At 74.2% G+C, this 47332-nt stretch carries 47 protein-coding genes (1 of these 47 only partly in view); 17 read left to right on the top strand and 30 right to left on the bottom strand.

Annotated elements, in window-relative coordinates:
• Window positions 1-356 precede the first annotated feature (356 nt).
• The 5 genes from ACIBPC_RS11170 to ACIBPC_RS11150 all read left to right on the top strand — a co-directional run bounded on the left by ACIBPC_RS11170 (window position 357) and on the right by ACIBPC_RS11150 (window position 6397).
• Window positions 357-1172, top strand: coding sequence for an ABC transporter permease (locus ACIBPC_RS11170; protein ID WP_398842980.1), 816 nt, complete (start codon window positions 357-359; stop codon window positions 1170-1172).
• A 31-nt stretch (window positions 1173-1203) separates the two neighbouring features.
• Complete coding sequence (locus ACIBPC_RS11165; RefSeq protein WP_362961166.1) at window positions 1204-1968, top strand: ABC-2 family transporter protein; 765 nt, start codon at window positions 1204-1206, stop codon at window positions 1966-1968.
• Between the two features lie 15 nt (window positions 1969-1983).
• A complete protein-coding gene (locus ACIBPC_RS11160; protein WP_398842977.1) occupies window positions 1984-2964 on the top strand; it encodes an ATP-binding cassette domain-containing protein in 981 nt (326 codons plus the stop codon).
• 137 nt (window positions 2965-3101) lie between these two features.
• Window positions 3102-3836: an ABC transporter ATP-binding protein gene (locus ACIBPC_RS11155; protein WP_398843051.1), complete on the top strand. Its 735-nt coding sequence runs from the start codon at window positions 3102-3104 to the stop codon at window positions 3834-3836.
• Window positions 3833-6397, top strand: a complete 2565-nt coding sequence (locus tag ACIBPC_RS11150) for an ABC transporter permease (protein WP_398842975.1) — start codon at window positions 3833-3835, stop codon at window positions 6395-6397. The genes ACIBPC_RS11155 and ACIBPC_RS11150 overlap by 4 nt, the downstream gene beginning before the upstream one ends.
• Before the next feature lie 63 nt (window positions 6398-6460).
• Here the strand turns inward: ACIBPC_RS11150 and proC are convergent, their stop codons facing one another.
• The 5 genes from proC to ACIBPC_RS11125 form a co-directional block, all read right to left on the bottom strand.
• Complete coding sequence (proC, locus tag ACIBPC_RS11145) at window positions 6461-7306, bottom strand: pyrroline-5-carboxylate reductase (RefSeq protein WP_398842972.1); 846 nt, start codon at window positions 7304-7306, stop codon at window positions 6461-6463.
• A gap of 4 nt (window positions 7307-7310) precedes the next feature.
• The gene (locus ACIBPC_RS11140; RefSeq protein WP_398842969.1) at window positions 7311-8144 is read right to left on the bottom strand and encodes a class I SAM-dependent methyltransferase; all 834 of its coding nucleotides are present in this window, start codon (window positions 8142-8144) and stop codon (window positions 7311-7313) included.
• A gap of 41 nt (window positions 8145-8185) precedes the next feature.
• A complete protein-coding gene (locus tag ACIBPC_RS11135; RefSeq protein WP_398842966.1) occupies window positions 8186-8482 on the bottom strand; it encodes a hypothetical protein in 297 nt (98 codons plus the stop codon).
• The gene (locus tag ACIBPC_RS11130; protein ID WP_362960675.1) at window positions 8479-8928 is read right to left on the bottom strand and encodes a winged helix-turn-helix domain-containing protein; all 450 of its coding nucleotides are present in this window, start codon (window positions 8926-8928) and stop codon (window positions 8479-8481) included. Before ACIBPC_RS11130 ends, ACIBPC_RS11135 begins: the two co-directional genes overlap by 4 nt.
• A 163-nt stretch (window positions 8929-9091) precedes the next feature.
• Window positions 9092-9595, bottom strand: coding sequence for a hypothetical protein (locus ACIBPC_RS11125; protein ID WP_362960678.1), 504 nt, complete (start codon window positions 9593-9595; stop codon window positions 9092-9094).
• Window positions 9596-9679: 84 nt separating this feature from the next.
• Between ACIBPC_RS11125 and ACIBPC_RS11120 the strand changes: the two genes are divergently transcribed.
• Window positions 9680-11818, top strand: coding sequence for a protein kinase (locus ACIBPC_RS11120; RefSeq protein WP_398842962.1), 2139 nt, complete (start codon window positions 9680-9682; stop codon window positions 11816-11818).
• 32 nt (window positions 11819-11850) lie between these two features.
• Window positions 11851-12618 (top strand): hypothetical protein, encoded by a 768-nt coding sequence (locus ACIBPC_RS11115; protein WP_398842960.1) that lies wholly within the window; start codon window positions 11851-11853, stop codon window positions 12616-12618.
• A gap of 57 nt (window positions 12619-12675) precedes the next feature.
• Here the strand turns inward: ACIBPC_RS11115 and ilvD are convergent, their stop codons facing one another.
• Window positions 12676-14517: a dihydroxy-acid dehydratase gene (ilvD, locus tag ACIBPC_RS11110; protein WP_398842957.1), complete on the bottom strand. Its 1842-nt coding sequence runs from the start codon at window positions 14515-14517 to the stop codon at window positions 12676-12678.
• A 127-nt stretch (window positions 14518-14644) separates the two neighbouring features.
• On the bottom strand, window positions 14645-15508 hold the full coding sequence (locus ACIBPC_RS11105) for a hypothetical protein (RefSeq protein ID WP_362960690.1): 864 nt from the start codon (window positions 15506-15508) through the stop codon (window positions 14645-14647).
• Between the two features lie 35 nt (window positions 15509-15543).
• Between ACIBPC_RS11105 and ACIBPC_RS11100 the strand changes: the two genes are divergently transcribed.
• The gene (locus tag ACIBPC_RS11100) at window positions 15544-16476 is read left to right on the top strand and encodes a Ppx/GppA family phosphatase (protein WP_398842953.1); all 933 of its coding nucleotides are present in this window, start codon (window positions 15544-15546) and stop codon (window positions 16474-16476) included.
• A gap of 40 nt (window positions 16477-16516) precedes the next feature.
• Here the strand turns inward: ACIBPC_RS11100 and ACIBPC_RS11095 are convergent, their stop codons facing one another.
• Both ACIBPC_RS11095 and ACIBPC_RS11090 read right to left on the bottom strand, forming a co-directional pair.
• Window positions 16517-17254 (bottom strand): ABC transporter permease, encoded by a 738-nt coding sequence (locus ACIBPC_RS11095; RefSeq protein WP_362960696.1) that lies wholly within the window; start codon window positions 17252-17254, stop codon window positions 16517-16519.
• Entirely contained in the window at window positions 17251-18069 is an 819-nt protein-coding gene (locus tag ACIBPC_RS11090) for an ABC transporter ATP-binding protein (protein WP_362960699.1), read from the bottom strand. Before ACIBPC_RS11090 ends, ACIBPC_RS11095 begins: the two co-directional genes overlap by 4 nt.
• 91 nt (window positions 18070-18160) lie before the next feature.
• Between ACIBPC_RS11090 and ACIBPC_RS11085 the strand changes: the two genes are divergently transcribed.
• Together ACIBPC_RS11085 and ACIBPC_RS11080 are read left to right on the top strand one after the other, a co-directional pair.
• Window positions 18161-18994 (top strand): sugar phosphate isomerase/epimerase family protein, encoded by an 834-nt coding sequence (locus ACIBPC_RS11085; RefSeq protein ID WP_398842949.1) that lies wholly within the window; start codon window positions 18161-18163, stop codon window positions 18992-18994.
• Window positions 18991-19650, top strand: a complete 660-nt coding sequence (locus ACIBPC_RS11080) for a TetR family transcriptional regulator (protein ID WP_362960704.1) — start codon at window positions 18991-18993, stop codon at window positions 19648-19650. The genes ACIBPC_RS11085 and ACIBPC_RS11080 overlap by 4 nt, the downstream gene beginning before the upstream one ends.
• A 1244-nt stretch (window positions 19651-20894) precedes the next feature.
• On the opposite strand, the gene ACIBPC_RS11075 is transcribed toward ACIBPC_RS11080, so the two are convergent.
• Window positions 20895-22556: a hypothetical protein gene (locus ACIBPC_RS11075; RefSeq protein WP_398842945.1), complete on the bottom strand. Its 1662-nt coding sequence runs from the start codon at window positions 22554-22556 to the stop codon at window positions 20895-20897.
• Between the two features lie 125 nt (window positions 22557-22681).
• On the opposite strand from ACIBPC_RS11075, the gene radA reads away from it, so the two are divergent.
• The 3 genes from radA to ACIBPC_RS11060 all read left to right on the top strand — a co-directional run bounded on the left by radA (window position 22682) and on the right by ACIBPC_RS11060 (window position 25956).
• The gene (radA, locus tag ACIBPC_RS11070) at window positions 22682-24091 is read left to right on the top strand and encodes a DNA repair protein RadA (protein ID WP_362960710.1); all 1410 of its coding nucleotides are present in this window, start codon (window positions 22682-22684) and stop codon (window positions 24089-24091) included.
• 42 nt (window positions 24092-24133) lie between these two features.
• Window positions 24134-25258 (top strand): DNA integrity scanning diadenylate cyclase DisA, encoded by a 1125-nt coding sequence (gene disA, locus ACIBPC_RS11065; protein WP_362960713.1) that lies wholly within the window; start codon window positions 24134-24136, stop codon window positions 25256-25258.
• Window positions 25259-25371: 113 nt separating this feature from the next.
• On the top strand, window positions 25372-25956 hold the full coding sequence (locus tag ACIBPC_RS11060) for a histidine phosphatase family protein (protein ID WP_398842941.1): 585 nt from the start codon (window positions 25372-25374) through the stop codon (window positions 25954-25956).
• Window positions 25957-26576: 620 nt separating this feature from the next.
• On the opposite strand, the gene ACIBPC_RS11055 is transcribed toward ACIBPC_RS11060, so the two are convergent.
• Together ACIBPC_RS11055 and ACIBPC_RS11050 are read right to left on the bottom strand one after the other, a co-directional pair.
• Window positions 26577-27008, bottom strand: coding sequence for a GNAT family N-acetyltransferase (locus tag ACIBPC_RS11055; protein ID WP_398842939.1), 432 nt, complete (start codon window positions 27006-27008; stop codon window positions 26577-26579).
• Window positions 27009-27038: 30 nt separating this feature from the next.
• The gene (locus tag ACIBPC_RS11050) at window positions 27039-27815 is read right to left on the bottom strand and encodes a hypothetical protein (RefSeq protein WP_398842936.1); all 777 of its coding nucleotides are present in this window, start codon (window positions 27813-27815) and stop codon (window positions 27039-27041) included.
• Between the two features lie 190 nt (window positions 27816-28005).
• Here ACIBPC_RS11050 and ACIBPC_RS11045 point away from each other — a divergent pair, with 190 nt between their 5' ends.
• Window positions 28006-28926 carry an A/G-specific adenine glycosylase gene (locus ACIBPC_RS11045; RefSeq protein WP_398842934.1) on the top strand — a complete coding sequence of 307 codons (921 nt, stop codon included), beginning with the start codon at window positions 28006-28008 and terminating at the stop codon, window positions 28924-28926.
• 18 nt (window positions 28927-28944) lie between these two features.
• On the opposite strand, the gene ACIBPC_RS11040 is transcribed toward ACIBPC_RS11045, so the two are convergent.
• Window positions 28945-29586 carry an NADPH-dependent F420 reductase gene (locus ACIBPC_RS11040; RefSeq protein ID WP_398842931.1) on the bottom strand — a complete coding sequence of 214 codons (642 nt, stop codon included), beginning with the start codon at window positions 29584-29586 and terminating at the stop codon, window positions 28945-28947.
• Window positions 29587-29664: 78 nt separating this feature from the next.
• Between ACIBPC_RS11040 and ACIBPC_RS11035 the strand changes: the two genes are divergently transcribed.
• Window positions 29665-30084, top strand: coding sequence for a winged helix-turn-helix transcriptional regulator (locus tag ACIBPC_RS11035; protein ID WP_398842929.1), 420 nt, complete (start codon window positions 29665-29667; stop codon window positions 30082-30084).
• Between the two features lie 16 nt (window positions 30085-30100).
• On the opposite strand, the gene ACIBPC_RS11030 is transcribed toward ACIBPC_RS11035, so the two are convergent.
• Window positions 30101-30526, bottom strand: a complete 426-nt coding sequence (locus tag ACIBPC_RS11030; RefSeq protein WP_362960733.1) for an ATP-binding protein — start codon at window positions 30524-30526, stop codon at window positions 30101-30103.
• 211 nt (window positions 30527-30737) lie between these two features.
• Here ACIBPC_RS11030 and ACIBPC_RS11025 point away from each other — a divergent pair, with 211 nt between their 5' ends.
• Window positions 30738-31625, top strand: a complete 888-nt coding sequence (locus ACIBPC_RS11025) for an alpha/beta hydrolase (RefSeq protein WP_398842927.1) — start codon at window positions 30738-30740, stop codon at window positions 31623-31625.
• Window positions 31626-32244: 619 nt separating this feature from the next.
• On the opposite strand, the gene ACIBPC_RS11020 is transcribed toward ACIBPC_RS11025, so the two are convergent.
• From ACIBPC_RS11020 to ACIBPC_RS11010, 3 genes are read right to left on the bottom strand one after another with little or no spacing between them, the layout of a single operon-like run.
• On the bottom strand, window positions 32245-32736 hold the full coding sequence (locus ACIBPC_RS11020; protein ID WP_362960738.1) for a tetratricopeptide repeat protein: 492 nt from the start codon (window positions 32734-32736) through the stop codon (window positions 32245-32247).
• Window positions 32737-32767: 31 nt separating this feature from the next.
• Window positions 32768-33358: a DNA-3-methyladenine glycosylase I gene (locus tag ACIBPC_RS11015; protein ID WP_398842924.1), complete on the bottom strand. Its 591-nt coding sequence runs from the start codon at window positions 33356-33358 to the stop codon at window positions 32768-32770.
• A gap of 55 nt (window positions 33359-33413) precedes the next feature.
• Window positions 33414-33662 carry a hypothetical protein gene (locus ACIBPC_RS11010; protein ID WP_362960741.1) on the bottom strand — a complete coding sequence of 83 codons (249 nt, stop codon included), beginning with the start codon at window positions 33660-33662 and terminating at the stop codon, window positions 33414-33416.
• A 145-nt stretch (window positions 33663-33807) separates the two neighbouring features.
• Here ACIBPC_RS11010 and ACIBPC_RS11005 point away from each other — a divergent pair, with 145 nt between their 5' ends.
• Window positions 33808-34485 carry a flavin reductase family protein gene (locus tag ACIBPC_RS11005; RefSeq protein WP_398842923.1) on the top strand — a complete coding sequence of 226 codons (678 nt, stop codon included), beginning with the start codon at window positions 33808-33810 and terminating at the stop codon, window positions 34483-34485.
• Window positions 34486-34581: 96 nt separating this feature from the next.
• Here ACIBPC_RS11005 and ACIBPC_RS11000 read toward each other — a convergent pair whose 3' ends face one another.
• From ACIBPC_RS11000 to ACIBPC_RS10940, 13 genes are all read right to left on the bottom strand, one after another.
• Window positions 34582-37104 (bottom strand): ATP-dependent Clp protease ATP-binding subunit, encoded by a 2523-nt coding sequence (locus ACIBPC_RS11000; RefSeq protein WP_398842920.1) that lies wholly within the window; start codon window positions 37102-37104, stop codon window positions 34582-34584.
• Between the two features lie 610 nt (window positions 37105-37714).
• On the bottom strand, window positions 37715-38077 hold the full coding sequence (locus ACIBPC_RS10995; protein ID WP_362960750.1) for an Lsr2 family protein: 363 nt from the start codon (window positions 38075-38077) through the stop codon (window positions 37715-37717).
• Between the two features lie 200 nt (window positions 38078-38277).
• Window positions 38278-38796, bottom strand: coding sequence for an amino-acid N-acetyltransferase (locus tag ACIBPC_RS10990; protein ID WP_362960753.1), 519 nt, complete (start codon window positions 38794-38796; stop codon window positions 38278-38280).
• A gap of 9 nt (window positions 38797-38805) precedes the next feature.
• A complete protein-coding gene (locus ACIBPC_RS10985; protein ID WP_362960756.1) occupies window positions 38806-39225 on the bottom strand; it encodes a BlaI/MecI/CopY family transcriptional regulator in 420 nt (139 codons plus the stop codon).
• A 231-nt stretch (window positions 39226-39456) separates the two neighbouring features.
• Complete coding sequence (locus ACIBPC_RS10980; RefSeq protein WP_362960759.1) at window positions 39457-39630, bottom strand: hypothetical protein; 174 nt, start codon at window positions 39628-39630, stop codon at window positions 39457-39459.
• Between the two features lie 103 nt (window positions 39631-39733).
• Entirely contained in the window at window positions 39734-39991 is a 258-nt protein-coding gene (locus ACIBPC_RS10975; RefSeq protein WP_362960762.1) for a hypothetical protein, read from the bottom strand.
• A gap of 84 nt (window positions 39992-40075) precedes the next feature.
• Window positions 40076-40873, bottom strand: a complete 798-nt coding sequence (locus tag ACIBPC_RS10970; protein WP_362960765.1) for a type III pantothenate kinase — start codon at window positions 40871-40873, stop codon at window positions 40076-40078.
• A gap of 2 nt (window positions 40874-40875) precedes the next feature.
• Window positions 40876-41892, bottom strand: a complete 1017-nt coding sequence (nadC, locus tag ACIBPC_RS10965; protein ID WP_398843048.1) for a carboxylating nicotinate-nucleotide diphosphorylase — start codon at window positions 41890-41892, stop codon at window positions 40876-40878.
• Between the two features lie 29 nt (window positions 41893-41921).
• Window positions 41922-43688 carry an L-aspartate oxidase gene (locus ACIBPC_RS10960; protein WP_398842917.1) on the bottom strand — a complete coding sequence of 589 codons (1767 nt, stop codon included), beginning with the start codon at window positions 43686-43688 and terminating at the stop codon, window positions 41922-41924.
• Entirely contained in the window at window positions 43685-44557 is an 873-nt protein-coding gene (gene panC, locus ACIBPC_RS10955) for a pantoate--beta-alanine ligase (protein WP_398842915.1), read from the bottom strand. Before panC ends, ACIBPC_RS10960 begins: the two co-directional genes overlap by 4 nt.
• Entirely contained in the window at window positions 44554-45489 is a 936-nt protein-coding gene (locus ACIBPC_RS10950; protein ID WP_362960771.1) for a DUF2520 domain-containing protein, read from the bottom strand. Before ACIBPC_RS10950 ends, panC begins: the two co-directional genes overlap by 4 nt.
• A 116-nt stretch (window positions 45490-45605) precedes the next feature.
• Window positions 45606-46283 carry a response regulator transcription factor gene (locus ACIBPC_RS10945; protein ID WP_362960774.1) on the bottom strand — a complete coding sequence of 226 codons (678 nt, stop codon included), beginning with the start codon at window positions 46281-46283 and terminating at the stop codon, window positions 45606-45608.
• Window positions 46284-46333: 50 nt separating this feature from the next.
• Window positions 46334-47332, bottom strand: the 3' portion of a protein-coding gene (locus ACIBPC_RS10940; RefSeq protein WP_398842911.1) for a sensor histidine kinase. It continues 282 nt past the right edge of the window; only the last 999 of its 1281 coding nucleotides appear in the window; the start codon falls outside the window, past its right edge; it ends in the stop codon at window positions 46334-46336.

Below are 47332 nucleotides of genomic sequence, written 5' to 3'. Positions count from 1 at the left end.
CTTTTGGCACGCTGTTGAGTTCTCAAGGAACGGACGCTTCCTTCAAGACCCTCTCAGGCCTCTCCGGGCGCTTCCCTTCGGTGTTCCCAACTCTACCACGCTCGATTTCTCGAACTTCCGCTTCGTCGGGAGCAGTTGCTTACACCGTAGAGCATTCTCCCGGCCGATCCAAATCGGCCTCCCGGGCAAGCTCGAAGGACCTTACGGACCGGCCCAGGCAGTGTCAAGTCGAGACCTGGGACGGCCCGGCAAGCCCTGGCAGGGGCAACTCGGCGGTCCTAGGCTGGGTTGCTTTGGTGCCTTGCGCCGCAACGGAGTTGGCGCGCGGCCGGCCGCGCGGTCACGGGGAGGGCGGGGTGCGCGTGCGGGGATCGGGGATCTATCCGGCGGTGGCGGTGAGCAGCTTCCGCCGCTATGCCACCTATCGCGCTGCGACGTTCGCCGGTGTGGTGGCCAACACAGTGTTCGGTTTCATCCTGAGCTACACGTTCATCGCCCTGTGGGACCTGCGCCCGCAGCTCGGCGGATACGACCGGTCGCAGGCGCTGACGTTCGTCTGGGTCGGGCAGGCGCTGCTGGCCTGTGTGTCGCTGATGGGCAGCGGTGTCGGCGACGAGTTGCAGGAACGGGTGCGGCGGGGCGATGTCGTGATCGACCTCTACCGTCCGGCGGACTTCCAGCTGTGGTGGTTCGCCTCCGACCTCGGGCGCGCGTCCTTCCACCTGCTCGGCCGTGGCGTCGTGCCGATGCTGCTGGGCGCGCTGGCTTTCGACCTGGCGCTGCCGTCCGACCCGCTGCGGTGGGCGTTCTTCCTGTTCGCCGTGTTCGTCGCCGTCCTGGTGAGCTTCAGCATCCGTTTCCTCGTCGGCCTCTCCGCCTTCTGGCTGATGGACGCGGCGGGGGTCTCGGCGGTCTACACGCTCACGTCGATGTTCTTCTCGGGAATGCTGATGCCGCTCACGGTCTTCCCCGGGGATTTCGCCGATATCGCGCAGTGGTTGCCCTGGGCCGCGACGCTCCAGGTGCCGGCCGACGTCCTGCTCGGACGGTACGCGGGGGCCGGACTGGCGGGGGTGCTCGCGCTGTCGGCGGCCTGGGGTGTGGCGCTGTTCCTCGTGGCGCGCGCCGTGCAGGCGGCGGCGACGCGGCGGGTGGTGGTCCAGGGTGGGTGAGGCGCTGCGGTCGTACGCGCTGATCGCCGCGATGTGGATGCGATCGTCGATGACCTACCGGTTCTCGTTCGTGCTGACTTTCGTCGGCAATGTGGTGCTCACGGGGCTCGACTTCATCGCGATCCTGATCATGTTCGCCCATGTCGACGCGCTCGGCGGGTTCTCCGTCGCCGAGGTCGGGCTGCTGTACGGGACGACGAGCTTCGCGTTGTCGGTCGCCAACCTGCTGACGGGTGAGCTGTTCCGCGTCGGGACGCGGATCAGGGACGGGTCGCTGGACGTGCTGTTCGTACGGCCCGTGCCCGTGTTCGTGCAGCTCGCGGCCGACCGGTTCGCGCTGCGGCGGCTGGGGCGGGCCGTGCAGGGGCTCGTCGTCCTGGCGTGGGCGCTGCCGCGCGTGGACGTGGAGTGGACGGCGGGGCGGGTCGGGCTGCTGGTGATGATGCTGCTCGCCGGTGGGGCCATCTTCGTGGCGATCTTCGTCTTTGGCGCGGTCTTCCAGTTCTACGCGCAGGACGCGGCGGAGGTGCAGAACTCGTTCACGTACGGCGGCAGCACGCTGCTCCAGTACCCGCCGACCATCTTCGCGCGGGAGCTGGTGCAGGGGGTGACGTTCGTCGTGCCGCTGGCCTTCGTGAACTGGATTCCGGCGATGCGGCTGCTGGGCAGGGACGATCCGCTGGGGCTGCCGGGATGCGTGGACTTCCTCTCGCCCGTGGTGGCGGGGGTGCTGCTGCTGGGGGCGGGGCTGGCCTGGCGGCGGGCGCTGGGGACGTACCGGAGCACGGGAAGTTGAGGGGAGTAGAGGGGGATGGCGATGGGTGAGGCGCTGATAGAGGTGGCGGACCTGGAGAAGGTGTTCCAGGTGCGGCGGCGTGCCGGGCGGTGGCGGCGTACGCGGGAGGAGGTGCGGGCGGTGGACGGCATCTCGTTCACCGTCGAGCGCGGGGCGATGGTGGGGTACATCGGGCCCAACGGGGCGGGGAAGTCCACGACGATCAAGATGCTGACGGGCATCCTCACGCCGAGCGGGGGGCGGCTGCGGGTCGCCGGGGTCGATCCGGCGCGGGAGCGCACGCGGCTGGCGCGACGGATCGGGGTGGTCTTCGGGCAGCGCACGACTTTGTGGTGGGACCTGCCGCTGCGGGACTCGTACGCGCTGGTGCGGCGGCTGTACCGGGTGGACGAGGCGCGTTTCCGGGCGAACCTGGAGCGGTGCGTCGAACTGCTCGACCTGGCGGAGCTGCTGCCGGTGCCGGTGCGGCAGCTGTCGCTGGGGCAGCGGATGCGGGGCGACATCGCGGCGGCGCTGCTGCACGACCCCGAGGTGCTGTACCTGGACGAGCCGACGATCGGGCTCGATGTGATCAGCAAGGCGAAGGTGCGCACGTTCTTGCGCGATCTGAATGCGGAACGGGGCACAACCGTGTTGCTGACGACGCACGATCTGTCCGACATCGAGCAGTTGTGTTCGCGGGTGATGGTGATCGACCACGGCCGGCTGATGTACGACGGCGCGCTCGCCGGGCTGCGGGAGACGGGGGACGGGGAGCGGACGCTCGTGGTGGAGCTGGAGCGCGAGCTGCCGCCGATCGAGGTGCCCGGAGCGCGGACGGTGCGGGTGGACGGGCCGCGGCAGTGGCTGGCGTTCCCCGCGGCGGCGAGCGCGGCGCCGCTGGTGGCAGCGGTCGCGGCGGGGTATCCCGTGGCGGATCTGTCGCTGCGGGAGCCGGACATCGAGGACGTCATCGCGCGGATGTACGACCAGGGTGCAGTGGGGAAGGTGGGGTAAACCGCAGGGCGGACACGGCCACCTGCACCATCGTGCCGGACCCCGCGTGGACGGCACCGTTTCCTCCGTACAGGAAAGACCGGGCAGGACCGTCCGCGGAGGAGACGAACGTGACAACGGCTGTGGCGACCGGGGTGGTGAGCACGCGGGCCAGGGGCGTCGTGAAGGCGTACGGCGCGGGTGAGACCCGGGTGGTGGCTCTCGACCATGTGGACATCGACATGGAGCGGGGGCGGTTCACGGCGATCATGGGCCCGTCGGGGTCGGGGAAGTCGACGCTGATGCACTGCCTGGCCGGGCTCGACACCGTCACCAGCGGCCGCATATGGCTCGGCCAGACGGAGATCACCGGGCTGAAGGACAAGCGGCTCACGAAGCTGCGGCGGGACCGGATCGGGTTCATCTTCCAGGCGTTCAACCTGCTCCCCACGCTGAACGCGCTGGAGAACATCACGCTGCCCATGGACATCGCCGGCCGCAAGCCCGACAAGGAGTGGCTGGACCGGGTCATCGAGACGGTCGGCCTGGCCGGGCGGCTCAAACACCGCCCCGCGCAGCTCTCCGGCGGCCAGCAGCAGCGCGTCGCCGTCGCCCGCGCCCTCGCCGCACGCCCCGACATCATCTTCGGCGACGAGCCCACCGGCAACCTCGACTCCCGCGCCGGATCCGAAGTCCTCCAGTTCCTGCGCCGCTCCGTCGACGAACTCGGCCAGACCATCGTCATGGTCACCCACGACCCCGCCGCCGCCGCGTACGCCGACCGCATCGTCTTCCTCGCCGACGGCCGCATCGTCGACGAGATGCACCACCCCACCGCCGACCGCGTCCTCGACCGCATGCGCCACTTCGACGCCAAAGGCCGCACCTCATGACCGTCCTCAAGACCTCCATGCGCAACTTCCTCGCGCACAAAGGCCGCATGGCCCTCTCCGGAATCGCCATCGTCCTGTCCGTCGCCTTCGTCTGCGGCACGCTCGTCTTCAGCGACACGCTCGACCGGACCTTCGACCGGTTCTTCGCGTCCACGACCCCCGACGTCACCGTGGGCCCGGCCGACGGCGGGCACGGGCAGGACACCGGCCGCGCGCGTACGGTCCCCGGCTCGCTCGCCGAGCGGGTGCGCGGGATCGACGGGGTGGCCGACGCGGAGGGCGTCGTGTCCGTCACGGACGTCACCGTCGTGGACGGCGACGGCGAGGACGTCGCCGGGGACAGCGGCGCGCCCACGCGGGCCGGTGACTGGGGCCCGGCCGTCCGGCGGTCGATGGAGCTGGTGGCGGGCCGCGAGCCGGACGGGGCGCACGAGGCGCTGCTCGACGCGGACACGGCGGAACGGCGCGGCATCGCGGTCGGCGACCCGTTGCGGATCGTCGCCGCGCCCGGGTCGTCCGACGTGACGGTGAGCGGGATCGCCCGGTTCACCACGGCCAACCCGGGGATGCCGGTCGTGCTGCTCGACCAGGGCGCGGCCCGTGAGCTGCTGCTCGGCGCGGGGGACGCGGTGAGCGAGGTGCGCGTCACGGCGGCGGACGGCGTGGCCGACGCGGAGCTTGCGCGGCAGGTCGCGGAGGCGCTGGGGGCGGGCGCGTTCGAGGTGCGGACGGCGGCGGAGGTGGAGGACGACCTGGCGGCCGAGGTGGGCTTCCTGGAGTACGTGCGGTACGGGATGCTCGGGTTCGCCGGTCTGGCCGTGCTGGTGGGGATCTTCCTGATCGTCAATACGTTCTCGATGCTCGTCGCGCAGCGCACCCGCGAGATCGGACTGCTGCGGGCCCTGGGGTCGAGCCGCCGCCAGGTCAACAGGTCCGTGCTCACCGAGGCCCTGCTGCTCGGCGTCGTCGGCTCGGCGGTGGGTGTGGGGGCGGGGATCGGGCTCGCCGCGCTCCTGCTGCGGCTGATGTCGGCGGCGGGTGTGGAGGTGGACCTGTCGCAGCTGACGGTCTCGGCGGTGACGCCGGTGGCGGGCATGGCGACCGGGGTGCTGACGACCGTGGTGGCCGCGTGGCTCCCGGCGCGGCGCGCGTCCCGTGTCAGCCCCATGGCGGCGCTGCGGGAGGCGGCGTCGGCGGGGCGGGAACGGACGGGCCGGGTGCGGGGCGTGCTGGGGCTGCTGCTGTGCGGGCTCGGCGGGGTGGCGCTGGCCGCTGCGGTGGGTGCGGAGGACACGGCGGACGGGGGGATGTACCTGGCGGGCGGTGTGCTGCTGACGCTGGTGGGTGCCGTGGTCGTCGGTCCGCTGCTCGCGGGGGTGGTGGTGCGGGGCGTGGGCGCGGTGGTGCTGCGGCTGTTCGGTCCGGTGGGGCGGATGGCCGGGCGTAACGCGGTGCGCAATCCGCGGCGTACGGGCGCGACGGCCGCCGCGCTGATGATCGGCCTGGCGCTGGTCGGTGCGCTGTCGGTGATCGGCTCGTCCGTCGTCGCGTCGGCGTCGGAGCAGCTGGACCGGTCGGTGGGCGCGGACTTCATCCTGGACACGGCGACGGAGCAGCACTTCACGCCGGAGGTCGAGGCCGCGGTGGAGGGCGTTCCCGAGGTGGCGCGGGTGACGCATGTGTCGACGGTGTCGGTGGGGATCACCACGTCGGACGGGGCGGAGACGGCGGACGAGGTCGTGGCGGCCGATCCGTCGTACGCGGAGGACATGCGCGCGGAGACGGTGGCGGGGGAACTGGCCGACGCGTACGGGCGGGACGTGATGTCGGTGGGTGAGGCGTTCGCCGAGGAGCACGGCGTGCGGGTGGGGGACGAGCTGTCGGTGCGGTTCGTCGGCGGGGACACGGTGGCGCTGCGGGTGGCGGCGATCACGTCGCAGGACACGCTGCTCGACGCGTCGGCGAAGTACGTCTCGCTGGACACGGCGCGTGCGCACCTGCCGGCGGATCTGGTGCCGCTCAGTTCCGTGCTGTTCGTGTCGGCGGTGGACGGGCAGGAGGAGGCGGCGCACGCGGCACTGCGCGAGGCGCTGGCGCCGTTCCCCCAGTTCAGCGTGCGCAACCAGGCGGACTACAAGGAGCTGCTCCAGGATTCGATCGGGCAGATGCTGAACCTGGTGTACGCCCTGCTGGGGCTCGCGATCGTCGTGGCGGTCCTCGGCGTCGTGAACACGCTGACGCTGTCGGTCGTGGAGCGGACGCGGGAGATCGGGCTGATGCGGGCCGTGGGGCTGTCGCGGCGGCAGCTGCGGCGGATGGTGCGGCTCGAGTCGGTGGTGATCGCGCTGTTCGGCGCGCTGCTCGGCCTGGGGATCGGGCTCACCTGGGGCGTGGTGGCGCAGCGGGTGCTGGCGCCGCAGGGCTTCGGGGTGCTGGAGGTCCCGTGGGTGACGATCGGCGCGGTCTTCGCGGGCTCGGCGGTGGTGGGTCTCGCGGCGGCGCTGCTGCCCGCGTTCCGGGCGGGGCGGATGAACGTGCTGCGGGCGGTCGCGGCCGACTGAAGCGCGGCCCCCGCCACGGGCCCGTTCACCCGCACGGGGGACGGGCCCGTGGCGCGCGCGGGGTCAGCGCTGCCCGCCGCCGAGGGCGCGGCTGCGGTCGTGGGCGGCTTCGAGCGCGGCGATGAGCGCGGCCCGTACGCCGTGGTTCTCCAGCTCGCGGATGGCGCTGATCGTCGTGCCGCCGGGCGAGGTGACGGCCTCGCGCAGCCGTACGGGGTGCTCGCCGCTGTCGCGGAGCATCACGGAGGCGCCCACGGCGGACTGGACGATCAGGGCGTGCGCCTTGTCGCGGGGCAGGCCGAGGAGGATGCCGGCGTCGATCATCGCCTCGACGAGGAAGTAGAAGTACGCGGGTCCCGAGCCCGACAGGGCGGTGGCGGCGTCCTGCTGGTGCTCGGGCAGGCGCATCGTCCGGCCGACGCTGCCGAAGATGTCCTCGGTCCAGTCGAGGTGCTCGGCGGTGGCGTGGGCGCCGCCGGAGATGACGGACATGGCCTCGTCCACCAGCGCCGGGGTGTTGGGCATGACGCGGACGACCGGGGTGCCGGAGGGCAGCCGGTCCTCGATGAACGCGGTGGTGACGCCCGCCGCGGCCGAGATGACGAGGCGGTCGGGCGGCAGGCCGGGAGCCAGCTCGTCCAGGAGGGCCGCCATGTCCTGCGGCTTCACGGCGAGGATCAGGATGCCCGCGCTCTTGGCGGCAGCGGCGGTGTCGGTGGTCTCGACGCCGTAGCGCTCGCGCAGGGCGGCGGCGCGTTCGGGGCGGCGGGTGGTGGCCAGGAGGTCCGCGGGGGTGCGGCCCGACCTGAGCAGGCCGCCGAGCAGGGCCTCGCCGATCTTGCCCGTGCCGAGGATGGCGATCTGCGGCCGTGCGGAGGGGGATGCGGAAGAGGGCGTGGAACTGCTCATGGCGTCATCCTCGCACCGACGCGGCCCCGGTTCCGGCGGCGTCCGCCCTGTGGGCGGCGACGGTGAGGCGTACGACGTAGCGCTCGGTGACCTGGCCGTCGGGGAACGCCTCGGTGGCGGCGCGGCGTTCGGCGGCCAGCAGCGCGGCGGCTTCGGGGCCGGCGACGGTGAAGTAGGAGTGGGAGGCCAGGTTCGCGAGGTGGGTGTCGATAGTGACGGTGCGCTGCCAGGGGATCTCGCGCGTGGAAACGGTGACGGGGAGTCCGAGGTCACGGATGACGTCCTGGGCGCGGCGGCTCATGTCGTGGCCGTGGTAGTGCGGGAGGCCCCGGCGTACGCGGTCCTCCTGGGCGGCGGCCCACGGGTCGGCGGGGTCGGAGATGTTCCACCACAGGGCGAGGGCGCCGGTGGGGCGCAGCACGCGGAGGGCTTCGGGGACGGAACGGGCGGGGTCGGTCCAGTGCCAGGCCTGGGCGTAGGTGACGAGGTCGAACGAGGCGGGGGCGAACGGCAGCCGGTTGCCGTCAGCGCGGACCAGCGGGACGCCGGGGAGCGCGGCGCGGAACTGGGCGGCCATGCCGGGCCCCGGCTCGGCGGCCGTGACGCGGGCCCCGCGCTCGTGCAGCGGGCGGGTGCCGAGCCCGGTGCCCGCGCCGATGTCGAGGACGCCGGCTCCGGCCAGGGGGCGGCCGGTGAGCAGTTCGACGGCGTCGTAGAGCGCGGGCGGGTAGGTGGGGCGTGCGGCGGCGTAGTCGGCCGCGATGGCGTCGAAGGAGGTGGCGTACGGGCGCAGGTTGTCCGGGAGGCCGGAGGCGGGGCGGTGCTCGGGGCGTGCCATGGCGGCCATTCTCCGGCGGGCGCGGGCGGGCGGGCGAGCGGTCAGTCGAGTTCGCGCATCATGCGTTCCATGGAGGAGACGGACTTGCGGGTCTCGGCCAGCTCGTCGGTGTAGCGGCGGAGGATCTCGGTGTTGTCCTCCAGCAGTTCCGCGTACTTGGCGGCGAGGCGGCGGTACTCGTCGTCGCGGCGGGCGACGAGGCGGGCGCGCCAGGCGGCGGAGACCTGCCAGACGATGACGATGAGCAGGACGAAGATGCCTATGGAACCGGCGGCGGCGGCCCACGTGCCCGCCGGGTCGTCGGCCAGGGTCACCATCGAGTCGTGCGCGGGGGTCATGCTCTTCTCGCTTTCCTGGCGGTCGTCCCGGAGGTCCCGGGTGACGCGCCGCCGTCCGGCCGGGGGGCCGGGTCCTCTGGGGGAGCGGTCGGGGTGGGGAGGGTGAGGGTGCGCGCCGCCTCCGCGAGGGTGGCGGGCGTCAGTTCGTAGACGAACGGCGTGACCTCGAAGTACTTCATCGCCTTGCCGTCGGCGCCGGTCTCCGTCGTTCCGGTGACGAGTCCTGCGGCCTCCAGGCGCTGGAGGTGCATGTGGAGCAGCGGGCGGCCGATGCCGATCTCGCGGGCGAGGCGGCTGACGTAGTTCCGCCGCTCGGCGAGGGCGGCAAGGATGCGCATGCGGTGCGGGTTGCTCAGGGCGGCCAGGACGGCGAGCAGCTGGTTCCCGGTGGGCGCGGCGTCGGGCTCGTCTGCGGGGCGGACCTGCCCGTCGCCTCCGCTGCCCATGCCGTCCCGTCCCCTCTGCCCGCGCGTCCTGGCCGGCCTCACGTCCCGTCGCGTCCCGCGGCGGCACAGCAGAAGGCTCGCAGGCGCGGCGGTGACCCGTCAATGTTTTCTGACAGGTGTCGGGGTTGGTTCCGGGACGCCTCGGGGTTTCCCCTGAGGCGCGTCAGCGGCGCTTGCGGCGCTTGGGGTTGCCGGACCTGCGCCCCGTGCGGCGGCGGTGGCGTTCGAGCGCGGCCTCGTGGTCCTGCCGCAGCAGCTTCTCGCCCGGCGCCTCGACGGTGCTGCGCAGCGCGTACGCCAGCAGCAGGCCGACGAAGCCGACGATCTTGATGCTGCGGAACGCCGACTCGTCCGTGGCGTTCGCGGGCCGGGGACGCACGTAGCCGGTCCACGCGCGGGTGAACGTGATGGCGGTGCACAGCACCAGCGCGAGGATCACCAGGGAGCGCAGCCAGGACGCGGTGTCCGTGCCGGTCAGGGCGAGGACGCACAGCCACAGCAGGAGCAGGCCGAGCAGCGTCAGCACGGTCGCGGCGAGCGTCAGCAGGACGCGGCGCAGGGCGTAGCCGCCGGAGTGGTCGACCCACGTCGTGCCGTAGAACCGGATCGGGTCGGGCGCCGGCTCCCGGTCGGCGTCGGGAGCGGGGGGCCGGGCAGACTTGGACATGCGGTCGATTATGTCGGCACCGTGCGGGGCGCCCGCACCCCAGTACGCTGTCCCCCGCAACGCGGCATACCGGGGGGAGTTGCCATGACGGACGACCGGCGCAGCCGGGGTACAGCGCCGGAGCGCCTGGGCGAGTACGTGTTGGAACGGCGCCTGGGCAGCGGCGGCATGGGGGTGGTGCATCTCGCGCGCACGGTCGGCGGGCGGGCGCTGGCCGTGAAGGTGGTCAGGCCCGAGTACGCGCGCGACCCGGGTTTCCGGGCGCGTTTCCGCCGGGAGGTGGAGGCGGCGCGGCGGGTCAGCGGCGCGTTCACGGCGCCGGTGGTGGACGCGGACCCGGACGGCGACCCGCCGTGGCTGGCCACCCTGTACGTGCCGGGCGGCTCGCTGACGGACCGGATAGACAGGGACGGTCCGCTCTCGCCCGCCGAGGCGGCGCGGCTGGGGGCGCAGCTCGCGGAGGCGCTGCGGGACATCCACCGCTGCGGCCTGGTCCACCGGGACCTCAAGCCGGGGAACGTGCTGCTGGCCGAGGACGGCGTGCGGCTGATCGACTTCGGCATCTCGCGGGCGCTGAGCGACAGCCACCGGCTGACGGAGGACGGGGCGGTGCTCGGCTCGCCGCCGTTCATGGCGCCGGAGCAGCTCACCGGGGGCGCCGAGGTGACGGCGGCGGCGGACGTGTTCGCGCTGGGCGCGGTGGTGGCGTACGCCGTGATGGGCCGCAGCCCGTTCGAGTCGGGCGGGGACCTGCTGGCGGCGGCGTACCGCGTGGTGCACGAGGAGCCGGACGTGGACGACGTGCCGGACGCGCTGCTCGACCTGGTGACGCGCTGCCTGGCCAAGGACCCGGCGCGGCGGCCGGACGTGCCGGAGCTGCTGCGCATGGCGGTGGCGGCGGACAGCCGGGAGCGCGCGGCGCCGGGCGGGCCCGCGTACTGGCCGGAACCGGCGGGCGAGCAGCGCGTCTCGGTGCCGCTGCCGGACACGGCGCCGGGGGTGCCCGCGCGGCGCCGCAGGCACTGGACGGCGGCGGTGGCGGCGGGCGCGGTGCTCGCGGTGGCGGGCGTCGGGGTGTGGCTGGCGGAGCCGTGGGATGACGGGGGGAACGGCGGGGGCGGGACGGTCGCGGGTGAGGGCGAGGGCGAGGGGCAGTCGGCGGCGGAGGAGGAGTTCCGGCCCTGGGAGAAGGACCTGCGGGATTTCGGCGTGCTCGACGCCGCCACGGGCGGCTTCTCCTGCGACGACGCCGCGTCCCGCCTGCTGTGCACCACCGGCGGCGAGCTGTCCGTCGTGCTCGACAGGAACGGCGAGGAGCGCTTCCGGCACCACGGGCCGCGCGACGCGCTGCTCGGCCCCGCCGGCATCCCGGGCGAGGACGGCGCGGTCTACACCCGTTCGGACAAGGGCCTGGTCGCGCTCGACGCGGAGGGCGCCGAGCTGTGGGAGATCGACGCGCCGCAGCTGATGGGCACCCTCCACGACCTCGGCGGCGTCCTCGCCCTCCAGAACGGCGACAGCACCCTGCGCTTCTACCGGACGGCGGACCGCGAGCAGGCCGGTCTGTGGGAGGCGCCGGGCCGCTACGTCACCGGCACGGCGGCGCACGGCGACCGGCTGCTCGTGGAGACGCGGGACGACGCGTCGGGCGGCGACCCGCAGCTGATGCTGCTCGACGCGACGGGGCAGGAGGTCTGGCCGCTGCCGGTGGCGCCGCCGCCCGAGGCGGCCGGGATGCTGGACCTGATCGGCATGGACGGCGCGACGGCGTACTTCCAGGAGCACGACCCGGAGGTGCCGGTCATCACGGCCGTCCTGGCGCTCGACGTGGGCGTCGGCGGCGGCTGGACGCGCACGGAGCTGCCGTACCCGTCCGAGCCGCGCGGCGTGCTGGGGGACGGCGTGGTGTACGTGTCGGCGATGAACGGGCAGGTCACGGCGGTGGACCCGGTGGCGGGCGAGGTGCTGTGGGACGTGGACACCGGGGTGCGGACGCCGTCGGCGCCCGCCGTGGAGGACGGGTCGCTGTACCTGTCGGACGCGGAGGGGCGGCTCTACCGGGTGGACGCGGCGGACGGGTCGGTCGCCTGGCGCGGGGAACCGCACCCCGGGTCGCCCGGCCTGGGCAGCGACGGCTGGGCACCGGCGCCCGTGGTCACGGACGAGGGCGTGGCGTACGTGGTGACGCTGGGCAACACGTTGTACGCGACGCCTGTCGGCTGACGGCGGGCACCGCCCCGCTACGATCGTCGGCCATGATCGCGGAAGAGCCCACCGGGGCACGGCAGTTCCTCGACACCCTCGCCAGGCTGTGGGGCGAGGAGGACGACGAGTGGTGCTTCGAGGCGGTGGCGGACGGGTCGGCGCTGGTGGCGCGCACCGTCGTCGAGTACCGGTCGGCCCCGGACGCCCGGCTGGTGGCGCTCGTCGACGCGCGGGCGCTCGACACGACGGTCACCGTGGACGACGTCGCGCGGGTCGCGGACCTCGCCGCCCGGGTGGGCACCGCGCCGCTGGACGAGGGCCGTCCCGCGGCGTTCGTCTGCACGCGCCGCGTGCCGTCGGCGGAGGCGGTCCAGGCGGCCTGCCTGCGGGGCGTGCGGATTCTGAGCGTGCGCGAGCTGGAAGGGGGCCGCTGGGGTTACGACCGCCCCGTGCTGTCGTCCCAGGAGTTCACGCAGCCGCGGGACGCCGCCGCGATCGGCGAGGACCAGTGGGCGTCCCTGCACGCCGATGCCGACCGCGCGGTGTTCCGTGACGCGCGGGGGGTCGCGTTCTCGTCGTTCGAAGGCCTGCGCGCCGTGCTGGAGTGGGAGGAGGAGACCGAGGTCTCCTCCTGGGGCAGCGCGTGGGGCCGGCGGCGGTTCGGGATGCCCGCCGGGACGTCGATGGTGCTCCCCGGCCATCCGCCCGTGCCCGTCGGCGGCGTGACCCTGACCTTCCACCGGGAGACCCGCGCGCTTCCCGCCACGCGGGAGGAGGGCGCCTTCCGCGAACTGCTGTCCGTCTGGCTGTGGGGCTGACGCCCGCGTACCCCTGGGGTGCGCGGGCGCCTCAGCCGCCTCGTACCGTGGGGGGGGTCAGCCCTCCAGCAGCGTCACGTCACGGACGGCGCCCTTGTCGGCGCTGGTCACCATCGCCGCGTACGCCCGCAGCGCCAGGGAGACCTTGCGGTCGCGGGACTCCGGCGCGTACCGGCCGCCCAGTGCCTCGCGGCGCGCGGCCAGCTCGTCCTCGGGGACCAGCAGTTCCATGCGCCGGCTGGGGATGTCGATCCGGATCGGGTCGCCGTCGCGGACCAGGGCGATGGTGCCCCCGGCCGCCGCCTCGGGCGAGGCGTGGCCGATGGACAGGCCGGACGTGCCGCCGGAGAAGCGGCCGTCCGTGACCAGCGCGCACTTCTTGCCCAGGCCGCGGCCCTTGAGGAACGACGTGGGGTGCAGCATCTCCTGCATGCCGGGGCCGCCGCGCGGGCCCTCGTACCGGATGACGATGACGTCGCCCTCCTTCACCCGCTTGGTGAGGATGGCGTCCACCGCGTCCTCCTGCGAGTCCACGACGAGGGCCGGGCCCTCGAAGACCCAGATCGACTCGTCCACGCCCGCGGTCTTCACGACCGCGCCGTCCTCGGCGAGGTTGCCGTACAGGACGGCGAGGCCGCCCTCGACGGAGTAGGCGTGGGCCATGTCGCGGATGCAGCCGTTCGCCGCGTCGGTGTCCAGGGTGTCCCAGCGCTCGGACTGGGAGAACGCGCTGGCCGAGCGGACGCAGCCGGGCGCGGCGTGGAACAGCTCGACCGCCTCGGGCGAGGGGGAGCCGCCGCGGATGTCCCAGGTCTTCAGCCAGTCGGCGAGGGAGTCGCTGTGGACGGTGTGCACGTCCTCGTTCAGCAGCCCGCCCCGGTACATCTCGCCCAGGATCGCGGGGATACCGCCGGCGCGGTGGACGTCCTCCATGTAGTACGAGCCGTTGGGCGCCACCTTGGAGAGGCAGGGCACGCGGCGCGACAGGGCGTCGATCTCCTGGAGGCCGAAGTCCAGTCCGGCCTCCTGGGCGGCGGCCAGCAGGTGGAGGATCGTGTTGGTGGAGCCGCCCATGGCGATGTCGAGGGCCATGGCGTTCTCGAACGCGGCGCGGGAGCCGACGGCGCGGGGCAGGACGGTCGCGTCGTCCTCGTCGTAGAAGCGCTTGGCCAGCTCGACCACGGTGCGCCCGGCGTTCTCGTACAGGGCGCGGCGGGCGGTGTGGGTGGCGAGGACCGAGCCGTTGCCGGGCAGGGAGAGGCCGATGGCCTCGGTGAGGCAGTTCATCGAGTTGGCGGTGAACATGCCGGAACAGGACCCGCAGGTGGGGCAGGCGTTGTTCTCGATGCGCAGCAGGTCCTCGTCGGACACCCCCTCGTCGGCGGCGTCGGCGATGGCGTTGATGAGGTCGAGCTTGCGGACGGTGCCGTCCACCAGCGTGGCCGTGCCGGACTCCATGGGGCCGCCGGACACGAAGACCGTCGGGATGTTGAGGCGCATCGCCGCCATCAGCATGCCGGGGGTGATCTTGTCGCAGTTGGAGATGCAGATCAGCGCGTCCGCGCAGTGCGCCTCCACCATGTACTCGACGGAGTCGGCGATCAGGTCGCGGGAGGGCAGCGAGTAGAGCATGCCGCCGTGGCCCATCGCGATGCCGTCGTCCACGGCGATGGTGTTGAACTCGCGGGGCACGCCGCCCGCCGCCTTGATCGCCTCGGACACGATCCGGCCGACCGGCTGGAGGTGGGTGTGGCCGGGCACGAACTCGGTGAAGCTGTTGGCGACCGCGATGATCGGCTTGCCGAAGTCCTCACGCGCTACGCCGGCGGCCTGGAGCAGGGCGCGGGCGCCTGCCGCGTTGCGGCCGTGGGTGACGGTGCGGGACCTCAGTGTCGCCATGGTGATCTGCTCTCCTCACGAGGCTGTGCGGCTACCCGGTCGAGGCTACGCCTTGCGCCCGCGTTCCGGGACCGCGATATCGCGATACGAGACGTGCGGCCCGTCACGCCGGGAGTTCCCCGAGGGGTCAGGAGACGGCGTCCGGTACCGGGTCGGCCGGGTGCGGGGCGAGCAGCGGCAGGAGGCGGGCGCCGGGCGGGGTCGCGGCCTGGGCGGCGAGCCGGGCCTCGCACATCTGGGCGAGGACGTCGTAGCCCTCCTTGCCCATCATCTCGACCAGCTCGGGACGGTACGTGACGTACAGCGGCTCGCTCGCCGTGTGCGCGGCGGGGGCGCCGGTGCACCACCAGTGCAGGTCGTGGCCGCCGCCGCCCCAGCCCCTGCGGTCGTACTCGCCGATGGACACGTGGAGGACCTGCTCGCCGTCCGGGAGGTCCACCCAGTCGTACGTGCGGCGCACGGGGAGCTGCCAGCACACGTCGGGCTTGGTCTCCAGGGGCTGGCGGCCCTCGGCGAGCGCCAGGGTGTGCAGCGCGCAGCCCTCGCCGCCGGGGAATCCGGGGCGGTTGAGGAAGATGCAGGCGCCCTCGAAGCGGCGGGTGCGCAGCTCGCCGTCCTCGTCGGGCTCGGTCCAGCCGTCCGGGCCCTGGGCCTCGTCGTGGAACTGCCAGGTCTCCGGGGTGAGGCGCTCGGCGTGCCCGGCGACGCGGCGTTCGTCGTCCTCGTCGGAGAAGTGCGCGCCGAGGGAGCAGCAGCCGTCGCTGGCGCGGCCCGCCTGGATGCCCTGGCAGCCGCGGCCGAAGACGCAGTTCCAGCGCGACGTGAGCCAGGTGAGGTCGCAGCGGAACACCTGCTCGGCGTCGGCGGGGTCGGGGAACTCGACCCACGCCCTGGCGTGGTCGAGCGCGACCTCCTCGCCCGCCGCGCGCCGCCGCGCGCCGTCGAGCTGCTTGTGCGCCTTGCCCGGCTTCGCCCTCTTCGTCTTCGCCACACGGCCAGAGTAGTGGGACGGTAGCGTTGACCCTCATGAGACTCGGTGTTCTCGACGTCGGTTCGAACACAGTTCACCTGCTGGTGGTGGACGCGCACCCAGGGGCGCGTCCCCTGCCCGCGTACTCCCACAAGACCGAGCTGCGGCTCGCCGAACTGCTCGACGGGCACGGCGCGATCGGCCCCGAGGGGGTGGACCGGCTGGTGGCGACCGTGCGCGAGGCCCTCGTGGTCGCGGAGGACCAGGGCGTGGCGGACCTGCTGCCGTTCGCCACCTCGGCGGTGCGGGAGGCGGCCAACGCGGACGAGGTGCTGCGGCGGGTGGCCCTGGAGACGGGCGTCGACCTGCGGGTGGTGTCCGGTCCCGACGAGGCGCGGCTGACGTTCCTGGCGGCGCGGCGGTGGCTGGGCTGGTCGTCGGGGCGGCTGCTGATGTTCGACATCGGCGGCGGGTCCCTGGAGATCGCCTGCGGGGTGGACGAGGAGCCGGACGCGGCGGTGTCGCTTCCGCTGGGCGCGGGGCGGCTGACGGCGGCGCGGCTGCCGGGCGATCCGCCGGACCCGGCGGACGTACGGGCGCTGCGGCGGGACGTGCGGTCGCAGGTCGCGGACGTGGTGCGGGACTTCACGCGGCTGGGGCGCCCCGACCGGGTGGTGGGGACGTCGAAGACGTTCAAGCAGCTCGCGCGGATGGCGGGCGCGGCGCGGTCGGCCGACGGGCTGTACGTGCGGCGGGAGCTGAGCCGTGCCGACCTGCGGACGTGGCAGCAGAAGCTGGCGGGGATGCCGGTGCGGGAACGGCTGCTGCTGCCGGGGGTGTCGGAGGGGCGTGCGCGTCAGCTGCTGGCGGGGGCGCTGGTCGCGGAGGCGGCGATGGACCTGTTCGGGGTGGAGGTGCTTGAGGTCTGCCCGTGGGCGCTGCGGGAGGGCGTCATCCTGCGGCAGCTGGACGGGATGCGGTCGGCCTGACGCGGCGGGTGCGCGTCAGGCCGGGAGGGGCGTGCGTGGGTCAGGCGGTGCGGCGGCGCAGGGTCGCGGCGCCCAGGCCGAGCAGTCCGACGGCGTAGGCGGCGACGATGACGATGTCGCGCCAGTAGTCCCCGGTCAGGTCGGTGTGGCGCAGCACCTGCTCCATGCCGTCCACCGAGTAGGACATCGGCAGGACGTTGGAGGCGTACTCCAGGACCGGCTGCATGGTGTCGCGGGGTGCGAAGAGGCCGCACAGCAGGATCTGCGGGAAGATCATGGCGGGCATGAACTGCACAGCCTGGAACTCCGATGCGGCGAAGGCGGAGACGAACAGGCCCAGTGCCGTGCCGAGCAGCGCGTTGAGCAGGGCGACGAGCAGCAGGAACCACGGTGAGCCCGCGACGGTCAGGTCCAGGAACCACAGGGCGACGCCGGTGGCGACCCCGGCCTGCACGACGGCGAACGCGCCGAACGCCAACGCGTAGCCGGCGATCAGGTCGCCCTTGCCCAGCGGCATGGTCAGCAGCCGCTCCAGCGTGCCGGAGGTGCGTTCGCGCAGGGTGGCGATGGACGTCACGAGGAACATCGTGACCATCGGGAAGATGCCGAGCAGGGAACTGCCGATGCGGTCGAAGGCGGCGCGGTCGGCGTCGAAGACGTAGTAGAGGATCACCAGCAGCAGCACCGGCACCAGGATCAGCAGCGCGATGGTGCGGGGGTCGTGGCGCAGCTGGCGCAGGACGCGGTGGGCAGTGGCGAGCGTACGGGCGGCGTTCATCGGGCGTTGTTCCCCTCTGCGGTGTCGTCGGCGCCGTCGGCGTCCTCCGCGTCGGCGACGAGGCGCAGGAACGCGTCCTCCACCGTCGCGGCGCCGGTGCGCTCGCGCAGTTCCGCCGGGCTGCCCTCGGCGAGCAGGCGGCCCTCGCGCAGCAGCAGGAGCCGGTCGCAGCGGTCGGCCTCGTCCATCACGTGCGACGAGATGAGCAGCGTCGCCCCGCGCTCGGCCGCGAGGCGGTGGAAGAGGTCCCACAGGCTGCGGCGCAGCACGGGGTCGAGGCCGACGGTCGGCTCGTCCAGGACCAGCAGGTCCGGGGTGCCGAGGAGCGCGACGGCCAGGGAGACGCGGGAGCGCTGGCCGCCGGAGAGCACGCCGGTGAGGGCGTCGGTGTGGCGGGTGAGGTCGACGTCGGCGAGCGTCCGCTCCACGCGGTCGCGCCGCTCGGGGCGCGGGATGCCCAGCACGGCGGCGTAGTAGTCGAGGTTCTGGCGGACGGTGAGGTCGCGGTAGACGGACGGCGCCTGGGTGACGTAGCCGATGCGGTGGCGCAGGGCCGGGGCGCCGGCCGGGCTGCCGAGGACGGTCAGCTCGCCCGTGACCTTGGCCTGGGCGCCGACGACGGCGCGCATCAGTGTCGTCTTCCCGCAGCCGGAGGGGCCGAGGAGCCCGGTGACGGTCCCGGCGGTGACGGCGAAGTCGATCCCCTTGAGCACCCGCGCGGTGCCGCGGCGCACGGCGAGGCCGCGGGCACGGACGGCGGGCCCGTCCGGCGCTCCGTCGGTGGGCGCCCCGCCCGTCGGCAGTTTATTAATCATGCGTTTAATTAATCATCCTGAGCGGCCACCGTCAAGCCGCCGGACGCCCGCTCCCGGCCGGACCGCCGCACGGCCCCGTACGCTTGGCGGCGTGGTCCCACAGGTACGCGTCCCGGCCGCGAAGGTCGCGCTCTCCACCGCCTCGGTGTATCCGGAGAACACCGAGGCGGCGTTCGAGATAGCCGGGCGGCTCGGCTACGACGGGGTCGAGGTCATGGTCTGGACCGACCCGGTGAGCCAGGACGTCGAGGCACTGCGGCGCCTGTCCGACCTGCACGGCGTCCCGATCCTGGCCGTGCACGCCCCCTGCCTGCTCGTCACCCAGCGCGTGTGGACCACCGACCCGTGGCGGAAGCTCACGACGGCCCGCGCGGCGGCCGAACGGCTCGGCGCCTCCACCGTGGTCGTGCACCCGCCGTTCCGCTGGCAGCGCTCGTACGTCCGGGACTTCGTCACCGGCATGCACCGCATCGCGGAGGAGACGGACATCACGTTCGCCGTCGAGAACATGTATCCGTGGCGCTACCGCGACCGCGAACTCCAGGCGTACGCCCCCGGCTGGGACCCCACGGACGACGACTTCCCCACCTACACCCTCGACCTGTCCCACACCGCCACCTCGCGCTCCGACGCGCTGGCCATGGCGGCGCGGATGGGCGACCGCCTCGGGCACGTCCACATCGCCGACGGCACCGGCTCGGGCAAGGACGAGCACCTGGTGCCGGGGCGCGGCACGCAGCCGTGCGCGGAACTGCTCGAAGGCCTGGCCACCGCCGGATACGGCGGCCATGTCGTCGCCGAGATCAACACCCGGCGCGCCGCCTCGTCCGCGCAGCGCGAGGCGGACCTCGCGGAGGCGCTGGCGTTCATCCGGCTGCACCTCGCCGCCCCGGCGGGCAGCGTCCCGCGCGAGACGCGGCCGTGACCGCACCGGCTGGCGGGACGCCGGGCGGGGAGCGGCGGCGCGGCCCCGGCAGGCCGCCGCGCAGCCGCGACGGGGACGAGGCGCCGGGGACGCGGGAACGCATCCTGGCGTCGGCGCGCGCCGAGTTCGGCGAGCGGGGGTACGACCGGGCGTCGATCCGCGCCATCGCGCGCGGCGCGGAGGTCAACCCGGCGCTCGTGCACCACTACTTCGGCACCAAGGAAGGCGTCTTCGCCGCCGCCGTGGCCGCCGCCACGCGGCCCGCGGCACAGGCGCTGCCGGACGGGGACGGCTTCCCGGCGGCGGAGTTCGGGGTGCGCTTCACGCGGCTGTTCTTCGGGATCTGGGAGGACGAGGCGACGCGGACGCCGCTGCTCGCGGTGGTCCGTTCGGCGCTGGACAACGAGGCCGCCGCCCGCATCTTCCAGCGCTTCGTGCGCGACGAGCTGCTGTCCCGGGTGGCGGGCGGGCTGGGCGCGCCGGACGCCGAGATGCGCGCCGAGCTGGCGGCCGGGCAGCTGATCGGCGTGGTGCTGATGCGGTACGCGCTGCGGATCGAGCCGCTGGCGAGCGCGGACGCCGAGGAGCTGGTCGCGCGGCTGGCGCCCGTGGTGCAGCACCACCTCACCGGCACCCCCGGCACGATGCCCGCCTGACGCGTACCGGCCACGGCCGCATCCGGCGGCCTGCCGGACCGGGGCCCGCAGCTGCACTCCGTCCACCACCGGGAACGGCCTGCGCCCTGCCGCCCGCCGCCCGCTGACGGACCGGCGGTGGCGGGGCGGGGCAGCCGGACGGGCGGGAACAATGCCGCCACCGGACACCGCGTTCCGCCTGGTCACTGCCGCAGGACGGCCATCACCGACCGTCCGGCCGTCGGAACAGGCTCGGGCGGTTCGTCACCACACGGGCAGAGTTCACGCCCGGCGGTCGCGCACACGCGCCGAGCGCCCGGTCGGCCCGGCGGCCCAGCCGGGGGCGCGGCGATTGCACCTGGTCGGCCCGGGGCGGGATCGCCCGCCGGCCGTCCGGGCGGGTCAGGCAGGGTCCGGTGCCGCCGGGCCGGGGCCCTCGTGACCGGACCGCATGCGCCCCGCCGACGGACCGGCGGTGACGTGGCGAGGTCGCCGAACAGGCGGGGGCGGTGCCGCCACCGACGACGGACCGGCGGTGGCGTGGCGGGGCGGGGCAGCCGGACGGGCGGGAACAATGCCGCCACCGGACACCGCGTTCCGCCTGGTCACTGCCGCGGGACGGCCATCACCGACCGTCCGGCCGCCGGAGCAGGCTCGGGCGGTTCGTCACCACGCGGGCAGGGTTCACGCCCGGCGGTCGCGCACACGTGGCAAGAGCCTGGCGGGTCAGGCAGGGCCCGGGGGAAGGCCCCGCCCGCGTGGGCCATCGGGGCGCGGCGATCGCCCTGGTCGGCCCGGGGCAGAATCGCCCACCCGGCCGTCCGGGCGAGTCAGGCAGGGCCCGGTGCCGCCGGGGCCCCGTGACCCGACGGCATGCGCCCCGCCGACGGACCTGCGGTGCCGACGCCTGTGCCGCTACCCCGCCGAGCATTCGGCGGCAAGAAGCCGGGCCACCGGGCGCCGTGCAACGCCTGGTCGTCGCTGCGGACGGACATCGCCGACCGTCCGGCGGGCTCCGCCGGTCCGCTGGCATGCAGGGCAAAAGTCGGGCCCTTTCCGGCGGAGGAAGTCCGGCCCGCCCTGCTGCGTCACGCGCGGCAAGAGCCTGGTCGGCCCGGGGCAGGACTCACCCCCGGCCGTCCAGGCCGACGAAGTGGCGTCCGTCGTCGCGCACCGGGACCGGCGGGGCGGAAAGCGCCATTTCGTCCAACCGACAGGTGAGATGGCGCCCGGCGGTGACACGGTGGGTGCGGCGGGCACGCGGGTCAGGCGGGGTCCGGTTCCGGGTCGGGGGACGCGGTGCCGGTCGGGGTGGGCTCCGCCGGTTCCTCCGGCTCGGTGGGCTGCGGCTGGCTCGGGGAAGGACCGGGCTCCGGGGCGCCGCCGCCCTCGACCGTGATGACCGCGGCGGCCGGTTCCACCGTGATGCGCGCGCGCCACGGCCCGGCCGGTTCCCGCGCGGGATCGACCGTCACCTCGACGACCTCGCTCTCCCCCGGCCGCAGCGTCCCCGATGTGCGGCTCGGCAGCAGCCAGTCCGCGTCGGCGGTGAGGGTCCACGCGACCGGCTCGCCGCCCGACGCGGTGAGCGTGATCCGCGTACCCGCGCCCGTGGGGGCGGCCTCCGCGGTGATCCGCCCGGGACCCGCGTCACCCTCCCCCGCCGTCCCCTCACTGTCCGCCGCGTCCTGGCCGGTGTCCGGCTCGGCCGAGGGGTCGTCGCCTTCCTGCGCCGCCGCCCCGTCGTCACCGCCCGTACGGTCACGCCCGTCGCCCGCCGCGCCGTCCTCCACCGTGCCCCCGCCGCCGACGCCGCCGTACCGCAACTCCCCGCCGCCACCGGACCCGGTGAGCACGCCGTCCTGCGCCGTCGCCGCCGCGTCCTCGCCCCGCGCCCGTTCCCCAGTCGGCGCGCCCTCCTCGTACGCCGCCCACAGCGCCAGCACCGGCGCGGCCACCACGGCGGCGACGACCGCGGTCGTCAGGGCCCGTCCGCGCAGCTTCTCGCGGCGCGCGGCGCGCTCCTTCTCGTCCACGGGGAAACCGGCGCGGTCGTAGCGCGGCGTGTGCTGGGCGCGCGCCCTGAGGATCGCCAGGCGGGCCGCCTCGACCGCCGCGCGCGGGGCGGGGAGGACCGCCAGCCGCGTCTGCGCGGCGGGCCTGCCGCCCGGCCAGGAGACGGCGGCCATGGCGCGCTGGGCGACGAGGCGGCAGGCGGGGCAGTCGTCCACGTGCCGGATCAGTTCGCGGCGCATGCCGGAGCCGAGGAGGAGCCGCCGGTCGTCACCGGCGAGGGCGGCGGTGGCCGGGCAGCCCGCCGACTCCAGGGCGGCGAGGGCGGCGCGGGTGCGTTCGACCTCGCGGGCGCCGGTGGTGACGAGGGTGTGCGCGGCGCTTTCGGACAGGCGCAGGACGCGGGCGACGTCCCGTACGGGCAGCTGGTGGCGGACGGTCAGTTCCAGTGCCTCGTGCTGCGGCTGGGTCGTCCCCGCGGCCTCCGGCCAGGAGAGCGCGGCGAGTTCGCGGCGGCGGCGCCTGGCCTCGGTGTCGTCGCCCACCACGTGGGGGGCTTCCGGGCGGGTGTCGGCCGTGGTGCCGCGGCGGGCGGAGAGGCGGCGCAGGCAGGACCAGCGTGCGAGCGCGTAGAGCCAGGGCCGCAGGAGGGCGGGCGCGGTGGGGCGGCGGCCGCGTTCGTCCTGCCGCTCGGCCAGGGCGAGGGCTTCGCCGAGGGCGGCGGTCGCGGCGTCGTGCTCGCCCAGGATCGACAGGCAGTACGTGAACAGTCCGTCGAGGTGCGCGTCGTCGTACGCCGTGCCGGGCGGGGCGGGGACCGGCTCCGGTGCGCCGGGGCCGGTGGTGTCGGCTGGGGCGGTGGGGTCGGGGCGGGGTGCCGTGTGCGGCGCCCGGTCGCGGCTGCTGGTCCTCACCCGGCGACCGTAGGCGCCCGGCGGGGGCGGGACGGGCCCTGAGCGGGGAGGTTCCCTCAAACGGGTGATCGCCTGGGCCGGTACGGACGGCGGGGCTGTCAGTGGGCGGCGGTAGCGTTCCGGTCATGGCTCGTAAAGCTGATCGTCCCGCCTACCGGTGCACGGAGTGCGGCTGGTCCACCGCGAAGTGGCTCGGCCGCTGCCCCGAGTGCCACGCGTGGGGCACGGTCGAGGAGGTCGGCGCGGCCCCGGCCGTGCGGACGGCCGCCGTGACCCGCGTGGCCACGCCCGCCGTGCCGATCGGCCAGGTGGACGGGGGCCAGGCGGCGGCGCGCAGCACGGGGGTGCCCGAGCTGGACCGGGTGCTCGGCGGCGGTCTCGTGCCGGGGGCGGTGGTGCTGCTGGCGGGCGAGCCGGGGGTGGGGAAGTCCACGCTGCTGCTGGACGTGGCGGCCAAGGCGGCGTCGGCGGACCACCGAACGCTGTATGTGACGGGCGAGGAGTCGGCGGGCCAGGTGCGGATGCGGGCGGACCGCATCGGGGCGCTGCACGACCACCTCTACCTCGCGGCCGAGACGGACCTCGGCTCGGTCCTCGGGCAGTTGGACGCGGTGAAGCCGGGGCTGCTCATCCTCGACTCGGTGCAGACGATCGCCTCGGCGGAGGTGGACGGGGCGCCGGGCGGCATGGCGCAGGTGCGCGAGGTGGCGGGGGCGGTGATCCGGGCGTCGAAGGAGCGCGGCATGTCCACGCTGCTCGTCGGGCACGTCACAAAGGACGGCGCGATCGCGGGCCCGCGGCTGCTGGAGCACCTGGTGGACGTGGTGCTGAACTTCGAGGGCGACCGGCACGCGCGGCTGCGGCTGGTGCGCGGCGTGAAGAACCGGTACGGCGCGACCGACGAGGTCGGCTGCTTCGAGCTGCACGACGGGGGCATCACGTCGCTCGCCGACCCGTCGGGGCTCTTCCTGACCCGGCGCGACGAGCCGGTCCCCGGCACCTGCCTGACCGTGACGCTGGAGGGCCGCCGCCCACTGGTCGCCGAGGTGCAGTCGCTGACGGTGGCCAGCCAGATCCCGTCCCCGCGCCGTACGACGTCGGGTCTGGAGACGTCCCGGGTGTCGATGATGCTGGCGGTGCTGGAGCAGCGGGGGCAGATCTCGGCACTGGGGAAGAACGACATCTACACGGCGACGGTCGGCGGCGTCCGGCTGTCGGAGCCGGCCGCCGACCTGGCGGTGGCGCTGGCGCTGGCCAGCGCGGCGAGCGACACCCCGCTGCCGAAGAACCTGGTGGCGATCGGCGAGGTGGGGCTCGCGGGCGAGGTGCGGCGGGTGACGGGCGTGCAGCGGCGGCTGGCGGAGGCGTCGCGGCTCGGTTTCACGCACGCGCTGGTCCCCGCGGACTCGGGGGAACGGCCGCCGGGGATGCGGGTCCTGGAGGTCGCGGACATAGGGGAGGCCCTGCGCGTACTGCCCGGGGGCAGGGAGCGGCGGAGGGCGGAGTCCGGCGGGCGCGAGGAGGCGCGCCGGTAGACTCGTGCGCACTAAGCGCAGATTCGTCCCCCGGAGGAACGCATGGCAGCCAGCGACCGGCCGGCGAGCACCGGCAGGCCGGGTGGTGCCCCCGGGGGTGACACCCCGTTGCGCGCGGCGCTGAGCGCGGTGGCGCCCGGCACCCCGCTGCGGGACGGTCTCGAACGCATCCTGCGGGGCAACACGGGCGGGCTGATCGTGCTGGGCATCGACCGCACGGTCGAGTCGCTGTGCACGGGCGGCTTCGTGCTGGACGTCGAGTTCACGGCGACGCGGCTGCGCGAGCTGTGCAAGCTGGACGGCGCGGTCGTCGTGGACCGGGACATCTCCCGCATCGTGCGGGCGGGCGTGCAGCTGGTGCCGGACCCGAGCATCCCCACGGAGGAGACGGGCACGCGGCACCGCACGGCGCAGCGGGTGTCCATCCAGACGGGCTTCCCCGTCGTCTCGGTCAGCCAGTCGATGCGGCTGGTGGCGCTCTACCTGGACGGCCAGCGCCGCGTGCTGGAGGACTCGGGCGCGATCCTGTCCCGGGCCAACCAGGCGCTCGCCACGCTGGAGCGGTACAAGCTGCGGCTCGACGAGGTGACGGGCACGCTGTCCGCGCTGGAGATCGAGGACCTGGTGACGGTCCGCGACGTCGCGGCGGTCGCGCAGCGCCTGGAGATGGTCCGGCGGATCGCGGCCGAGATCGCCGAGTACGTCGTGGAGCTGGGCACGGACGGCAGGCTGCTGTCGCTCCAGCTGGACGAGCTGATCGCGGGCGTCGAGCCGGAACGGCAGCTGCTCGTCCGCGACTACCTCCCCGACGGCGGCGGCAAGCGGTCCAGGAAGGTCGGCACGGCGCTGGCCGAGCTGGACTCGCTCGACCACGTCGAGCTGCTGGAGCTGGCGGCGGTCGGCCGCGTGCTGGGCGCGGGCTCGGCGCCGGAGGCGCTGGACGCGGCGGTGTCGCCGCGCGGCTTCCGGCTGCTGGCGAAGGTCCCGCGGCTCCCCGGCCTGGTGATCGACCGGCTGGTGGACCACTTCGGGACGCTGCAGAAGCTGCTGGCCGCGAGCGTGGACGACCTCCAGGCGGTGGACGGCGTCGGCGAGACGCGCGCCCGCTCCGTTCGCGAGGGCCTGTCCCGCCTGGCGGAGTCGTCCATCCTGGAACGCTACGTCTGACGCGCGCCGGCCCGCCGCCCCGGCCCACTCGCCGTCCGGCCCGGGGAACGCGCCCGTGTCCGCAGTGAGAGGGGCATCCGTTGAGGTGGACGCCGCCGCCAGGCGGTCCGGTCGTGCACGACCGGGCGGGGACGCCGGTCCGGCTCGTCTACGAGACGCACGCCACCACCACCGACAACGAGGCGGGGATCGCCACCGGCCGACTGCCCGGCGTTCTGTCACCGACCGGACGCCGCCAGGCCGGGGAACTCGGCGACCGCCGCCGCGACGACGGCATCGGGGCGGTGTTCACCTCCGACCTGCACCGCGCCGTGGACACCGCGCGGATCGCCTTCGCGGGCACCGCGGTGCCGATGTTCCAGGACCGCCGCCTGCGTGAATGCGACTACGGACACCTCAACGGCCGCCCCCAGGCAACGCTCGCCCCACTGCGGGCCCGGCACATCGACAAGCCGTTCCCCGGCGGGCAGAGCCACCGAGAAGTCCTGGCCGCCACCGAGGACTTCCTCGGCGACCTGGTCACCCGGTGGGGCGGCAGCCGCGTTCTCCTGATCGCGCATTCGGCCAACCGGTGGGCCCTGGACTGCCTGCTCACCGGCGCGGACCTCGCGGACCTCGTCGCGGCACCGGCCCGCTGGCAGCCCGGATGGGAGTACACCGTCCCACCGCCCGGCGGACGTTCCCGGCCGGAGCCCTAGGGTCTGTCCGGCGGATCTTGTCGCGGCTCACGGCTCCCCCAGATGCCGGTGCATCGCAAGGCGCCGGATCGCAGCTCATACCCGGCCGTATTCGCGCGATGCGGCAACGCAGCGAGGTTCCCCCCGGGCCAAGGAGGCCTGGGAGGTACCCCCACGCCGGGCGTCGTCAGACAGGCAAGACCCGCCGGACAGACCCTAGTGCGGTGGCCGGGAAGGTTTGCCGGGTCACGGCTCCCCCAGCCTGGCGGCTGGGAGTGCTCCCCTGTGCGGTGTATCGCAAGGCGCCGGACAGCCCCTGGGACTCGTGTCTTGCAGATCGTCCCGGGCCGCGCGAGTACAGCCGAAGCCGACCAGCACCGCAGCACGAGCCCTGGGTGTCGGCCCATGGCCGCAGCCGATGCCGTCACCGCATGCGGACGTCACGCCTTGCCGGGCAGTCCCCTCGGAACGCCGTGCAGCGCCGCCGTGTGCCGCAGGGTCATCCCCGGCGCCGGGGACCGCACCGGCTGCAGGGGGAAAGCCCCGCCGCGTCGTCGCGGCGTGCGAGAACGACGAGGGCCGTGGTCGGAGCCGCCGCCGTCACCGCGTACGGACGCCCGCCCCTGCCGCCCGAGGCGGCGTCACGCCTTGCCGGGGCGTTCCCTCGGGCCGCCCTGCAGTGCCGCCGGGTGCCGCAGCGTCATGCCGGGCACCGGGGACATGCCGAGCCGGTCGTAGTACGGCTGGAGAGGCGCGTCGCACAGCAGGTCCACCGAGTAGAACCGCTCGCTGCCCTCCAGCACACGCCGCATCAGCTCCGTGCCGATGCCGCGCCCCTGCCAGGCGGGCAGCACTTCGAGCCACGGGATCGAGGCCGTCAGCACGCCGTCGCTGATCATGGTGACGAAGCCGACCACGCGGCCCGCCGCCCGGTCGACGGCGACCACCGCCCGGTAGCTGCCGCGCAGCACCGCCAGGTGCTGGGCCGGGGAGGCGGCGCGTGGCCACCCCTGGAAGAAGCCGGCGAGCATGTCCTCGGCGACCTCGGTCATGTCGTCGGTGTAGCGGAGCACGTCCCTACCGTTTCCCTCCCGCACGCCCGCTCAGTCCTCGTCGAGGCGGAACGACGTCTGCGCCACCGGGAAGCCGGCCAGTTCCGCCTCGGCGAGGTACGTGCCGGGCGCGGCGGCCGGGCCGGGGCCCGCGTCGCAGTCGGTGACGGACTCCCGCCGGTCCCAGGCGAGGGTGTGGGAGGTGGTGCCGCCGGCCGTGACGCCCACGGGGATCGCGCCCTCGTTGTCCGGGCACTCGGCGGACGACCAGATCCGCTCGTCGTCCACGTCGGCGAGGGTGACGGTCAGCGCCTGGACGCCGAAGTCGACGCTGCAGGGGGCGTCGCCCTCGTTGTGGACGCTGAGGCGCAGCACGGGGTGCCGGCCCTGCGGGTACTCGTTGGCGTCGCTGCGCAGCGAGAGCGTGACGTCCGCGGGGAGGCAGGCCGGGAGCCCGGCGGCGGTGATGTCGCCCTGCCCGTCGCCGTCGCTGTCGCCCGCGCCGTCGCCCGGGGCGCCCTCGGCCGTGCCGCCCCCGCCGTCCTCGCCGTTCGCGGCGTCACCGTCCGACGAGCCCGCGCCGCCGTCCGCGTTCCCGGCGTCCGTCCCGCCGTCGGCGCCATCCGTGCCGTCCGCGCCGTCCGTACCGCCCGACGCCTCGTCACGGCCGCCGGGCCGCTCGTCGATCAGCGACTCGGACGGCGTGGGCCCCGGCGTGATGGACTCGGCGGGCCCGTCGCCGTCGCCGGAGGCCTCAGGACCCCCGCCGCCGCCCCACGGCCGCAGGGCCCAGAGCACCAGCAGGGCGACGACGGCGACGAGCAACATGACAACTGCCCTGCGCCGCCAGTAGATGGAGGACGGCAGAGGCCCGACCGGAGTGCGCAGAGATCCCACGCGGAAACCTTACGAGACATCGGTCACGCCCGATCGCCCCACCCTCGCCTCCGGGCTGCACCGAGACGCGCGGCGCGGGCCGCTTTGTGCCGTGCCCCCGGCATGCCAGGATCGCCTTGCCATGACTGCGACGACAGCGACGACAGCGACGACGGCCGGCTCCGGCCACACGGCCCTGCACTCCCCGGTCATCGACTGGTTCGACAACCACGCCCGCGACCTGCCCTGGCGCCGCCCCGAGGCGGGCGCCTGGGGGGTCATGGTCAGCGAGTTCATGCTCCAGCAGACGCCCGTCAGCCGCGTGCTGCCGGTCTATGAGGAATGGCTGAAACGCTGGCCCCGCCCCGCCGACCTGGCGGCCGAGGCCCCCGGCGAGGCGGTACGCGCCTGGGGTCGGCTCGGCTACCCGCGCCGTGCCCTGCGGCTGCACAGCGCCGCGAGCGCCATAGCGGAACGGCACGGCGGCGAGGTGCCCACCGACCACCACCAGCTCCTCGCGCTGCCCGGCGTCGGCGAGTACACCGCCGCCGCTGTCGCCTCGTTCGCCTACGGCCAGCGGCACGCCGTGCTCGACACGAACGTGCGGCGGGTCTTCGCGCGGGCCGTCACCGGCACGCAGTACCCGCCGAACGCCACGACGGCCGCCGAACGCAAGCTCGCCCGCATGCTGCTGCCCGAGGAGGCCGCGACGGCCGCCCGCTGGGCCGCCGCGACGATGGAGCTGGGCGCCCTGCTGTGCACCGCCCGCAGCCCCGAGTGCGGCCGCTGCCCGATCGCGGACCTGTGCGCGTGGCGTACGGCCGGTTCCCCCGCGCACGAGGGCCCGCCACGGCGCACCCAGACGTACGCGGGCACCGACCGGCAGGTGCGCGGCAAGCTGCTCGCGGTGCTGCGGGAGGCGGTCGGGCCCGTGCCCAGGCCGCTGCTCGACCGGGTGTGGCACGAGCCGGAGCAGCGCAACCGCGCCCTGGCCGGGCTGCTGTCGGACGGTCTCGTCGAGCGCCTGCCGGACGGGCGCTACCGGCTGCCGGGCGCCGACTGAGGCACCGCGCCCCGTTCCTCAGCGGCGGCCGAGCGTGGGCCGGGCGGTGTCCCGGCCCACGCGGGGCAGGACGGTCCTCGCGTCGGCGCCGCCCGCCCACAGCCCGATCAGATACGCGGACGCCGCCTCGGCGAGCCCGGCGCGGTCGAGTCCGCCGCCCGCGACCGGGGTGGCGCCGAGGTCGGTGACGAGCCGCCCCGCGGTTGCCAGCGCCCCGGGGTCGTCGCCGCACAGCGGGACGCCGAGCGGCGCGCCGTCGAAGACCGGCGGTTCCTCGGCCGCCCATACGTCGGCGGGGGCGAACGTGAAGGCCTTGACGACGTGCGCGCCCGGTGCGGCGGCGGCGATCCGTTCGGCCATCGAGGGGCCGCCCGCCGTGGACAGCGTGAGCGTGCCGGGGACGAGCGGGACCGTGCAGTCGACGACGGTGCGGCCGGCCAGCGTGCCGCCGCCCGCGCCGATCGCGGCGAGGACGCCGAGGGCGGCGTGGTCGGGGACGGCGACCAGGACGGCGTCGGTGCCGTGGGCCGCCGCGTCGGCGAACCCGCGGCCGGTACGCCCCGGATCGCGTCCGCTGGTCAGCACGTCGTGTCCGGCGGCGGTCCAGCGGGCGGCGAGGGCGGTGCCGAGACCGCCGGAGCCGAGTATGCCGATGCGCATGGGACGTTCCTCTTCTCGCACGGTGGGTGGAGCGGGCGGCCGTCACCCGGCCCGCCGGGACCGACGGTAGAGAATCCGATGGGCACCGTTCGGTGTCCGACGGACAGGGAGGGACGGACCGTGCCGGACTTCATCGCCGACTGCCGCGCCCGGGTCGGCTTCGACCTGCTGGCGAACACCTGGAACGGCGTGCTGCTGTGGGCCCTGCGCGACGGCCCCTGCCGCCCGTACGCGCTGCGGCGCCGCGTCGGCGGCATCAGCCCCAAGGTGCTGAACGAGACGCTGCGCCGTCTGGAGGCGCACGGCCTGGTGGCGCACCGGCGCTACCGCGAGGCGCCGCCCCGCGTCGAGTACGAGCTGACGGCGCTGGGGCGCACGCTGCTCGGCCCGCTGGAGGCGGTCGGCGACTGGGCGGCCGAGCACGGCGACGCGGTGGTGGCGGCGCGGGAGCAGGAGCGGGAACGGGCGCGCGGGGGGCGGCTCCGGCGCGAGGGCTGAGCGCGGGAGCCGCCTCTCACAGCTGGAACGACACCGTCTTGCCCTGGCCCGGCGTGTGGCGGCACACCTCCCAGCGGCGGGCGCAGCGCGTCAGCAGGAGCAGGCCGCGGCCGTGTTCGTCCTCGTCGGCGGGGGCGCGGTCCGGCGGGTCGAGCGTGCCGGGGGCGCGGTCGTGGACGATGACCTGGAGGTTGCCCTCCTGGGACCAGCAGACCTGGACGTCCACCGGGGGCGGGGTGGGGCAGTGCAGCGAGGCGTTGACCGCGTTGCTGACCACCTCGGAGGTCAACAGGACGGCGGTGTCGATCAGTTCGCCGTTGCGGGGGACCGTCGTGTCGAGGGCGGTCCGCATGGCCTGGCGCACATTGCGCACCCAGGCGGGGTGGGCCGGGAAGCGCAGAGCGAAATCGGCGTTCCCGGAGCGTTCGGGGACGAGGCACATGGCCGTGCTCCTCTCGTGCTCGGTGGGTCCGATGTATTACGGGTTCCTTTTCCACGGCGGCTCAATCAGGGAGGAGCGGCCAAACGTGAATTTCACACGGAAGCCAGGCAGTTCGGGAGGAACGTTCGTTCCCCGGGTCGTGCGCCCGGCGTGATCTGCTTGCGGCAGACGGGACTTCCGGCGCGGGCGGCGCCGTGCCTACCGTCGGCCCATGAACGCGACGCAGCCCCCGCTCCCCGAGGCCGTCACCGGCCGCACCGCCGCGGGGGTCCCCTTCGCCGCCCTGCCGCCGGCCGCCCCGTACCCCGGCGGGCCCGCGCCGCTGATCGTCACCTGGCACATGATGGACGCGCCGGCCACGGAGACGGCCTTCGCCGCCGCGCTGCCGCTGCGCGGGGTGCCCGCCTGGCGGGTGCACCTCGGCATGCCGTGGTGCGGCGCGCGCGCACTGCCGGGCGGGAACGGGGAGGTGGTGGAACGGGCGCGCCGCGACACCGTGCGCGCCTACCTGGAACCGGTGGTCGGCCAGGCCGTGGCCGAGGCCCCGGCGGCGCTCGACGAGATACGGGAACGGTTCCCCGTCGCCGCGGACGCGCCGGTCGGCGTGGTCGGCGGCTCCCTCGGCGGCGCGGTGGCGCTGCGTGTGATGACGGAGGGGCGCGTGCGGGTCGGGGCGGGCGCCGTGGTGAACGGGGCGGTGCGCGTCCGTTCGGTCGTCGGCCTGATCGAGGGCGTGACGGGACGGGCGTACCCGTGGACCGACGCGTCGCGGGCGGTGGCCGACCGGCACGACTTCGTCGCGCGGGCCGGTGACATCGCGCGGGGGGCGCCGTGGCCGCCGCTGCTCATGGTCAGCGGCGACGACGACTTCCCCGGCCTGCGGAAGGACGCGGCCGACCTCGTCGCCGCGCTGCGCGGGCTGTCCGTGGAGGAGGACCACGCGCGGCTGGTGACAGTGCCGGGGCTGGCGCACCCGCTGGCGGAACAGCCCGGTACCGCGCCGGCGCCCCAACTGCCCGCCGCGCGCGTGGTGGACGAGGCGGTGACGGCCTGGTTCACCCACCACCTGCACCGCCTGTTGCCCTCCCCGACCGCCTGACAAGGGCCCGGGGAGCCGTTCCGTCACGGCCGACGAGCCGATGGGCGGCCCGGCGCCGTCATGTCGTCGGACGCGGTGCGTCACAAGGCGGCGCACCCGGCCGTACCGAACGAGGCGGCGAGGCTCACGCCGACCCTCCCGGGCGGGGCCACCACGACACCGCGCCCGGTGCCCGGCAGCCGACCGGCACCCGGGCTTCCCGCCCCACCGGTCGACCGTCCAACGGGTTCGGCCGACGGCCGGGCGACCGACCGGGAGGACATACGCGAGCGCGAATACCGCGCGGCACACCGAAAACCGGCACCGCCCGCCAACCCCCCGGGCAACCGCTCCACCGGTCAACCGCCCAGCGGAGCGGAAGACCAGCGGCAGCCGGCCGGGACACCGGCCCAACGACGCCGCGGTACGGCCCGGCCGACCGGGAAACCCTCCACACCGCGACCGACCCGGCCCACACCGAGAACCGAGATCACACCCCCGGGGGCAACCGCTCCACCGGTCAGCCGTCCGGAGCGCGACAGATCGTCCCGCACGGCGCCCTCGTGGGCCACCACGCACCCGTGGCCGACGAACGGGTGGGCTCCGCGGTGCCGCACCGCGCCCCGGTGAGGCGCGCGCCCTAACCCAGCAGGTCGCCCGCGTACCGCTCCACCGAGCGGCGGTAGCGCGGCAGGTGCCGTGAGAGCGCGGCCAGCAGCAGGGAGACCGCCTCGCGCTCCCGGCCCGCGTCGGTCAGGGACAGGGCGAGGAACGCCGCCAGCGCGTCGTCCAGGTCGTCCGAGGCGACGGCGCGCTCGGCCCGCAGCAGGGAGACGCTCTCCTCGGACCGGCCGAGGTTCCGCAGCGTGCTCGCGAGCTGGATGACGGCCTGCCGCCGCCGCGGCCCCGCCAGCCCCGCGGCCAGCGCGCGCCGGTAGAGATGCGCGGCCTCGGACTCCTGGTCGGTCGCGTCCAGCGCGGACGCCAGCTCGAAGAGCCCGGCGGGGTCCTCGGGGGGCCGTTCGGCGACCAGTTCCTTCATCGCCGCCCGGAAGGCGGCCTCGTCCCGGGAGTCGAACTCGTCCCACAACCGTGCGACACGCCGCTCCCAGTCATCGTCGGTCGTGATCATCGCAGCATCCTCGCAGCTCTCCGACGGAGTGTCACCGGCCGATACCCCGGAAGTGGCAGTCCGCCAGATGGTCGTTGACCAGACCGCAGGCCTGCATGAGGGCGTGGGCGGTGGTCGGACCGACGAAACGGAAGCCGTGTTTCCGCAGCGCCTTGGACAGCGCGGTGGACTCGGGGGTGATGGCGAGGACGTCGCCGTTGCCGCGCGGCGCGGGACGCTCGGCGGGATCGGGCGCGTGCGACCAGATCAGCTCCGTCAGGTCGCCGTCGGCCCATCCGGCGGCGATCCGCGCGTTGGAGACCGTCGCCTCGATCTTCTGCCGGTTGCGGATGATGCCGGGGTCCTGGAGCAGCCGGGTGACGTCCTCCTCGGTGAACGCGGCGATCCGCTCCACGTCGAAGTCGGCGAACGCCGCCCGGAAGCCGTCCCGGCGGCGCAGGATCGTCAGCCAGGACAGGCCGGACTGGAACGCTTCGAGCGACATCCGTTCGAACAGCGCCCGGTCGCCCCTGACCGGAACTCCCCATTCCGTGTCGTGGTACTCCCGGTAGTCGTCCGGCGCGATCCCCCAAGGGCAGCGGAGCAGCCCGTCCTCACCCGCCGCCGCCAGTGTTTCGTCCATGCCGTGCAGTCTGCCCGAGAGCACTGACAATCCCGCACGGACGACCCCGCGCGGCTCAGCCGGTCTCCGACCCGCTCGACGGCACCTCGCGGAAGTACAGCGCCCCGCACGTGTGGCACTCCAGCTCGTCCGTGTGCCCCCACTCGCGCTCGGGCAGCGTCCGCGCGTCGGCGGACAGCTCGCGCCCGCACAGGGCGGTGGTGGCGTCCCCGTCGCCGCGGACCATGTGCCAGGTCTTCACGTCGGGCTCGCGGTCCTCGCCGCGCGTCTCCTCGACGTACTCGGCGCGCATCGTGTGCCGCACACCGCACCTCCCACTCCTCCGCCGGGCGCTCCTCCCCCCATCGTGGGCCCGTTCCCGCCGCACGGCGATCCGGGCGTGCCGATCGGGGACGAGGCGTCCGTAATCCGCCAGCGCCGGACCGGGGCACGCCCGGATGCTGGGCCGTATGCACGAAACGTCCCTCTCCGAACCGCCCGCCCAGGACGCCGCGCACCGGCCGATCGACCCGGCGATCCTCTACTTCGGCACGCCCGTCGTGCTCCTGTCCACGCGGAACGAGGACGGCACGGCCAACCTGGCGCCGTTCTCGTCCGTCTTCTGGCTCGGCCGCCGGGCCGTCCTCGGCATCGGCGCCCGCTCGGCGACCGCCCGGAACCTGCTGCGCACCGGCGAGTGCGTCCTCAACCTGCCGTCGGACGACCTCGTGTCCGCCGTGGACCGCCTGGCGCTGACCACGGCCGCCGACCCCGTGCCGCCCACGAAGGCGCGCCGCGGCTACCGGCACGTGCGGGACAAGTTCGGGCGCGCCGGCTTCGGCGCCACGCCGTCCGAGACGGTGGCGCCGCCGCGCGTGACGGAGTGCCCGGTCCACATGGAGGCGCTCGCACGGGCCGCGCACCCGGTGGCGGAGGACGACCCGGCGGCGCGCGGCGGGGTGATCGCCTTCGAGGCCGAGGTGACGCGCGTCCATGTGACCGACGCACTCCGGCTGCCGGGGACGGCCGACCGGATCGACCCGGACGCCTGGCGGCCGCTGATCATGAGCTTCCAGCAGTTCTACGGCCTCGGCCCGCGCCTGCGGCCGTCCACGCTGGCCACGATCGACGAGGAGCTGTACCGCTGAACGGGTCTGCCGGGCCGCCGCACGGCACGACCGCGCCCCCCACAGCCGGAGCCGTGGGGGGCGCGGTCGCCGTTCAGGACGTACGGGCCGGAGCCGTCACTCCTTGGCCAGGTTCGGGCCGCCACCGGCCGCCTGCTCCACCGGCGGGACGTCCGGCAGCGAGGACTTCTCCTCGCCGCGGAAGGTGAACGCCTTGTCGTTCCCCTCGCCCTCGGTGTCCACGACCACGATGTGGCCGGGGCGCAGCTCGCCGAACAGGATCTTCTCGGACAGGATGTCCTCGATGTCCCGCTGGATCGTCCGGCGCAGCGGCCTGGCGCCGAGCACCGGGTCGTAGCCGCGCTTCGCGAGGAGCTGCTTGGCGTCCGTGCTCAGCTCGATGGCCATGTCCCGGTCCTTGAGCCGGTCGTCCACCTGGGCGACCATCAGATCCACGATCTTGATGATGTCGTCCTGCGTGAGCTGGTGGAAGACGACGGTGTCGTCGACGCGGTTCAGGAACTCGGGGCGGAAGTGCTGCTTCAGCTCGTCGTTGACCTTGGCCTTCATCCGGTCGTACCCGGTGGCGACGTCGCCGGCCACCGCGAAGCCCATGTTGAAGCCCTTGGAGATGTCGCGGGTGCCCAGGTTCGTCGTCATGATGATGACGGTGTTCTTGAAGTCCACGACCCGGCCCTGGGAGTCGGTCAGGCGACCGTCCTCCAGGATCTGCAGCAGCGAGTTGAAGATGTCCGGGTGGGCCTTCTCGACCTCGTCGAACAGCACGACCGAGAACGGCTTGCGGCGCACCTTCTCCGTGAGCTGGCCGCCCTCCTCGTACCCGACGTAGCCGGGCGGGGAGCCGAACAGGCGGGAGACGGTGTGCTTCTCGCCGAACTCCGACATGTCGAGGGAGATCAGCGCGTCCTCGTCGCCGAAGAGGAACTCCGCCAGCGTCTTCGACAGCTCGGTCTTACCGACGCCCGAGGGGCCGGCGAAGATGAACGAGCCGCCGGGGCGCTTCGGGTCCTTGAGGCCGGCACGCGTGCGCCTGATGGCCTGCGAGAGCGCCTTGATGGCGTCCTGCTGGCCGATGACGCGCTTGTGCAGCTCGTCCTCCATGCGCAGCAGGCGCGAGGACTCCTCCTCGGTCAGCTTGAAGACCGGGATGCCCGTGGACGCGGCGAGGACCTCGGCGATCAGCTCCTCGTCCACCTCCGCGACGACGTCCATGTCGCCGGACTTCCACTCCTTCTCGCGCTGCGCCTTCGCCGCGAGCAGCTGCTTCTCGTTGTCGCGCAGCGAGGCGGCCTTCTCGAAGTCCTGCGAGTCGATCGCGGACTCCTTCTCGCGGCGCACGCCGGCGATCTTCTCGTCGAACTCGCGCAGGTCCGGCGGCGCGGTCATCCGGCGGATGCGCATCCGCGACCCGGCCTCGTCGATGAGGTCGATGGCCTTGTCCGGGAGGAAACGGTCCGAGATGTACCGGTCGGCCAGCTGGGCGGCGGCCACCAGCGCGGCGTCGGTGATGGAGACGCGGTGGTGCGCCTCGTACCGGTCGCGCAGGCCCTTCAGGATCTCGATCGTGTGCGGCAGGGACGGCTCCGCGACCTGGATCGGCTGGAAGCGGCGCTCGAGAGCCGCGTCCTTCTCCAGGTACTTGCGGTACTCGTCCAGCGTCGTCGCGCCGATGGTCTGCAGCTCGCCGCGGGCCAGCATCGGCTTGAGGATGCTGGCGGCGTCGATCGCGCCCTCGGCCGCGCCCGCGCCCACGAGGGTGTGCAGCTCGTCGATGAACAGGATGATGTCGCCGCGCGTGCGGATCTCCTTGAGCACCTTCTTCAGGCGCTCCTCGAAGTCACCGCGGTAGCGCGAGCCGGCGACCAGCGCGCCCAGGTCCAGGGTGTAGAGGTGCTTGTCCTTGAGGGTCTCGGGCACCTCGCCCTTGACGATGGCCTGCGCCAGACCCTCGACGACGGCGGTCTTGCCGACGCCGGGCTCACCGATCAGCACCGGGTTGTTCTTGGTGCGCCGGGAGAGCACCTGCATGACGCGCTCGATCTCGTTCTCGCGCCCGATGACCGGGTCGAGCTTGGACTCGCGCGCCGCCTGCGTCAGGTTGCGGCCGAACTGGTCGAGCACCAGCGAGGTGGACGGCGTCCCCTCGGACGGGGCGCCCGCGGTCGCGGCCTCCTTGCCGCCGGAGTACCCGGACAGCAGCTGGATGACCTGCTGGCGCACCCTGTTCAGGTCGGCGCCCAGCTTCACGAGGACCTGGGCGGCGACGCCCTCGCCCTCGCGGATCAGGCCGAGCAGGATGTGCTCGGTGCCGATGTAGTTGTGGCCGAGCTGGAGGGCCTCGCGGAGCGAGAGCTCCAGGACCTTCTTGGCCCGGGGCGTGAAGGGGATGTGGCCGGACGGCGCCTGCTGGCCCTGCCCGATGATCTCCTCCACCTGCTGGCGGACCGCCTCAAGCGAGATCCCGAGGCTCTCCAGGGCCTTAGCGGCGACACCCTCACCCTCGTGGATCAGGCCCAGAAGGATGTGCTCGGTGCCGATGTAGTTGTGGTTGAGCATCCGGGCTTCTTCCTGAGCCAGGACGACAACCCGCCGCGCGCGGTCGGTGAACCTCTCGAACATCGTTAATCGCTCCTCAGAGCGGTCAGGCAGTAAAGGGGTCGGTCCCCTCCCTGTCCTTCCGCAGCTTAGTCCCGCAACGGGGGACCGCTCATTCCAACTGTCTGCTCCTGTCCCCGGCGCCATGCCCCGAACAGGCGACATCAGTTCCAACCCGATGGTGCGAGACGATGTTCCCGCAGGCCAGGTATTGGGCCCCGGAACAGCTACGCCGTCGGCGAACGTACCCGGGGGTCCGCACCTGGACCCGTTCCCACCGCCCCCTCGTCCATTGGGGTCCATCGTCCTCAGGGCCCCTCGTCCAGGCCCATCGTTCTCAAAGAACTGCCTACCCTTCAAGGCTGACACTCCATGCCGTACCAGCCATGGACATCCGCTACAGGCGAACGGGAAAACCCTGTGCGACCGGACGGGCACGCAGCGGGACCGGGGCAGGGGCAGGACGTCACTCTTCCGCATGCGGCCGCCGGGACCCGTCAGGACACTCCCGCCCCGGGCGCCCCGGCCGTCGCGCGCGCCCCCGGGAACGGCCCCGGGGGGCCGCCCGGGGTGGGCGGCCCCCCGGACAGGGACGCGAGCCGCCGGTCCCGCGGGGACCGGCTCGGTGCGACGTTCAGACTCCGGCCTTCTCGGCCCCGGCCTTCTGGTAGGCCTCACGGATACTGGCGGGAACACGGCCCCGGTCGTTGACCTCGTAGCCGTTCTCCTTGGCCCACGCGCGGATCTTCGCGGTGTCCTCACCGCCGGCGCCCCCCGCGTTCGCGGCGGCGGCGCGGCCGCGGCCCCGGGCGGCACGGCCGCCGCCCGCGCGGCGCCCCGCCTTCACATAGGGGTCGAGCGCGTTGCGGAGCCGGTCGGCGTTTTCCGCGTTGAGATCGATCTCGTACGTCTTGCCGTCGAGCGCGAACGTGACGGTCTCCTCCGCCTCGCCACCGCTGAGGTCGTCGAGGAGAAGGACCTGAACCTTCTGTGCCACCGGGCTGCTCCTCTTCCATTTCGTCGTCGTCGCCGAAGAATATCGTCTGCGTACCGGGATGTAATCGAGTACTGGGATGTCATCAAACAGCCATGACCGGGAAAACACAAACCCCGGTCCCGGGATTACCGGAGCCCGATAAGACACGCCGGGACGATTCGGACATAAGCCGCCGGGCCTGTTCTCGTGGAGATGCACTCTCAGAGATGCAGCAGCATCCGAGTGTTACCCAATGTGTTGGGCTTCACGCGTTCCAGGCCCAAGAACTCCGCGACGCCTTCGTCATTGGAACGGAGCAGCTCGCTGTAGACATCACCGGCGACCGGCGCATCGGCGATCTCCTTGAACCCGTGACGCGCGAAGAACTCCACTTCGAAGGTGAGGCAGAAAATACGCTGCACCCCCAGCCACCTGGCCGTGCCCAGCAGCTTCTGCAGTACGCGGTGGCCCACGCCGTGCCCCGTCAGCCGGGGATCGACGGCCAGTGTCCGCACTTCGGCGAGGTCGTCCCACATGACGTGCAGGGCCCCGCAGCCGACCACCTCGGCGTCGTGGTCCCGCTCGGCCACCCAGAACTCCTGAATGTCCTCGTAAAGCGTCACGGTCGCCTTGTCGAGCAGGATGCCATCACGCGAGTAGCGGTCGATCAGCCGCCTGATCGAGGAGACATCTGTAGTCCTGGCGCGGCGCACAGTGACTTCTGTTGAGCTTTCCGACACAACGAGAGGCTATCCCGCGCTCTCTCCGGCGCGGGCTTCGGGTCCGTCCCGCCGCTCTCCCGGTACTTCTCCGACATCGACCACACGCAAGGCGTCACGCAATGCCTCGGTCTGCTCGGCCGACATCATGCCGAAGAAAGCGACGAGGGCCGCCGCCGCGTTGTCGCTCTCGGCCCATGCGTCATTCATCAAAGCGGCGGAGTACGCGGCGCGTGTCGAGATCGCCTCATAGCGATAGGCCCGCCCCTCCTGCTCGCGGCGGACCCAGCCCTTCTGATGCAGGTTGTCGAGGACGGTCATCACCGTCGTATAGGCGATCGAACGCTGCTCCCGCAGATCTTCGAGCACTTCCCGCACGGTGACGGGGCGGTTCCACTCCCATACGCGGGTCATCACCGCGTCTTCCAGCTCTCCCAGTGGTCGAGGCACACGGGAAGAATAACCGCGGCGCGACAAAACGGGCAGGTTTCGCACAGCGGGAGCTACCGGGACGGGAGGCCGGGGCGCGGGAGGGCCGGGAAACGGCGGAATCCGGCCGTCTCCGGGGCGTCCGCCGCCCGGGGGACGCGCGGCGCGCGCGGCGGCGCGGCCCCGCGCCGCCCGGGGCGTGGCCGCGGGCGGCGAGGAGGGGGTGTGCGGCGAGGGCGGAGGGGGCGCCGCTCAGGCGGCGGGCCGGTCGCCGCCCTCGGCGGCGCGCGCGGCGAGGGCCGCGTCCACGGCGGCGTCCTCCTTGAACTTGTTGCTGCCCCCCTGCGACCGGATGATCGTGAGGATCAGCCAGGTGAAGCCCACGGCCATCACCGCGGGCGGGAAGAGTGCGGCGATGTAGTCCACAGCGATCGGCCTCCTGGGCGGCGCGGGAACGGTCGGGCCCGCCGCGCTGCCGGGCGGGCCGGTCCCAGCCTACCGAGCGGCCGTCCGCCGTCCGCTGTGGGGCCTACCGTCCGTCTTGGGAGGAGTTCTCCCCACCCCTCCCGTCACCGCCGCCGTCGCGGCCCTCACGCCCCTCGCCGTCCCGCCCGTCGCGGTCGGCCGGTTCCTGGGGCGGGCGGGCCGCCGGGCGGCGCCCGCCGCGCGGCGGGAAGACGTCCGCCGGGGTCGGCACCGGGCGGGGCGCCTCGGGGCGGCGCTGCTGCTGCTCACCGTTCTCGTCCCCGCCACCTCGGGGGGTGGGGGAACCCTGGGACGTAGCCATGGACCGACATTAAGTGGTAAGCAGACAATTTGCGGCGATTGGGGCGACGGCGGGCGTGTTCGGTCGGGGAGGAGGAGCCGACGGTCAGGAGCGCGAGACGTTCCGCTCGTAGACCAGGCGCAGGCCGATCAGGGTCAGCCAGGGCTCGTGCTCGTCGATCACCGTGGACTCCCGCAGGACCATCGGGGCGAGGCCGCCGGTGGCGATCACCGTCACGTCGTCCGGGTCGTCGGCCAGCTCGCGCGACATCCGCTCGACCATGCCGTCCACCTGCCCGGCGAAGCCGTACAGGATGCCGGACTGCATGGACTCGACGGTGTTCTTGCCGATCACGTGCCGCGGCCTGGCCAGCTCGACCTTCCGCAGCTGCGCGCCGCGCATCCCCAGCGCCTCGACGGAGATCTCGATGCCCGGCGCGATGGCCCCGCCCGCGTACTCCCCGCGCGCGGACACGGCGTCGTACGTCGTCGCCGTGCCGAAGTCCACGACGATGCAGGGCCCGCCGTACAGCTCGACGGCCGCGACCGCGTTGATGATGCGGTCGGCGCCGACCTCCTTCGGGTTGTCGGTGAGGATCGGCACGCCCGTCTTCACGCCGGGCTCGACGAGGACGGACGGGATGTCGCCGTAGTACCGCCGGGTGACCTCCCGCAGCTCGTGCAGGACGGACGGGACGGTCGAGCAGATGGCGATGCCGTCGATGCCGTCGCCCAGTTCGTCGCCGAGCAGCGGGTGCATGCCCATGAGGCCCTGGAGGAGCACGGCCAGCTCGTCGGCCGTGCGGCGCGCGTCCGTGGAGATGCGCCAGTGCTCGACGATCTCCTCGCCGTCGAAGAGGCCGAGGACCGTGTGCGTGTTGCCGACGTCGATGGTGAGCAGCATGGTCAGGCGTGCCTCTCGGGACGCAGGTCGAGGCCGATGTCGAGGATGGGGGCCGAATGGGTGAGGCCGCCGACCGCGACGTAGTCCACGCCCGCGTCGGCGTACGCGCGGGCCGTGCCGAGGGTGAGGCCGCCCGACGACTCAAGCTCGGCCCGGCCCGCGACCAGCTCGACGGCGGCGCGGGTCTGCTCGGGCGTGAAGTTGTCCAGCAGGATCAGGTCGGCGCCCTCGGCGAGCACGGGCTCGATCTGGTCGAGCCGGTCCACCTCCACCTCGACCGGCACGCCGGGGAACTCCGCGCGGACCGCGCGGAACGCCTCGGCGACGCCGCCCGCAGCGATGACGTGGTTGTCCTTGATCAGTGCGGCGTCCGACAGCGACATGCGGTGGTTGAGCCCGCCGCCGCAGCGCACCGCGTACTTCTCCAGGGCGCGCAGCCCCGGCGTGGTCTTGCGGGTGTCGCGGACGCGCGTACGGGTCCCGGCGAGGACGTCGGCCCAGGCGCGGGTGGCGGTGGCGATGCCGGAGAGGCGGCACAGGAGGTTGAGGGCGCTGCGCTCGCCGGTCAGCAGGTCGCGGGTGCGGCTGGTGACGGTGAGGAGGACCTGCCCGGCCTCCACGGCGTCGCCGTCCTCGACGTGCCGCTCCACTTCGAACTCGGCGGTGCACACGACGGACAGCACGGCCTCCGCGATGTGCAGCCCGGCGACCGTACCGGCCTGGCGCGCGGTGAAGTCGCCGACGGCGACGGCCTCTTCGGGGACGGTCGCGACGGTGGTGATGTCCACGCCGTTGTCGAGGTCCTCCTCGATGGCGAGGTGGGCTACGTCCTCCACGAGCACGGGGTCGAGCCCCGCGTCGGCCAGCAGCGCGGCGAGGTCGGGGTCGAGGCCGCACTCCAGCGGGTCGTACTCCTCCTCGCCGCCGCCGTCGCCGCACGCGCAGCCGGCGCCGCAGCCGCCCGCGGGCCCGTCGTCGTCGGTCGGCCGGGTGCCGAGGGGCAGCAGGGTCAGCTCCACGCGCTGCGGCGCCGGGGTCTGGGGGCTGGTCACGGGGTCGGGTCTCCTTGGTGGCTGTCGCGCTGCCGGTCGCCGCCGGTGGCGGGGGGCGCCGTGGGCGGGAAGGCGGTCGTACGGGTGGTCCCGAGGGACAGGGCGGCCCCCGCGGGGTCCTGGCCCAGGGTGGCGACGAGGTGGCGGCGCCACCGTGCGTCGTCCCGCTCGGGGTGGTCCTCGCGCCAGTGGCAGCCACGGGTCTCCGTGCGGTGCAGGGCGGCGGTGACGAGCACCCTGGCGACGAGATGCAGATTAGCCGTCTCCCACGTGTCCGCGCCCGGCTCGGCGGGCTTGCGGTCGTCGTCCAGGGCCAGGGCGTCCAGGGCGCGGGCCGCCTCGGCGAGGCTGTCGGCCGAACGGAGGACGCCCGCGCCCCTGGTCATCACGCGCTGGACGGCGGTCCTGGCCTCGGGCGGCAGCAGGGCGGGACCGGGCGCGGGGGGTGCGGTGACGGGCGCGGCGGCGCGCGGAAGGGGACTCGATGTGATGGCGGTGGCGATGCGTCCGGCGAAGACCAGTCCTTCGAGGAGGGAGTTGGACGCCAGGCGGTTGGCGCCGTGCACGCCGGTGCAGGCGGTCTCGCCGCACGCGTACAGGCCGGGGACGGTCGTGCGGCCCGACAGGTCGGTGCGGACACCGCCGGACGCGTAGTGCGCGGCGGGTGCGATGGGGATGGGCTCGGTCACGGGGTCGATGCCGTGGGCGCGGCAGGCGGCGAGGATCGTGGGGAAGCGGCGGGCCCACATGTCGGCGCCGAAGTGGCGGGCGTCGAGGTACATGTGGTCGGCGCCCAGTTCGTGCATGCGGCGGGTGATGGCCTTGGCGACGATGTCGCGGGGGGCCAGTTCGGCGAGTTCGTGCTGTCCGAGGAGGAAGCGCGTGCCGTCGGCGTCGACCAGGTACGCGCCCTCGCCGCGTACGGCCTCGGAGACGAGCGGCTGCTGCCCCTCGGCGTCGGGGCCGAGCCACAGCGACGTCGGGTGGAACTGGACGAACTCCAGGTCGGACACCTCGGCGCCCGCGCGCAGCGCGAGGGCGACGCCGTCGCCCGTGGAGACGGCCGGGTTGGTGGTGGCGGAGAAGATCTGGCCCAGGCCGCCGGTGGCGAGGACGACGGCGGGGGCGCGGACGGCGCCGACGCCGTCGTGCCTGCCCTCGCCCATCACGTGCAGGGTCACGCCCGCGGTGTGGCCGTCCGCGTCCTTGAGCAGGTCGAGCGCGAGGGCGTTCTCGACGGTCTCGATCCCGGCGGCGCGCACGGCGGCGACCAGGGCGCGGGAGACCTCGGCGCCCGTGGCGTCACCGCCCGCGTGGGCGATGCGGCGGCGGTGGTGGCCGCCCTCGCGGGTGAGGGAGAGGGCGCCGTCCTCGGCGGTGTCGAAGCGGGCGCCGAGGCCGATGAGGCGGCGTACGGCCTCCGGGGCCTCGGTGACGAGCGCGGTGACGGCGGCCTCGTCGCACAGGCCGACGCCCGCCACGAGGGTGTCGTCCAGGTGCTGGGCGGGGGTGTCGCCCTCGCCGAGCGCGGCGGCGATGCCGCCCTGGGCCCAGCGGGTGGAGCCGTCGTCGAGCCGCGCCTTGGTGACGATGACGGTGCGCAGGCCCGCGGCGGCGCAGCGCAGGGCGACGGTCAGCCCGGCGATGCCCGAGCCGACGACGGCGACCTCGGCGTCGAGGGACCAGCCGGGGGCGGGCGCGGGCAGCGCGGTGGGGAGGGGCAGGGTCTCTTGTGCGGTCGGGGTGATGGGTGCGGTGGTCACGCGGCGGTCCCCAGGGTGAGCCGGATGTTGTCGATGAGGCGGGTGGTGCCGACGCGGGCGGCGACGGCGAGGACGGCCTCGCCAGCGTGGGCGGTGTCGGGACCGATCTCGGAGAAGTCGGACGGGTCGATCAGCGCGAGGTAGCCGAGCGCGAGGGGCGGCCGCGCGGTGGCGGCGGCGTCCAGGACGGCGCGGGCGGCGGCGAGGCGTCCGGCGGGGCCGCCGGTGGTGTCGCGGGCGGCGAACAGGGCGCGGGACAGGGCGAGGGCGGTCGTGCGCTCGGCGGGCGACAGGTAGCGGTTGCGGCTGGAGCGGGCGAGGCCGTCGGGGTCGCGCAGTGTGGGGACCGGCAGGATCTCCACCGGGAAGTCGAGGTCGCGGACCATGCGGCGTACGAGCGCGAGTTGCTGCGCGTCCTTCTCACCGAAGGTGGCGTAGTCGGGCCGGGTCAGGTGCAGCAGCTTGGCGACGACGGTCAGCATGCCGTCGAAGTGGCCGGGGCGTTCCGCGCCCTCGAACCCGGCGCCCATCGGCCCGGCGGTCAGCGTGACGCGGGGGCGGCCGTCCGGGTACATCTCGGCGTCGGACGGGGCGAAGACGATGTCGGCGCCGCCCTCCTCGGCGAGCTTCACGTCGGCGTCGAGCTGGCGCGGGTAGCGGTCGAAGTCCTCGCCGGGGCCGAACTGGAGCGGGTTGACGTAGACGGTGACGACGAGCTGCCCGGCGGGCGTGAGGCGCTGCCTGGCCGTGCGCATGTTGGCGAGGTGCCCCTCGTGCAGCGCGCCCATCGTCATGACCACGGCGCGGTCGGCGCCGGGGGCGTACAGGCTCCTCAGCTCGTCCGCCGTGCGGGCCACGGATATGGTCATCGCTCTCCTTCCTCGGCGCCGTCGGCGAGGACGTCGAGCAGCGCCTCGGCCAGCTCGGGTCTGAGCAGGCCGTGGTCCAGTGCCCGGTCCGCCGTCACGCGGGCCATGGCGAGGTAGCCGGCGAGGGCGCCGGGGGCGTGCGCGCGCAGTTCGGCGACGTGCGCGGCGACGGTGCCCGCGTCGCCGCGCGCGACCGGCCCGGTGAGGGCGGCGTCGCCGGAGCGCAGCGCGTTGTCCAGCGCGGCGCCGAGGAGCGGGCCGAGCATGCGGTCGGGGGCGGCGACGCCCGCGTGCCGCAGCAGTTCGAGCGACTGGGCGACGAGGGTGACGAGGTGGTTGGCGCCGAGGGCGAGCGCGGCGTGGTAGAGCGGCCGGTCGCGTTCCTCGATCCACTCGGGCTCGCCGCCCATCTCGATGACGAGGGCCTCGGCGGCCGTGCGCAGTTCGGCGGGCGCGGTGACGCCGAACGAGCAGCCCGCGAGCCGCTGCACGTCCACGGCTGTGCCGGTGAACGTCATCACGGGGTGCAGGGCGAGCGGCAGGGCCCCGGCGCGCAGGGCGGGGTCGAGGACGCCGGTGCCGAAGCGGCCGGAGCAGTGCACGAGCAGCTGTCCTGGGCGTACGGCGCCGGTCTCGGCGAGTCCGGCGACGAGTCCGGGCAGGGCGTCGTCGGGGACGCTCAGCAGGACGAGGTCGGCGCGGGCGAGTACTTCGTCGGGGGTGACGAGGGGGACGCCGGGCAGCAGCGTCTCGGCGCGGCGGCGCGACGCCTCGGAGACGCCGGACGCGGCGACCGGCCGGTGGCCCGCGAGGGCGAGCGCGGCGGCGAGGGCGGGGCCGACGCGCCCCGCGCCGACGACGCCGACCGTGAGGCGGGCGGGGCGGTCGCGTGCCTCGGTGGCCCGGGGTGCGTATCCGTCGTCGGCGTTCACGGCTGGGCAGCCTCTTTCGTCCGCTTCGTCCCTTTGATGCGTTCCAGCCCGTATGCCGGTGCCGGACGTCCCGACCATGCTACGGCGGCCGGGCGGGTGCGGGGATCGGCGCGGGGTCAGTGGCCGCCCGCGCGCACCAGGCCCGTCTCGTACGCGAGGACGACGGCCTGGACGCGGTCGCGCAGGCCGAGCTTGCCGAGGATGCGGCCGACGTGCGTCTTGACGGTCGCCTCGGAGACGAACAGCTGGGCGGCGATCTCCCCGTTGGACAGGCCCTGCGCGATCAGCATCAGGACCTCGCGCTCGCGGTCGGTGAGCAGGTCGATCTCGGGGTGGGGCGTGCCGGGGCCCGCGGGGAGGAGGTCCACGAAGCGGTCCAGGAGGCGGCGGGTCGTGGACGGCGCGACGACGGCGTCGCCGCTGTGGACGGCGCGGATGGCGCCGAGCAGCTCGTCCGGCGGGACGTCCTTCAGCATGAACCCGGCCGCGCCCGCCTTCAGCCCGGAGAACGCGTACTCGTCCAGGTCGAACGTCGTCAGGATCAGCACCTTGGGGTCGCCGGGGCCGCCGCCGCCCTCCTGGCATATCCGGCGGGTCGTCTCGACGCCGTCGAGCCGGGGCATGCGGACGTCCATCAGCACGACGTCCACGGCGGTGGAGCGCAGGACGTCGAGCGCCTCGACGCCGTCGCCCGCCTCGGCGGTGACGACCATGTCGGGCTGGGCGGACAGCACCATCTTGAAGCCGGTGCGCAGGAGCGCCTGGTCGTCGACGAGCATCACCTTGATCGCCATGGGTCTCTTCCTCTCACCGGCCGGGGCCGATCGGTCGTCGGGCGGTCAGGTCAGGTCAGGTCGGCGCGGGTCTCGGGGGCGTCGGCGGCGCCGCACCGCGCGGCGGGCGCGTCGTCCGCCGCCCCGGCCAGGGGCAGCGTCGCGCTGATGCGGAAGCCGCCGCCGGGACGCGGGCCCGCCACCAGCACGCCCCCGACCATACCGACCCGCTCCCGCATGCCGATCAGCCCGTGCCCGAGCCCGTCGTCGCCGCGTTCCTCGTACAGCACCGCCTGCGCGCCCCGCCCGTCGTCGTCGGCCAGGACGGTGAGCGCGTCGCGGCCGTAGCGCAGCCGCACCGTCGCGCCGACGTCGGGGCCGCCGTGCTTGCGCGAGTTGGTCAGCGCCTCCTGCACGATGCGGTACGCGGTGAGCCCGACGCCGCTGGGCAGCGCGCGCGGGGTGCCCTCGACGCGGTAGTCGACGGGCAGCCCGGCGGTGCGCGCCTGGTCCACGAGGTCGGCGAGCTGCTCGATGCCCGGCTGCGGCACGAAGTCCCCGGCGTCCGTCGCGGCGCCGCCGTCCTCGCTGCGCAGCACGCCGAGCAGCCGGCGCATCTCCGTCAGCGCCTGGCGGCCGGTGCCCGAGATGGTGTGCAGCGCGCTGCGGGTCAGCTCGGGCGAGCTGTCCAGGACGTACGCGGCGCCGTCCGCCTGGACGACCATCACCGACACGTTGTGGGCGACGACGTCGTGCAGCTCGCGCGCTATGCGGGCGCGCTCGGCGGTGACGGCCATGCGCGCCTGCGTCTCCCGTTCGCGTTCGAGGCGTTCGGCGCGGCGTTCCAGCTCCGAGTAGTAGGCGCGGCGGGTGCGCAGCGAGTCGCCCAGCACCCAGGCGAGGCAGAACGTGATGGTGAGCAGCCCGGTGCCGAAGATCTCGGCGGCGAGGCTGCTGTCCTGGTCGCCGTCGTCGGGCCAGCGCAGCTGGGCCAGGGTGGGCGCGACGAGGCAGCCGGCGAGGGCGAGCCGGGAGTACGTACGGTGGGGCCGTGAGGCGATGGTGAACGC

This window comes from Streptomyces sp. NPDC049879 (genome assembly GCF_044461265.1).
GTDB lineage: Bacteria > Actinomycetota > Actinomycetes > Streptomycetales > Streptomycetaceae > Streptomyces.
The sequence above is the reverse complement of the archived record's forward strand: the minus strand, read 5'-3'. Positions and strand labels throughout refer to the sequence as shown.

Bases quoted from the DNA above. Each gene is read 5' to 3' on its own strand.
- ACIBPC_RS11165 (WP_362961166.1), top strand. From the start codon at position 1,204: ATGTGGATGCGATCGTCGATGACCTACCGGTTCTCGTTCGTGCTGACT.
- ACIBPC_RS11160 (WP_398842977.1), top strand. From the start codon at position 1,984: ATGGCGATGGGTGAGGCGCTGATAGAGGTGGCGGACCTGGAGAAGGTG.
- ACIBPC_RS11150 (WP_398842975.1), top strand. From the start codon at position 3,833: ATGACCGTCCTCAAGACCTCCATGCGCAACTTCCTCGCGCACAAAGGC.
- proC (WP_398842972.1), bottom strand. From the start codon at position 7,306: ATGAGCAGTTCCACGCCCTCTTCCGCATCCCCCTCCGCACGGCCGCAG.
- ACIBPC_RS11140 (WP_398842969.1), bottom strand. From the start codon at position 8,144: ATGGCACGCCCCGAGCACCGCCCCGCCTCCGGCCTCCCGGACAACCTG.
- ACIBPC_RS11135 (WP_398842966.1), bottom strand. From the start codon at position 8,482: ATGACCCCCGCGCACGACTCGATGGTGACCCTGGCCGACGACCCGGCG.
- ACIBPC_RS11130 (WP_362960675.1), bottom strand. From the start codon at position 8,928: ATGGGCAGCGGAGGCGACGGGCAGGTCCGCCCCGCAGACGAGCCCGAC.
- ACIBPC_RS11125 (WP_362960678.1), bottom strand. From the start codon at position 9,595: ATGTCCAAGTCTGCCCGGCCCCCCGCTCCCGACGCCGACCGGGAGCCG.
- ACIBPC_RS11120 (WP_398842962.1), top strand. From the start codon at position 9,680: ATGACGGACGACCGGCGCAGCCGGGGTACAGCGCCGGAGCGCCTGGGC.
- ACIBPC_RS11115 (WP_398842960.1), top strand. From the start codon at position 11,851: ATGATCGCGGAAGAGCCCACCGGGGCACGGCAGTTCCTCGACACCCTC.
- ilvD (WP_398842957.1), bottom strand. From the start codon at position 14,517: ATGGCGACACTGAGGTCCCGCACCGTCACCCACGGCCGCAACGCGGCA.
- ACIBPC_RS11100 (WP_398842953.1), top strand. From the start codon at position 15,544: ATGAGACTCGGTGTTCTCGACGTCGGTTCGAACACAGTTCACCTGCTG.
- ACIBPC_RS11095 (WP_362960696.1), bottom strand. From the start codon at position 17,254: ATGAACGCCGCCCGTACGCTCGCCACTGCCCACCGCGTCCTGCGCCAG.
- ACIBPC_RS11090 (WP_362960699.1), bottom strand. From the start codon at position 18,069: ATGATTAATAAACTGCCGACGGGCGGGGCGCCCACCGACGGAGCGCCG.
- radA (WP_362960710.1), top strand. From the start codon at position 22,682: ATGGCTCGTAAAGCTGATCGTCCCGCCTACCGGTGCACGGAGTGCGGC.
- disA (WP_362960713.1), top strand. From the start codon at position 24,134: ATGGCAGCCAGCGACCGGCCGGCGAGCACCGGCAGGCCGGGTGGTGCC.
- ACIBPC_RS11050 (WP_398842936.1), bottom strand. From the start codon at position 27,815: ATGTTGCTCGTCGCCGTCGTCGCCCTGCTGGTGCTCTGGGCCCTGCGG.
- ACIBPC_RS11045 (WP_398842934.1), top strand. From the start codon at position 28,006: ATGACTGCGACGACAGCGACGACAGCGACGACGGCCGGCTCCGGCCAC.
- ACIBPC_RS11040 (WP_398842931.1), bottom strand. From the start codon at position 29,586: ATGCGCATCGGCATACTCGGCTCCGGCGGTCTCGGCACCGCCCTCGCC.
- ACIBPC_RS11035 (WP_398842929.1), top strand. From the start codon at position 29,665: ATGGGCACCGTTCGGTGTCCGACGGACAGGGAGGGACGGACCGTGCCG.
- ACIBPC_RS11030 (WP_362960733.1), bottom strand. From the start codon at position 30,526: ATGTGCCTCGTCCCCGAACGCTCCGGGAACGCCGATTTCGCTCTGCGC.
- ACIBPC_RS11025 (WP_398842927.1), top strand. From the start codon at position 30,738: ATGAACGCGACGCAGCCCCCGCTCCCCGAGGCCGTCACCGGCCGCACC.
- ACIBPC_RS11020 (WP_362960738.1), bottom strand. From the start codon at position 32,736: ATGATCACGACCGACGATGACTGGGAGCGGCGTGTCGCACGGTTGTGG.
- ACIBPC_RS11015 (WP_398842924.1), bottom strand. From the start codon at position 33,358: ATGGACGAAACACTGGCGGCGGCGGGTGAGGACGGGCTGCTCCGCTGC.
- ACIBPC_RS11005 (WP_398842923.1), top strand. From the start codon at position 33,808: ATGCACGAAACGTCCCTCTCCGAACCGCCCGCCCAGGACGCCGCGCAC.
- ACIBPC_RS11000 (WP_398842920.1), bottom strand. From the start codon at position 37,104: ATGTTCGAGAGGTTCACCGACCGCGCGCGGCGGGTTGTCGTCCTGGCT.
- ACIBPC_RS10975 (WP_362960762.1), bottom strand. From the start codon at position 39,991: ATGGCTACGTCCCAGGGTTCCCCCACCCCCCGAGGTGGCGGGGACGAG.
- ACIBPC_RS10970 (WP_362960765.1), bottom strand. From the start codon at position 40,873: ATGCTGCTCACCATCGACGTCGGCAACACGCACACGGTCCTCGGCCTC.
- panC (WP_398842915.1), bottom strand. From the start codon at position 44,557: ATGACCATATCCGTGGCCCGCACGGCGGACGAGCTGAGGAGCCTGTAC.
- ACIBPC_RS10945 (WP_362960774.1), bottom strand. From the start codon at position 46,283: ATGGCGATCAAGGTGATGCTCGTCGACGACCAGGCGCTCCTGCGCACC.